This window comes from Vibrio sp. D173a (assembly GCF_030248475.1).
This window is the reverse complement of sequence record NZ_JAHGAH010000035.1, coordinates 1-51,178: the sequence shown is the minus strand read 5'-3', so window position 1 is coordinate 51,178 and position 51,178 is coordinate 1. Positions and strand designations below refer to the sequence as shown.

The window sequence follows — 51,178 nt, the reverse complement described above, 5'->3', positions numbered from 1 at the left end:
AATGGTTGGCAGCGGCGAGACCGCAATAAGAGATCCTCAATATGTGTTTGTCGTAAGCAATGCTTGATGACCGAAATGACAAAGCGAAGTAGATAACTTTGTTGTTCGAAGAGCATTGGCTGCTCACGCAGCCAATAGGATGTTATTGCCTATTGACAGGCAGAAGGCTCATATGTGTTCGGTTTATGAATTCAGGTTGATAACGAACAGAAAGATAATTTTTCCTCGGGTGAAAACGCTATCGAAACGTTTCGATGGTGAAGTGTGATCTCAATGCCTTTTTCTTAATCATTTGGCACTCAATTGCAGATCAATATCACACTTATTACTGTGTAACTGGTCAATTTTTTTTTACATTCTATTATTCATCGAAACGTTTCGATATGTTTTTTGTCAATATAATGAATTATCAAAGACAGACGATCAAATTTGTACGCACGTGTAACCAAAGGTTGATGAGATGAAAAAAAGTACCTTAATTAACTCTGAAGTTTCTCGCTTGATAGCAACGCTAGGCCATACTGATGAAATCACCATTTGTGACGCGGGTTTGCCGATTCCTGACCATGTTCAACGCATCGATTTAGCGCTGGCTCATGGTATCCCTGGTTTCCTTGATACCGTTCGCGTGATTCTGTCTGAGTCCCAAATTGAAGGAGTCATCATTGCTGAAGAATTCGCAACAGTTAGCCCAGTTCATCATGATGCGTTAATTACTGAGCTAGCCCAAGAGAGCGGGCTAACTGGTAAGCCAATCGCGATTAACTATGTATCGCACGAAGATTTCAAAGTTCGAACATCACAAAGCCGCGCTGTCGTTAGAACAGGCGAGTGTACACCGTATGCGAACGTAATTTTCCAAGCTGGCGTGGTGTTTTAAGCCACAATTAATTGAGGATAAATTATGGCTCAAGCCATTCTACAACTCAGCGAGATAGAGAAAGCTTTCCCAGGCGTTAAGGCGTTGGATAAAGCCAGTCTTAATGTTTACCCAGGTCGCGTGATGGCGTTGATGGGCGAGAACGGGGCTGGTAAGTCGACCTTGATGAAAGTGCTTACGGGTATCTACCACATGGATGCAGGAAGCATTAAATATCAAGGGCAGCCAGCGGCGTTTAAAGGTCCGCGTGACTCTCAAGAAGCCGGCATCAGTATCATTCACCAAGAATTGAACTTGATCCCGGAGCTAACGATTGCCGAAAACATTTATCTGGGACGTGAATTTACCGGCTCGATGGGTCGTATTCAGTGGGGCAAGATGTACGAAGAAGCAGACAAGTTGCTTCAACGCCTTAACGTAAAGCACTCATCGAAAACATTGCTTGGTGATTTGAGCCTTGGTGAACAGCAAATGGTGGAGATTGCCAAAGCGCTGTCTTTTGAATCCAAAGTCATCATCATGGATGAGCCAACCGATGCACTAACCGACAAAGAGACGGAATCGCTGTTTAAAGTGATCAACGAGCTTCGCGACCAAGGTTGCGGCATCGTCTATATCTCACACCGCCTGAAAGAAATCTTCGAAATCTGTGATGACATTACTGTGCTACGTGATGGTAAGTTCATCGGCGAGTGCGAGGTTAAAGACACCAACGAAGACGGACTTATCGAGATGATGGTAGGTCGCAAGTTGGAAGAGCAATACCCGCGTATCGATGTGAAACACGGCGATGTTTGCCTCGAAGTGATTGGCTTGACTGGTTCTGGTGTTCACGACATCAACTTCACCCTTCAACGCGGAGAAATCCTTGGCGTATCAGGTTTGATGGGCGCAGGTCGTACAGAGTTGATGAAGGTGATTTACGGCGCGCTACCAAGTGAGGTTGGCGTCATCAACTTAGACAACAAGACCATTAATCCGGTTAGCCCACAAGATGGCTTGGCGAATGGCATTGCTTACATATCTGAAGACCGCAAAGGCGATGGCTTGGTGCTGGGGTTATCCGTGAAGGAAAACATGTCTTTGTGCGCGTTGGATAAGCTCACCAAAGGTTTTCAAATTCAACACGGTGAAGAAGTTGTGGCGGTTGAAGACTTTATCAAACTGTTCAACATCAAAACGCCAACCCGAGACCAAATCATTGGCAACCTTTCTGGTGGTAACCAGCAGAAAGTGGCCATCGCAAAAGGGTTGATGACCAAACCTAAAGTTCTGATTCTGGATGAGCCAACTCGCGGCGTTGACGTAGGTGCGAAGAAAGAAATCTATCAGCTAATCAATAAATTTAAAGCCGACGGCATGAGCATCATCTTGGTTTCATCTGAGATGCCAGAAGTGCTAGGTATGAGTGACCGCATCATGGTGATGCACGAAGGTCGCATTACTGGCGAATTCGATGCGAAAGACGCCGACCAAGAAACACTACTCGCTTGTGCCGTAGGCAAGAAGATCAATGAGGAAGCAGCATGAGTACTAATACCATGAGCAAACCAAACGAAACGGGCAGCAAGAAGCTGTTCACCAAAGAATGGCTGATTGAGCAAAAGTCACTGATCGCATTGATTTTCTTGATTGTTGTTGTGTCATTTTTGAACCCAAACTTTTTTACGGTAGACAACATTCTTAACATCCTTCGTCAAACCTCAGTCAACGCGATCATTGCAGTTGGTATGACGCTGGTTATTTTGACTGCTGGCATTGACCTAAGCGTAGGATCTGTACTTGCACTATGTGGTGCCTTCGCGGCGAGCATGATTGCACTAGAAGTGCCAGTGCTTATCGCGGTTCCAACAGCATTGTTCGCTGGTGCAGCTCTAGGAGCGATCAGCGGTATCATTATTGCCAAAGGTAAGGTTCAAGCCTTTATCGCAACGCTGGTTACCATGACGTTACTACGCGGCGTAACAATGGTTTACACAGACGGTCGTCCTATCTCTACGGGCTTTACTGACACAGCAGACGCATTTGCATGGTTCGGTACAGGTTACGCTCTTGGTATCCCAGTTCCAGTTTGGTTGATGGTGATTGTCTTTGCGGCAGCTTGGTACCTACTGAACCACACTCGCTTTGGTCGCTACGTGTACGCACTTGGTGGCAACGAATCAGCAACGCGACTTTCTGGTATCAATGTTGACCGTGTGAAAATTGGTGTATACGCCATTTGCGGTATGTTGGCAGCGCTTGCAGGCATTATCGTGACGTCTCGTCTGTCTTCAGCACAGCCAACTGCGGGTATGGGCTACGAGCTAGACGCTATCGCAGCGGTTGTTCTTGGCGGTACTAGCTTGATGGGCGGTAAAGGTCGCATCATGGGTACCTTGATTGGTGCTCTAATCATCGGCTTCTTGAACAACGCGCTGAACCTACTCGATGTTTCTTCTTACTACCAAATGATTGCGAAAGCAGCGGTTATCTTGCTAGCGGTACTGGTAGACAACAAAAACAAGTAATCCATAACAACTAATACATTAAAGCTAAATCCTGAATACAAACCGAGCCAGAGGACGTGTGCTGGCTCACCCTACACAAAGGACTAGAACGATGAAAAAACTCGCAACTCTTATCTCTGCTGCTCTTCTTTCTTCAACCGTATCGGTAGCGGCGCAAGCTCAAGATACCATGGCGATTGTAGTTTCTACGCTAAATAACCCGTTCTTCGTAACGATGAAAGACGGCGCAGAAGCGAAAGCGAAAGAACTGGGATACGACTTGATTGTACTGGACTCGCAAAATGACCCGAGTAAAGAACTATCAAACATCGAAGACCTGACGATTCGTGGCGTAAAGGCGATTCTGATTAACCCAACAGATTCAGACGCTGTGTCAAACGCGATTCGCATGGCGAACCGTTCTAAGATCCCTGTGTTGACACTTGACCGTGGCGCGAGCCGTGGCGAAGTAGTGAGTCACATCGCTTCTGACAACGTAGTTGGTGGTGAAATGGCGGGTCACTATATCATGGAAAAAGTGGGCGAGAAAGCGAAAGTCATCCAACTAGAAGGTATCGCAGGTACGTCTGCAGCGCGTGAGCGTGGTGAAGGCTTCATGACAGCAGTGAAGGGCAGCAACATGGAGCTACTAGCAAGCCAACCTGCTGATTTTGAACGTACTAAAGGTCTGAACGTAATGGAAAACTTGCTTGCAGCGAACCCAGACGTACAAGCGGTATTTGCTCAAAATGATGAAATGGCATTGGGTGCGCTTCGTGCAGTACAAGCATCAGGTAAAGACGTACTTATCGTTGGCTTTGACGGTACTGACGACGGCATTGCTGCTGTTAACCGTGGCAAGCTCGCAGCAACTATCGCACAGCAACCAGATCTTATTGGTGCGTTGGGTGTAGAAACTGCAGCAAAAGTATTGAAAGGCGAGAAGGTTGAGGAGTACATTCCTGTTCCGCTTAAAGTCGTGACTAAGTAAGTTTAACGCCCGACTCATTGATTCTTTTTGCTGAAGTAACGGAATGACCCAATGAATGTGTTGGGTCATTCCAAACAACGAAAGAGGTACGTTAGAAAACTGAATCTATTTGAATCGTAATACGCTTACGTTTTTTAAAAGAGCGTAAACCTATTACTCCTGTTCAAATATAAAGGGTTCATTCAGAACCGAGGATAACCGTATGAATAAGTTAGTGGTGTTAGGTAGTGTAAACGCTGACCATGTTCTTCAAGTGCCTTCTTTCCCTCGCCCTGGCGAGACGCTGCATGGTCGCAACTATCAAGTTATCCCAGGTGGCAAGGGTGCCAACCAAGCTGTGGCGGCAGCTCGATTAAACGCAGACATCGGTTTTATTGCGTGTGTTGGTGATGATTCGTTCGGCATCAACATTCGTGAGAACTTCAAAATGGATGGCATCGATATCACTGGTGTGAAGATGCAGCCAAACTGCCCAACAGGCATTGCCATGATTCAGGTGGCGGACAGTGGTGAGAACAGCATTTGTATCTCCGCAGAAGCGAACGCAAAACTTACCTCAGAAGCGATTGAGCCCGACCTAGAGCGCATTCGTCAGGCAGATTACTTATTGATGCAATTAGAAACGCCAATGTGCGGCATCGAGAAAGCAGCGAGAATCGCGAAAGATGCCAAAACCAACGTGATTCTAAACCCAGCACCAGCTCGCGAACTGTCAGATGAATTACTGTCTTGTATTGATGTCATCACACCAAATGAAACGGAAGCGGAAGTACTCACAGGCGTGACGGTAACAGACGATGATAGCGCACAAGAAGCGGCAAACATCCTGCATTCGAAAGGCATTGAAATCGTCATGATCACGCTCGGTGCGAAAGGGGTGTGGTTGAGTCAAAACGGTCGTGGCCAAATCATTCCTGGCTTCCGCGTAGAAGCCACAGATACCACTGCGGCGGGCGATACGTTTAATGGGGCATTAGTCACTGGTTTATTGGAAGACTTACCTTTAGAATCAGCGATTAAGTTTGCCCACGCAGCAGCTGCGATCTCAGTAACTCGCTTTGGCGCGCAAACCTCCATTCCAACCCGTAAAGAGGTTGAGGAGTTCCTTGAACAACAATAATCAAAAGGAGAAATAGCATGGCAACGATGAAAGACATCGCAAAACTAGCAGGGGTTTCCACCTCAACTGTGAGCCATGTTATTAACAAAACTCGCTTTGTCAGCGAAGAGATCTCGGAACGAGTCAATAACGCTGCCAAAGAGCTCAATTACTACGCGCCGTCTGCTTTGGCGCGTAGCCTCAAAGTAAACCGCACCAAAACCATTGGTATGCTGGTTACTACCTCAACCAACCCATTCTTTGGTGAAGTCGTAAAAGGTGTTGAGCGCAGTTGCTACCAAAAAGGTTACAGCCTTATCCTTTGTAATACCGAAGGCGATAACGAGCGAATGCGTGAATCTATCAATACGTTGTTGCAAAAGCGCGTTGATGGTCTGATTTTGATGTGTTCATCGTTAGAAGGGGAGCGTATTGATGTATTCGAACGTTACCCTGATATTCCGGTTGTAGTGATGGACTGGGGCCCTATGTTGTTCACCAGCGATAAGATTCAAGACAACTCACTTCGTGGTGGTTATCTGGCAGCGAAATACCTTATCGACTGCGGCCACAAAGAGGTAGGCTGTATCACCGGTCCATTAATTAAGCACCAAGCGCAAATGCGTTATGAAGGCTACAAACGCGCGATGCTTGAAGCAGAACTTGAGTTCAATGCAAACTGGATTGTTGAATCTGATTTCGAATGTGAGGGTGGTTATCAAGCCTTCAAGAAAATGGTGGAACGTGGCCCGCTACCTAGCTCGATCTTTGTCTCAAATGACATGATGGCGATGGGCGTTATCAATGCAGCTAATGAACTCGGTATTCAAATTCCAGAACAGCTTTCTATCATAGGTTACGATGATATTCATATTGCGAAGTTTATGTCGCCTTCGCTTACCACGATTCATCAGCCCAAATACCGCCTTGGACAAGCCGCAGTCGAAACCTTATTGCGAAAACTGGATGATAAATCTGATGAAGCTCAGGTTGTACAGCTTGAACCTACATTGGTTGAGCGCAACAGTGTGAAGTGCCTCTCCGAATAAAGAAGTTATTCGCTCTCAATTAGTTATTTATCTAAACTTGTAATAATCAGCTTTCTGAATGGATTTAGAAAGTAAATGCCTTCTTTTTACATAATAAGCCCATCAAAATGTGATTTTTTGCGCGTAAAGTAAAAGACTTAGTGTAGAAATGCCCCAAAAAGCTTATTATTAAAAAAGTTCTATAAATAGATTTATAAATTATAGTGGTGGATGGGAGGTTTTTATGTTTGTTAAGAGATACGCGCAGCATTCGGTTAAGAGGCCATGGGCTCACCGTATCAATATTCTCCTAGTCTTATTCGTTTTTTCTGTGAGCGTATATGAGTTGCTTGCGAATGAATAATTCGTCTACTTATCGGGCATCGCCTTTACGTTCATTGCAACTGCATTTTTTGCTTCTGCATCATCTTTCAAGAAACGTTATTTGGGGCACGAGTCTTAAATAACCATACCGCGATAAGTATTCACTGGGCACTTTAAAGCAAGTATTGATCTGATTTATGATCGGGTACATCGAAGGGAGGACAAATGTCCTCCTTTTTGTTTGCTGCGACACCATAAGATGAGCGCACCCCAAGCACAATAATAAAGGACATCTTCATGGACCTATTTGCCCTGTTAGACATCAACAATACCCTCGTAAACATTCCTATTGGTGATGGCTACGCAATGAGTTGGATCGAAGCCTTTGGTACGGTTTTCGGTCTGCTTTGTATTTGGTTTGCGAGCCAAGAAAAAACCATTAACTATTTGTTTGGTTTGCTGAATGTAACACTTTTTGCCGTTATCTTTTTCCAGATTCAGCTTTACGGATTGCTTCTGCTTCAATTGTTCTTCTTCTGCGCCAATATTTATGGTTTGTATGCTTGGACAAGACCAAATGCACAAGGTGAGACATTAGAGGTGCGCTGGTTAAGCAAACAGAAGCTGATCGCGACAGGTTCAGTAAGCATTGTTGCGATTGCCCTATTAACCATCTATATCGATCCATTCTTTTTTGCGTTGGCTAACATTGCCGTTGATACGTTAAATGTATTCGGTGCAGGTTTGTCTGAACCTGTGTTGGAGCCAGATGCTTTCCCATTCTGGGATGCAACCATGACAGTTCTGTCTATCGTGGCGCAAATCTTGATGACACGTAAGTACGTTGAGAACTGGATTCTTTGGGTCGTAATCAACATCATTAGCGTTGGTATTTACGCAACACAAGGCGTGTACGCAATGTCGGTTCAATACGCGATTCTCATGTTCATCGCAGCAAATGGCACTAGAGAGTGGGCACGTCGTGCGAAGCGCAATGGTGACAAGACTCTAACTCAAGCGACAGCGCAAGGTTAAGCCAATGATGAAACAACCTCATATTGGCGTAGACAACACCCAAATAGCGTCTCGAGTGATCGTCTGTGGAGAACCAGATCGAGCAAACCGTATTGCCGCATTGTTTGATAATGCAGAATTGGTCTCTGAGAACCGTGAATATAGAGTGTTCACTGGCACATACCAAGGTCAGCAAATCTCAGTATGCAGTACAGGTATAGGTGCTCCCTCGATGATCATTGCGGTGGAAGAGCTAAAACAGTGTGGTGTGACAGACGTGATTCGTGTGGGATCGGCTGGTGCGATGCAAAAAGGCATTCAACTCGGTGAGTTGATAGTGGCTGAAGGCGCGGTCAGAGACGAAGGTGGCTCGAAAGCATACGTTCGCTCTTCGTATCCGGCTTACGCAAGCTTTTCGTTACTGAAAGCGATGGATAGCTATTTAGCCGAAAAAGAGGCGCGCTATCATTTAGGCGTGGTTCGCTCCCATGACAGCTTCTATACCGACGACGAAGAAGCGATTTGCGAATACTGGAACAAGAAAGGCATCTTAGGCGCGGATATGGAAACCTCGGCACTTTTTACCGTCGGTCGCCTGCGTGGTCTAAACGTTGCTTCTATCTTGAACAATGTCGTCCTGTATCAACAAGATGTTAAGGAAGGCGTAGGGCATTACGTAGATGAAGCGCAAGTGATGATGGAGGGGGAGCGTTTAGCGTCTTACGCTGCTCTTGAAGCCTTAATTGCGCAGAGTTAACTGGATCACAGCTTAGTTAATTTTTGAAGCGGCACTTTGGTGTCGCTTTTTTATTGGCTGTCATCAAACGATTCTAGCGAGTACAATCTATTTGAGATTGTTGTCATTAAAGAGAAACTCACGTGAAAATCAGCCCTTACCCAACCGGACGTTTCAAAAGCTTTTTAGAACAGAAAAGTGCTGAGTTTCGCGACTTAATCTATCAATGCCAAATCGGCAGTCGATACTTCGACTCAGGTGAAGAGATCCTTCGCCAAGGTGAGCAGCTTCAATATCTGTATGTGGTGCCAGTAGGGCGAGTTTCGATGAGTATGATTGCAGCCAACGGTCGCCGGTTCCAGTTAGGTGAAGCCAATTGCGACTATCATATCTATGGTGAAATGGAGTACTTCACGCAAACGCCTTGCCAATGGAACGTGGTCGCAGATGAACATATGCAAGTGGATATTATCTGTATCCAAAAACTGACTGAGGCACTGCACCAGCAACCTGACATGATGTTTTTCTTTGCTTCTGCTTTGGCGGGGGATTATCAAGATTCAATGGATATCTATACCAATCGCTTGTTACACCCAATTACTTACAACATTGCTTATGACTTGCTCGTACAAAAGCAGACCAACACCTTGCTGGGTGGGTTTGACAAGGTAAACCAAGAAGCGGAAAGATTTGGCACGTCAGGACGCGTTTATCGTCGAGCGGTAAAAGATCTGATGGACAAAGGTTTGATCAGAAAAGGCGAGCAGGGGCTTGAGATTGTTGATGAAACGATACTAAAAACATTTCTTGATGCCTACGAATAACCCACAACGTTTGAGTTCCGAAATACAATGTTGTGGGTCATCATGAGCACTTTTTGCTTAGAGCGATAAGCGCTTACTTCTGAATTAGAAAACGCAGTGCTTAGCAAAGTCAGACGCTTCGTTTGCTGTCCATTCGCCTTTTGGCTTTTCTTTCATGTCGTTACACCATGCTTCACTACCAACTTCAGTACAAGCCATCAATTGTGCAGCGACAAATAAAACCAATGCTAACTTCTTCATTATCTAGTCCTTTCTAGTGAGTCATTTAAATCTAGTATAAATATTCACTGAGTTGATGAATATCAAAATGACAACTTTGCGCTTACCGTCTCAAATTCGATATCTGTATGGTGTAATTTGTTGATTTAATAAGCCTATTTAGAAGTGTAACGAATGTAAAGTTATCGAATAATTGGTTGAATGCCTGTTTGAGTAAGGATATATTGCGAATGCGCATGATAACGGATCTCATTAAGGCTTAAAAATGGAAAAACTCGTCAGTGCGGCAATTCTTTCGCTGCTTATAATTTCACCTTCTTTTGCTGCAACCGTCAAAATTGACCATTACATGGGAACGACAGAAGTTGAACAATCCCCCAAACGAGTGGTTGTGATTGGCTTTGGTCCACTCGATATGCTGGATAGTTTTGGCATCGATCCAGTAGCGGTATCGAACGCCTCCCATCTTCCAAAGTACTTATCTAAATACAGCAAGACTCATTACACATCGGCAGGTAGTCTTTTCGAACCAGACTTTGAAACCATCTACATGCAAAAGCCGGACTTGATTTTGGTTGGTCCTCGCGGTTCGTCAAAATACGATGAGTTAAGTGAAATAGCACCAACAGTTGTGCTCGCATCAGGTGAAAACGAAGGCTACTGGCAGGGCACAAAAGCGCAATGGCGCAACGTTGGCAAGATCTTCAATATGGAAGAAAAGGTTGAACAAAAAATTGAAAACCTGGATGCACAGTTCAAGGCGATTCGTGATTACAACCAAACCAACAATAATGATGCACTCACAATTCTAAGCATTGGTGACAACATCAGTGCATTTGGTGCGAAATCTCGTTTTGGCGCAATTTACACGGATTTTGGCTTTGCAGAGACTGTGAAGAATCTCAAAACGGGTACACATGGTGACGTCATTTCTTATGAGTTTATTCGTGAAGCTAACCCGAAAAACATCCTCGTTATTGATAGAAACACACTTCACGCAAAGTCTGACAATGACTTTGCTAAATCGCTGGATAACGATTTGGTTAAAGCGACTTCGGCATACAAGAATAAGAAAATTACCTTCCTAGATGTTGATGCTTGGTACTTAGCTATGTCTGGTGTGACTGCAACGGAAAAGATGGTGAGTGAAATTAAACACACGATCGAACTTTAAGCCAAGCTAGCAGAGGTTAACTTTGAAAAAGTTATTGCTTGTTCTTGTTGCTCTAAGCGTCGCATCGTTGTTTGTTGGGGTGGGAATTATGACACCCCAGCAGTTGTTTTCGGGTGATGCAAAAGCACTAGAACTCTTCTTCACTAGCCGGATTCCGCGCCTATTTGCGATTCTGCTTGCTGGGGCCGGGCTAAGTATCGCTGGATTAGTGATGCAGCAAATTAGCCAAAACCGATTCGCTGCGCCTTCAACAACAGGCACGATTGAGTGTGCCATGCTTGGTTACGTAATGAGTGTGGTGTTTTTTGGTAGTGGCGAACAGCTTTGGCTTGTCTTTGGTGTCTCTATTCTTGGCACTTTAATGTTCGTTCAGTTCATTCAGCGTATCCAATTCAAAAGCGTCGTATTTGTGCCGCTCGTCGGCATCATCTTTGGTAACGTTGTTGACGCTGTTACTACTTTCATTGCCTACAAATACGATGCACTACAAAGCCTGTCAGCATGGAGCGTGGCAAACTTTGCAAACATTTTGCGTGGTGATTTTGAGCTGCTTTATATTGCTGTTCCCGTCGCCCTTTTAAGTTACCTATTTGCGGCACGCATTTCTGCGGTTGGTATTGGGAAAGACTTTGCAGTAAACCTTGGTCTTAACTACCAACAAGTGGTGACATTAGGTGTACTTTTGGTGTCGGTAATGTCAGCCAGTGTGGTGATGATCGTTGGTCAACTGCCGTTTCTTGGACTTATCGTGCCAAACTTAGTCAGTTACTTCTACGGTGATAACCTCAAACGCAATATCCCGCTTACTGCCATGTATGGAGCGTTCCTTGTTTTAGCGTGTGACCTGGTTAGCCGAGTGATCATTTTCCCTCATGAAATGCCTATTTCAATTGTGATCAGCATCTTGGGTGGTGTGGTGTTTATCGCGATGTTGTTGCGAGGTCAGCAAAGTGCGTGATTCCAAGAAACTGATCTTATTGGCAGGCATTGCGCTGCTTTTTGCATTTTTGTTTATTGGTATTGGCTTAACAACAGATAACTACCAGTACTTTTTGTCGCGACGTGTACCTAAAGTGTTAGCCATGGTATTGGCAGGTATTGCGATTGCTCAATCTTCATTGGTGTTCCAAACCATTACCCATAACCGGATCCTCACCCCTAGCATCATGGGATTTGATGCGTTGTATGTGTTGACGCAAGTTCTGATTGTTTTGTTGTTTGGCGGTTTAAGCGCTCTCGTTCTGAATGTTTACATCAACTTCTCGATTGCGGTATTGGTGATGGTAGGCTTTTCGCTATTGCTGTTTGGATTTTATTTTTCAAAAGGCGGGCGTAATCTCATCACTTTGCTGTTGGTTGGGCTGATCTTTGGGCTGTTGTTTAGCAATATTGCGGTGTTCTTCTCTCTTCTGATGGACCCAAATACCTTTGCGTTTGTGCAATCTAAACTGTATGCCAGTTTCAACAATGTGAAGGTGAACTTGTTGTATCTAAGCTCGCCAATATTGTTCATCGCTTGTTGGTTGTTGTATCGCATGCATCACACCTTAGATGTGTTTTGGCTCGACCAGGACAATGCTAAGAGTCTAGGGGTTGATGTCCCTAAAGTGACGCGCAACGTCTTCATTCTCTCCGCGCTTCTCATTGCCATCTCGACCGCGCTTGTCGGCCCTATCATGTTTTTTGGATTGTTGGTGACAAACTTAAGTCGTGAGATGTTCCGCTCCTACCAGCATCGTACCCTGTTAATAGGCTGCTCATTGATGGCAATTTGTGCCTTATTGTCGGGGCAATGGATTATAGAAAACGTCTTTTCATTTGAAACGACGTTGAGCGTAGTGATTAACTTTATTGGCGGTATCTACTTCTTGTATCTATTGCTGAAAAACAAAGTCGTATAAACATGATTATTATAGATAAACTAACGAAAGCATTTGGTCCCAACAAAGTGGTTGATGAGGCCGGTACTCAATTTGAAAAAGGGAAAGTAACGTCAATTATTGGCCCAAACGGAGCAGGGAAGAGTACGTTACTATCAATGGCGTCACGATTGACTGAGCGTGATGGTGGTAGCGTTATGATCGACTGTAAAGAGATTGCGGAATGGGACACCAAAGAGCTTGCAAAAAAGCTGGCAGTACTGCGCCAAGCAAACACAATTACGATGCGCTTTACCGTAAAAGAGTTGGTCTCATTTGGACGATTCCCTTATTCGAGAGGTAACCTAACCAAAGATGACCAGTCGTTAATCGATCAAGCTATCGACTACTTAGATCTGAAAGAAATTCAAGATAAATTCTTAGATGAATTGAGTGGTGGTCAACGACAGCTGGCATTTATTGCAATGGTGATTGCCCAAGATACGGATTACGTTTTTCTCGATGAGCCATTGAATAACCTTGATATCAAGCACTCACTACAGATCATGAAAGTCGTTCAGCGTCTTGCACACGATATGAACAAAGCCATGGTGGTGGTGATTCATGATATTAACTTTGCTGCGTGTTATTCCGACGAGATCCTTGCGCTCAAGAAAGGGAAAGTAGTGGCCAGTGGGAAAGTCGAAGAGGTGATTCAGTCTTCAACGCTAGAGAATATCTACGAAACTCCGTTCAATATCATTGAGCTTAATGGCAAGCGTATGTGCACTTACCATTAAAGTTAGGTTCTATTGACCAAAATTCCGTTAAAGCAGAGCTCATCAAAACAATAGTCCAGCAAGATGAAGTAGAAATAGTGACGAGTTTACTTGGTGAGCTCGTCCATGATCGGGCAGCGGCTCTTTGCATCCCCAGGACATGAAGAAACCCAGCCCTCCAACTGCTTTTTCATCTCCAATAAGTGGGCAATTTTTTGCTCCACTTCATGAAGTTTGTCCATGGTTCGTGCTTTTACTTCGCTACTTTTGCGGTTTGGGTTGTGTGCCAATTGCACGAACTCTTTGCATTCTTGTAATGAGAAACCGGCGTTTTTTGCTCTGGAAACAAGGTTTAACTCTTGGATGTGTTTTTCAGAATATTCACGATAGCCTGAGTCACTGCGAGCTGGTGAAGAAATGATGCCTTTGTCTTCGTACATACGAATCGATTTAGAAGACAATCCTGTGAGTTTTGCAACTGCACCAATATTCATGATGACCTCTGTGTTTCAGATAACCTTTCTCGCGAGTATAACGCTAAGTGTTGGTGTTCAAAAACGACTTTAATGCTGTTTTTCGTCTGTCGATTCTGTGGGCTAAAAATTTGGCAAACAAAAAAGCCCTTAAGCATAACACTTACGGGCTTTCTAAAATCGTTTTAACTAGGCTTCTTCAGGCGCTTGGCTTTTTTTTTCCTGCTGCATTTTTGCAAGGAAGTACACGTTAACACATGCAATAAAGCCGTTTGTTAGTACTACTGGCCATGAGTCAATCATCAAACCGTAAGCTGTGAACAGTGCACAGCCGATAAAGTTAAGGATACGAAGCTTAACGATATCTTTCATAGTTAGTGAGATAGCAACCATGATTGAAGCCGCGTAGCCTAGAATCTCAACCATATTCATTTCCATTATTTGACCCTCTTAAATCTGCCGAATTTTGTCGGTACCACTTCTTCTCATCTTGAGATTAACGAGGAAGCTCCATGCCTCGAATGGTCTTTTTTGTTTTGATGGGTGCACTATAGCAATGGAAAAACCGTGATGAAAGCCTCAAATAAAGGTTAAGAGAAGGTTAGCGATTACGCAAACGTTTAGGAGAGAAATTATTGATAATTTTACTTATTGTGTTGATTGATATTAGTGATGGCAACAATAGATAAAACAAAGTTGAAGGAAGGTAAACAATAACATAATATTGAAAATGAGAATTATTATTAATTAAGTTTGATTTATGCCAATTGCTATTAGTCTTATTTTTTCGTTTGCTCTTATCATGCGGACAAAACCGAATTCACTGGGAATTGGGGTTCATATCCTAACTCACATACTACTGTTGATTTTTATCCCTTCTTCCTATGTTATTCAGTATCTTATCGTGATGTTCTTTACTTCTCCTTTGCTTATTAGGTTGGCAAAGCGTTCGTCTACATACGATGTTTTGTTTGCCTTTCTACCCTTACTAATTGGCACTGGTGGCTTGATTCTCAATTCTTAGGTTGTTCAACTTTTCTTCTCACTGGATTGAAACTAACCTTTGCTTAATAAGCCTTTTGTTTCATAAAATTAATAGATAATTTACATCTACATGTGTCGCATATTTGTGACTTGGTGAGGTTTTCATTTCATGTTGCTAACGAAAGAACAAAATTTGATTGTTTATTGACTCAATAGTTAGTTAAATCAGTCTGGTGAGATAATGTGAATCACATTTCTGTAAACTAAAGTAATTTATAAAGGTCTAACGAAGTGCGTTAGCCATTAGCGGGGGTCAGATGAGTACACAAGCTGTGCCGCAAGAAGTTGTAGTAGATGCTGTCAAAGGGGATGTTTACGCGCTAAGCCTTGAGGGGAAGGTGAGAGCGATAAACGTTGGCGATGTATTAGTTCCGGGTGATGTTATCATCACTGAAAACGGCGCTTCCATTGAAGTGATCGCGGAAGGCTCACTCTATCTCGTGGATGAGAATTGTGTAGCCTGCATACCAGCACCATCTTTAGAGCAACAACCGACAGACGCGGTTGTTCAAGCGCCCGTTGATGGCCAAATCAATGTCGATCCAACAGCGGCGGCTGACGCCGAATTTGGGGCTGAGGATGTTGCCGCGATTCAGCAAGCCATTTTAGAAGGCGCTGACCCTACGGCTATCCTTGAAGCCACAGCCGCGGGTCCGGCTACTGGCGGCGGTGGCTCTGGGTCTGCAAACGCAGGCTTTGTTACTGTTGAATACAATAACCCTGAAGTATTGGCCTCAACGTTTTTTGAAACCTCAGCTCCGACTGGTAACACGGATACTGAAGATGATCCTGACGGCTTAAATGTCACTGTTTTTGCCGATGGTGGCCAATCTCTTTCTTCTCAAGTAGTAGAAGGCTCCATTTCTCTATCAAGCTACCCGCAAACCATTTCTTCCACTGTGCAGGTTGAAGCTGGTGATCTCGCACTTGATACTGCTTCATTTGTACCTGAGACGTCCTCATTAGAGTCTCTGTTAACTGAGCTTAACAGTGAAATTACTTCTGGTAGTCAGCCAGTAGCGTTCGTTTATGACGAAGCGCAAAATGCCATTATTGGCACCCAAGAAGGTAACGAAGTACTTCGTATCGAGATCGAAGCGACATCTTTAGGTCGTGATTTAGAGTTAGAGGTCGTTACCACGATTAGCCAGGGTATTGACCATGTCGCGTCTGTTGCTGATGGCCAAGTATCTATCGTCGGTGATCAAATCAATATCGCTTTTGATATTACAGGCGCAGATATTGGTGGTAACAGCATTCAAGCGCCTATTGATTTTACGACAACCGTTATTGATGGCGATGATCCCGCGCCGCAAAACGTTACTTTTGAAAACGTTGAATCTTCCTCTACACCAATCACTGGCACCTTTGTTGATATTGGTAGTGATCAATTAGCAACGGTCACGTTTAATCAAGAAGGACTTAGTCAGTTCGATGGCCTACTGAGTGATAATCAGGCGACAGAAGCGGTACTCTCTGAAGACGGCAGTACTATCATCTTGTCCATTGCTGGCTCGAGTGAAACCGTCTTAACCATCAGTCTGAACACCGATGGTACCTACCAATTTGAGCAATTTAAGCCGTTAGAACAAACAAATGGTGAAGATACGATTGAGCTCTCTTTACCAACCACAATCGTCGACTTTGACCAAGATACGGCAAGCAACACCTTTACGATGACCATCCTTGATGGCGATAACCCAGTGATTGAAAACGTGACGGGATTGTCTTTAGACGAGGCGGGGGTTGACCAAGGTTCACAGGAAGGCGCGGTAGTAACAAGTGGCACTGGGTCGATCACGACAGCGGTCGGTAGTGACATCATTGATCACTATGAGTTGGAACCTACAGAGTTTAATGTTGGTGGAGAACTCCAATCTCAAGGGCAGGTTGTTCAACTAGAACTAGCGTCCGAGAGTAACGGCGTACGTACTTACGAAGGCTTCATTGAGCTGGATGGTGTGCGTATTACCGTATTTGATGTGGCGATTGATGCACCTGCATTGGGCGAATACCAATTCAACTTGTATGAACAACTTGACCATACGGGTGCTAACGATGACTCGCTTACTTTCTCACTGCCAGTTTACGCGGTAGATGCGGATGGTGACCGTTCCTCGATTACCGACGGTTCGAACACACCAGAAGCAGCGCAAATTGTCATTCAAGTTCAAGATGACGTTCCTTCGATTGATGGCGTTGAGGCACTAGCCGTCGATGAAGACGATTTATCAAGCATCGGCTCCGATCAAAGCGACTCTGTGCTCGCGCAAGGCAACTTCACGACGACTCAGGGCTCAGACCGTGTTGTAAGTTATCAATTAGAAAGCGGCACTGATCCACTCAATGGGTTGGAATCTCAGGGTCGATCTATCTCTCTGACGGAAACAACCAACTCAGATGGCAGCTTTACCTATTCTGCAACGGCAGAAGGGGACGCTATCTTCACCTTACAAGTGAACCCTGACGGTTCTTATTCATTTACCCTTGAAGGTCCAATCGATCATGCTGTGGGTAGTGATAGCTTAACTCTAGACTTCACTATTGTCGCAACGGACTTTGACGGTGACACCAGCTCACTTGTTCTACCAGTTACCATTGCTGATGATGTGCCAACCATTAATGACGTTGTTGCTCTTACCGTCGATGAAGATGACTTAAGTTCGCTAGGCTCTGACCAATCACAGCCAATGTTGGTTGAAGGTCAGTTCACGACAACTCAGGGCTCTGATGGCGTCGTACAGTATCAGTTGGATGTAAATGCTGATCCTTTAAATGGCCTGCAATCTCAAGGGCAAACCGTCTCCATTGCCGAAACGCAAAATGCAGACGGCAGTTACACCTACAGCGCAACGGCAAATGGTAGTGCAGTCTTCACATTGATCTTGAATACCGACGGCTCGTACAGTTTTGAGCTGCAAGGTCCAATCGACCATGCGCCAAATAGCGACAGCTTAACCCTTGATTTTAGCGTTATTGCTACCGATTTCGATGGTGACACAAGCCAAATCGTATTGCCTGTTACCATCGTGGATGATAAGCCAACCATTACCGATGTTGATGCAATTACCGTTGATGAAGATGATTTAGGCACGATTGGTTCAGATCAGACTGACCCGATTTCAATCGATGGCAACTTCACCACCACACAAGGCTCTGACCGAGTAGTGAGCTATCAGCTTGACGCGTCTGCAACACCAGTTGACGGCCTTACATCACAAGGCGTGGCCGTCACACTGACGGAAACTGCAAATGGCGATGGCAGCTTTACCTACCAAGCAACAGCAGGCACTGAGTCGGTCTTTACACTGACAGTGAACACTGATGGCTCTTACAACTTCACGCTAGAAGGGCCAATTGATCATGCTGTTGATAGCGACGAGTTAACGCTCAACTTCCCAATCATCGCGACCGACTTTGATGGTGACACCACTAACGCCACTATCCCAGTGACGATCGTGGACGATAAGCCAGTTATTACTGACGTAGATGCAATCACGGTTGATGAAGATGATCTAGCGTCAATCGGTTCAGACCAAAGCAATCCAATTTCTATTGATGGTAACTTCACCACCACACAAGGTTCAGACCGAGTGGTGAGCTACCAACTCGATGGCACATCAACACCAGTTGACGGTTTAACATCGCAAGGCGTGGCTGTCACATTAACTGAAACTGCAAACGGTGATGGCAGCTTCACCTACGAAGCAACAGCGGGCTCTGAAGCGGTCTTTACGCTAACAGTGAATACTGACGGCTCTTATAACTTCACGCTAGAAGGGCCAATTGATCACGCGGTGGATAGTGACGAGCTGATACTGAACTTCCCAATTATCGCAACCGACTTTGATGGCGACACCGTCACAGAAACGATTCCAGTCACAATTGTTGATGATGTACCGACCATCACAGCGGTGGATGCGTTAAGTGTCGATGAAGATGACCTTAGCGGCGTGGGTTCAGACCCAGGCGGCGATCTGTTCGTTGAAGGTGCGTTTACCACTACTCAAGGCTCTGACCGAGTGGTGAGCTATCAACTGGATTCAACCGCTGATCCTGTTGCGGGGCTGACCTCTCAAGGTGAGGCGATTAACTTGGTGGAAACCGCGAATGGCGACGGCAGCTTTACCTATGTGGCGACCGCGGACGGCAATCCTGTCTTCACGTTAAACGTAGCAACAGATGGTACGTACGACTTTACACTGCAAGGCCCGATTGACCATGCCGCTAACAGTGACAGTCTGACGATTGATTTCCCAATTATTGCCACCGATTTTGATGGTGATACGACTTCGGCAACCATTCCAGTCACGATTACGGATGATGCGCCGATCATCGATAATGTCGTGCCTCTGGCTGTGGATGAAGACGACCTCGCATCTATCGGCTCAGACCAAACTGACGCTGAGTTTGTTGAAGGCGCGTTTACGACCACCCAAGGTTCAGACCGTGTGGTGAGCTACCAACTCAATTCAGCTTCTGACCCTGTCGCAGGTTTAACTTCTCAAGGTGAGCCAGTTACTCTGGCAGAGACTGCGAATGCCGATGGCAGCTTTACTTACGTGGCTACCGCGGATGGAAATCCTGTCTTCACCATGAACGTGAATGCAGACGGCACATACAACTTCCGTCTAGAAGGTCCGGTGGATCATGCGTTAAACAGCGATGAATTAGTTCTGAACTTCCCAATCATTGCAACAGACTTTGATGGCGATACGACGACCGCGACCATTCCAGTCACGATTACTGATGACGTTCCAACCATCGATAATGTTGTCCCACTGACGGTAGACGAAGATGATCTTGCCTCAATTGGCTCAGATCAAAACGATGATGCGTTCATGTCGGGTTCTTTCAGCACAACTGAAGGCTCGGACAGCGTTGTTAAATACCAGCTTGATGCAACAGCAGATCCAGTAGCAGGGGTAACCTCTCATGGTGAGCCTGTCGTACTTGCTGAGACAACAAATGGTGATGGCAGCTTTACTTACACTGCCACAGCAGATGGCAATGCCGTATTTGAATTGGTGGTGAAGCCAGACGGCAGCTACACCTTTACTCTGCAAGGTCCACTAGACCATGCGGTGAATAGCGATAGCCTGCAAATCGATTTCCCGATTATTGCAACAGATTTTGATGGCGATACGTCGACAGAAACACTACCTGTCACCATCGTTGATGATAAACCAACCATCACTGACGTAGACGCAATCCGCGTGGATGAAGATGACTTAGCGACGATTGGCTCCGACGGCTCAGATCCAATTTCAATCGATGGCAACTTCACTACAACGCAAGGCTCTGATGGGGTGGTGAGTTACCAATTGGATGCTTCTGCAACGCCAGTTGATGGCCTAACATCGCAAGGTGTGGCAGTGGCGCTGACGGAAACTGCAAACGGCGACGGTAGCTTCACTTATGAAGCAACTGCGGGAACCGATGCTGTCTTCACGCTGACCGTGAATACGGATGGTTCATACAACTTCACGCTGCAAGGTCCAATCGACCATGCGGTAGACAGTGATGAACTGACACTGAACTTCCCAATCATCGCAACGGATTTTGATGGTGATACCACCACAGAAACGATCCCAGTCACCATCGTGGACGATAAGCCAACTATTACCGATGTTGATGCGATTACCGTTGATGAGGATGATTTAGGTACGATTGGCTCAGACCAAACTGACCCGATTTCAATCGATGGCAACTTCACCACCACACAAGGCTCGGACCGAGTGGTGAGCTATCAGCTTGACGCGTCTGCAACACCAGTAGCTGGACTCACATCACAAGGCGTGGCAGTCACGCTGACTGAAACCGCAAACGGCGATGGCAGCTTTACCTATCAAGCAACAGCAGGCACCGAGTCGGTCTTTACACTGACAGTGAACACTGATGGCTCTTATAACTTCACGCTTGAAGGCCCAATCGATCATGCTGTTGATAGTGATGAGTTAACGCTCAACTTCCCAATCATCGCGACCGACTTTGATGGTGACACCACAAATGCCACTATCCCGGTCACCATCGTGGACGATAAGCCAGTTATTACTGACGTAGATGCCATTACGGTTGATGAAGATGACCTAGCGTCAATTGGCTCAGACCAAAGTAATCCAATTTCTATTGATGGTAACTTCACCACCACACAAGGTTCAGACCGAGTGGTGAGTTACCAACTCGATGGCACATCAACACCAGTTGACGGTTTAACCTCGCAAGGTGTAGCGGTCACGCTAGCAGAAACCGCAAATGGTGATGGTAGTTTCACTTATGAAGCGACTGCGGGTGGCAACCCTGTATTTACTTTGACTGTGAATACTGATGGCTCTTATAACTTCACGCTAGAAGGGGCAATTGATCACGCGGTTGATAGTGACGAGTTGACACTTAACTTCCCAATTATCGCAACCGACTTTGATGGCGACACCGTCACTGAAACCATTCCAGTCACAATTGTTGATGATGTACCGACCATCACAGCGGTGGATGCGTTGAGTGTCGATGAAGATGACCTTAGCGGTGTGGGTTCCGACCCTGGCGGCGATCTGTTCGTTGAAGGTGCGTTTACCACCACTCAAGGCTCTGACCGAGTGGTGAGCTATCAACTGGATTCAACCGCTGATCCTGTTGCGGGGCTGACCTCTCAAGGTGAGGCGATTATCTTGGTGGAAACCGCCAACGGTGATGGCAGCTTTACTTATGTGGCGGCCGCAGACGGCAATCCGGTATTCACGTTAAACGTAGCAACAGATGGCACTTACGATTTTACGCTGCAAGGCCCGATTGACCATGTAGCTAACAGTGACAGCCTGACGATTGATTTCCCAATTATTGCCACCGATTTTGATGGTGATACGACTTCGGCAACCATTCCAGTCACGATCACGGATGATGCACCAATTATCGATAATGTTGTGCCTCTGACTGTGGATGAAGACGACCTCGCATCTATCGGCTCAGACCAAACTGACGCTGTGTTTGTTGAAGGCGCGTTCACGACTACTCAAGGTTCAGACCGAGTGGTGAGCTACCAACTTGATTCAACGGCTGATCCTGTTTCAGGTTTAACTTCTCAAGGTGAGCCTGTTACTTTGGTAGAGACTGCGAATGTCGATGGCAGCTTCACTTACGTGGCTACCGCGGATGGCAATCCGGTCTTCACCATGAATGTGAATGCTGATGGCACATATGACTTCCGTCTGGAAGGGCCAATCGATCACGCGTTAAACAGCGATGAGCTAGTACTGAACTTCCCAATCATTGCAACAGACTTTGATGGCGATACGACGACCGCGACCATTCCAGTCACGATTACTGATGACGTTCCAACCATTAATAACGTTGTTCCACTGACAGTAGACGAAGATGATCTCGCTACAATTGGCTCAGACCAAAACGATGATGCGTTTATGTCGGGCTCTTTCACCACAACGGAAGGCTCAGACAGCGTTGTTAAATACCAGCTTGATGCAACAGCAGATCCAGTATCAGGGTTAACCTCTCATGGTGATCCTGTCGTGCTTGCTGAGACGGCAAATGGTGATGGTAGCTTTACTTACACTGCCACAGCAGATGGCAATGCCGTATTTGAATTGGTGGTGAAGCCAGATGGCAGCTACACCTTTACTCTGCAGGGCCCACTAGACCATGCGGTGAATAGCGACAGTCTGCAAATCGACTTCCCGATTATCGCAACAGACTTTGATGGCGACACCTCATCGAAGACGTTACCTGTCACCATCGTTGATGATAAACCAACCATCACTGACGTAGATGCCATCACGGTTGATGAAGATGACTTAGCGACGATTGGCTCCGACGGCTCAGATCCAATTTCCATTGATGGCAACTTCACTACAACGCAAGACTCTGATGGGGTAGTGAGTTACCAATTGGATGCTTCTGCAACGCCAGTTGATGGTCTAACATCACAAGGTGTGGCAGTGACGTTGACGGAAACCGCAAACGGCGACGGTAGCTACACCTATGAAGCCACTGCGGGAACCGATGCTGTCTTTACGCTAACAGTAAACACGGATGGCTCATACAACTTCACCCTTCAAGGTCCAATCGACCATGCGACAGACAGTGATGAACTGACACTGAACTTCCCAATCATCGCAACGGATTTTGATGGTGATACCACCACAGAAACGATCCCAGTCACCATCGTGGATGATAAGCCAACTATTACCGAAGTCGATGCGATTACCGTTGATGAAGATGACTTAAGTACGATTGGCTCAGATCAGACTGGCCCGATTTCAATCGATGGCAACTTCACCACCACACAAGGCTCGGACCGAGTGGTGAGCTATCAGCTTGACGCGTCTGCAACACCAGTGGCTGGCCTTACATCACAAGGCGTGGCCGTCACACTGACGGAAACCGCAAATGGCGATGGTAGCTTTACTTACGAGGCGACAGCGGGCTCTGAAGCGGTCTTTACGTTGACAGTGAATACCGATGGCTCTTACAACTTCACGCTTGAAGGTCCAATCGACCATGCTGTTGATAGCGATGAGTTAACGCTGAACTTCCCAATCATCGCGACAGACTTTGATGGCGATACCTCTGCTGAGACAATTCCTGTCAAGATCGTTGATGACAAACCGACACTTGGTGGCATCGAAGCAACAAGTGTGCAAACGGTTGATGAGGATGATATCCCAACAGTCGGTTCTGATGGTACACAGTCGAATAGCATTGCCGGTAACTTCATCGCGACTGATGGTTCTGATGGCATTGTGGAGTACGTCGTTTCTGACCTAACGACGCCAGTACAAGGCCTGACCTCTGGTGGTCAATCTCTGGTTGTGGTTGAAGTATCAAACGCTGGTGGCGTTTCAGTTTACGAAGCTCGTATTGATGGCACGACGACACCAGTATTCCGTGTGACCCTTGATGCTTCTGATGATAGCTACACGTTCGATTTGCTTGCTCCTCTCGATCATCCAAATGCTGATGGCCAAAATGAACTAATCATCAATTTGCCGATAAACGCGACGGACTTTGATGGAGACGTGTCGAATAACATCACCTTACCAATTACGGTTGTGGATGATGTTCCGACCATTGATGGTTTACTAGCAGGCAGCGAACAAACCGTTGATGAAGATGACCTACCAGCAGGTACAGATGCTGCAAGTGCAGAAGATACTGTTATTTCAGGTACTTTTGATGTCACCGAAGGTGCTGACCAAGTTGCTTCTATTCAGCTGAGTGACCTGACCACGCCTGTTGCGTCACTGACTTCAGATGGTGACGCTATCACCTTAGTTCTGTCTTCTAGCGCAAACGGCGTGAACGTATACCAAGGTGTCGCTGGCAATCCTGCTGAAGTGGTGTTCGAACTGACGTTGGATGCAACGAACAACACCTACGAGTTCGATTTACAGAAGCCGCTTGATCATCCAGATGGTAATCAGCAAAACGAGATTGTTATTAACCTCCCTGTGACGGCGACAGATAATGATGGTGATACTTCACCAGCCTTCACATTGCCAATTACCGTTGTGGACGATGTTCCAGTTGTTACCAATATTGAAAGTCTACGTGTCGACGAAGATGATTTACCTCTTGGCTCTGATGTCACGAAAGAGCCATTAACGGTATCAGGTGAGTTCGAAGTTACTAGCGCAGATGGTATTGATGCTTTCGAATTGGATCTAAGCTCAAATCCTGTCCCGAATCTGAAATCGGGTGGAGAAGAGGTAACAGTTTCTCAAGACGTTGGTGCTTCAACTGCTGACGCGCTTGTTTACGTAGGACAAACTCCGAGTGGAGTGACGGTCTTCACGTTGACACTTCATCAAGGTGGTAAATACGACTTTGAGTTATCTGGTCAGTTAGATCATGCGGTTAACTCTGATGAGATTTTGCTGAATCTACCTGTGAAGATCACGGATGGCGACAACGATACCATCACTGCGACCTTGCCAGTGACGATCGTAGATGACAAGCCAACCATTGATGCTATTAGCTCTGGTAGTACCTTGTCTGTGGATGAAGATGATATTCCAAGTCAAGGTTCGGACGATACGCCAGAATCCAATATCATTGGCGGCAACTTTGACGTTACGGATGGTGCCGATTCTATCGTTAGCTTCCAGTTGGATAGCTTGACGTCACCTGTATCTGGACTTACCTCAGGTGGTCAACCGCTTGAGTTGGTTGAGTTCTCAAATTCAAACGGTGTGATTGAGTACCGAGCTTATGTACAAGGTACGACGGATACCGTCTTTAAACTGACGCTAAATGGTTCAGCGGACAGCTATGAATTTGAACTGTTGGGTGCACTTGATCATCCTGCGGGTAACGATGAAAACTCGTTAGTCATCAACTTCCCAGTCAACGCGACCGATTTTGATGGCGATGTGTCCAATAATATCACCTTGCCGATCACCGTGGTGGACGATGTTCCAGCGATTGTGAAAGTGACAGACTCTAGCCAACAAACCGTTGATGAAGATGACCTTGCTGGTGGCTCTGACACGACGAGTGGCGATTCAACGGTATTAACTGGTGGATTTGAAGTCGTTGATGGGGCGGATGAGATTGCTAGCTACCAAGTTTCTGACCTTAATTCTGTTGTGTCAGGGTTAACTTCCAACGGTCAAAACATTGAACTTAACTTGGTGAGTACTGTTGGTGGCGTAACCAGTTACGAAGCGGTCATCACTGGCACATCAACTAAGATCTTCACGTTGTCTCTTGATGCGAATAACGACAGTTACCAATTTGAACTGTTGGGACCGATCGACCATGATGCTGTTCAAGGTGAAAACAACCTTGTCATTGATATCCCAATTACAGTGACAGATTTTGATGGTGATACGTCATCATCACTGAACCTTCCAATCACCATTGTTGATGACATTCCTGAAATCATATCAGCTGACGCGCTTTCATTGGACGAGGATGACTTAGTTGACGGCTCGCAGCTGACCAATAAAGACAGCCTAGAAGCAACAGGTAATTTCGATACGGTGGAAGGGGCAGATACCGTTGTCTCGTACCAACTGGATCTGACTTCAAACCCTATTCCAGGAGTCACTTCCGGTGGGTTATCGGTGACACTTGTTCAAACTGCAGTAAGCAACAACAACTACACCTATCAAGGGCAGACTCCGGATGGAAACTCAGTATTCACCGTAGAACTGAATGCTGATGGCTCTTACAAATTTACCTTGGAAGGGATATTAGATCATTCTGTACAAGGTGAGGATGAGCTAACCCTCGACCTTCCTATATTTACTACAGATGTTGATGGTGACACGGCTGGAATCACCCTGCCTGTTTCTATTACTGATGACGTTCCAACCATTTATGATGCATCAATCTCGCGCGTAGAAGGCCAGGGTGGTCAAACAGTACAACTGTTTACAGACCCGGTTGAAGGGGACCTAAATTACGGTGCTGATGGTGCAGAGATTACCTCATTTACCGCAGATAACTCAGGAATTTACTTCAAGCAAAACGGCGTAGACTCCGACACCATAGACCTAAATGGCAGTGATCAAACCGTCTTTGTCCATAAAGTCCTTGATGGCGTTGATACAGAAATTGGTCGCTTAGTCGTGCGTACGGATGGACGAGTGACTTTCCGTCCGAATGACGATATTGATCATACAGAAACAGACTCCATTGATTTCACTATTAACGTTGTCGCGACCGATGGCGACGGCGATACCAGCGACGCGGATGTCGATATTTCGGTCACGGACCGAAACGCTCAGATCGATACGTCTACGGTTCTCGCTTTTGAAGACCAAGGGCGAGGTGGTCTGGTTGCAGGTATTGATTCTGCAAACACTCAAGACAATTTATCAGCGTTGGATATCACCCCAGCGAAAGTCGACTTAGTTATTAATCTGCATGATATCGATCGAACAGAAAGTCTGGGTGATATTACGATCCGAGACGCAAGCACTCATAACGGTACTTTCTACTACAAAGACGGTAGCGGTAACTATATTGAATTAACGCCTGTGGGTAACACCGTCGTTCTTGATGCATCAAATGTAGAACAGTCCTTCAGTGGTGAGTTTGTCACCTTAGAAAACTTGTACTTTGTGCCGGACCGTCATTCATCAACGGATGCTTCAGGTATCAATCCTCGTATCCGTGTTGAAATTCTTAATAATGGCACGCCAGACCACACAATCAACGGTCGCTTGGATATCGAAGTGGATGCGGTCGCTGATATCGCGACATGGAATGCAAGCAGTATCTTCGATTATACCGTTGACGAAGATGGCAACAATGTTCAATTGGATATCGAAGCGAACACGCAAGACATCAGTAACCCAGAGGCTATTGTTTATGAGCTCGTCTTTACCGAGGGCGGAGCCAACGCGACGCTTGTCTACTCTGACGGTACCCCAATTCCAGAGGTCGGCGGTAAATACCTAGTAGATGCGAGCAGAATTGATGAGGTCGAAGTGGATCCATCGGAGCACTTCTCTGGTCAGATTAAGCTTGATGTGACGGCGATTACTACTGAGAGCACAAACCCACTCACGGGCAAAGAAACGGCGCGCTCTGAGACCGAAGAAATTGTGATTGACGTTAGCCCAGTGGCTGACCAAGCCGATTTTGTGGTGAATCGCATCAACATCTTTGAGGATAATGCGCGCACTCAAGATACCGTAGACCCTGTGGTAGACCATGATCCACTTCAGTTGAGCGAAGTCATTACGATGACGCCATCTGTTGATATCGATGGTTCGGAAGAGTTGTTTGTTCGTATTTCAAACTTCTCTGAAAATGGCGTGACATTGGTGTGGTTGGACAATGCTAGCCCAAGCCAGATCAACACGGTTACGGATGGCGGTGGTAACGTATTGTACTACGAAATCCCAGAAGCTAACTTGGCTGACGTGGAAGTGTTACCTCCTCTGCATAGCAATAATGACTTTACCTTTGATGTTGAAGGGATAGTAAAAGATAACGCGTCATTGTCGTCTGGTTCTGCTCAGAATATCCTCTCGTTGGGCACACAAACCGTGAATGTCGCAGTAAAAGGTGTCGCTGATATTCCAGATGTTGTATTGATCAATCAAAGTAACAATAGTTGGTCCATATTTGATGATGGTACGACGTCAGGCATTGAGACGACGATTCCTGAAGATGGCGTCGCATTACTGAACTTCTCTGTTGTATCAGGTGAAGTGAAGGACAAGCCTCTGGATACCTCTGAGTCCCTTACTGTCGTGCTTTCAAATATTCCAGATGGTGTTCAGCTGGTTGATTCTGACGGTGGTAGTGTTGACCTAACTTATGTTGGTACTGACATCAATGGCAAACCAATTTATGAAGCTAACATTACTGGTTTGAACTTCAATTCAGGGATCCAAATTATCCCCGAAAGTTCATCAACTGAGAACATCCACATTACTGGTAGCATCATCGTGACGGAAGATGATGGACATACTCGCATTGTCGAGCGGGAGATTCGTGTAAAAGTTGAACCTGTAATCGATGCACAAGATAACTATGTTGTGAGCTCTGAGGGCAACGAAGATACCCGTATCAATATTGATTGGGAGCCAACGTTGACTCAAAGTCCTGATGCCGACGAGTTTTACGCGGAATTGACTATTAGCGGCTTCCCTGCTGGAAGTACTGTCTACGTGGACGGTGTTGCTCAAACGGTAACAGGCGGTAGTATCACGCTGACCCCAGCGGCTAACGAGTCAGAGCAAGATTTCTCTGCACGAGTGACTCAAGATGGCTACATCCAAGTTCAACTCGAGCAAGATTCGAGTACTGATTTTAGCTTGAGTACCCAAGTGACGGTGAAAGAAATTGACGCTGAATATGTCGATGCGAGTAATCCGGGTGAAGGCATTGCTTCAGCTGTTATTAACGGTACGGTAAACGTGACTGTTAACCCAATTGTTGAAGCAGAAGATTTAACAGGGCTGGTTGCCGATCAAACTCGTCTTCTCGTTGAAGATGCCGGAGGTACAACGACCGATGTCGTGAGCTCAGATGCGCTAGGTCATATAGACTTTACTATTAATACATCCGCTGGTGGCCAAACGGGTGCCAACATCATCAAATATCAAGAATTTGATAACTCGTCCGATGAAGTTGTAACGCAACTAGTTGTGCAGTTCAGCAATACCGACCCTGAAATTCTTGATCAATTAATCATTGTTGGTGCCTCTAATGAAGGTGGTGGCCGTTGGACGATCACTGATGAAGAGAACTTCTCGATTATTGCGCCAGCGGGGTTGGACCTAACACCAAACGATGATTCTGATGATGCGGACAATGGTGGTATTTCATCGATTGGTTTGACGATTTTTGCTCAAGTCAATGACTTAGGTGAAGATGCGGTAGAGAAAGACGCGACCGTTATTCGTCAAACCGATATTACTCTAGAGTTCCCGACTGATATCGCACCACAAACGAGTGTGGCGGCTGAGATTGATTTAGACAATACCGTCCAGATTGATGCCAATGAAGACAATTTAATTGATTTTGGCTCGCAGCTTGCGTCGAAACTTACCACGATTAACAGCGATGGTGTCGAAGACGTTCTTACGGTTGTGATTGACCCTTCTGCTCCTGGGGCTCCTCCTGGTTTGGTGGTTGTGGGCACAGACGTTGACTTTGTCGATGGTAAATACGTTTTCCAAGCTGGTATTGATGCGAGTGGCAATATTACGGGCTTAGACAGTCTCACCTTACGTGTTGGTGAAGACTGGGCAGGCGACTTTGAGCTACCGGTTATCTTTGTGACTACCGATACATTGTCAGGTGATGAGAAGAGCGCACTTGAATCTATCCCGGTACAAGTATTGCCGATTGCGGACGTGCCGAGTTCTTCTGGTGATCAACCGCTTGATACTGATGTGACGCCAGATATCACATTGGATATAACTGGTACGCTCGGCCTAGATGCTGACAAGCAACCAGTGAATGACCTTAACAATGATGTCCCAACCAACGATGGTATTGGCTACGAAGATGGCTTGATTCAGCTCAACTTGAATGTCGACTTTGCTGACAACCGTAATAACTTGCAAGCGGGCAGAGAGACGCTCACCAACATTAAGCTCACGCTTGATGATACGACATTGGGCGAATTTGTCGATTCCAGTGGTAACTCATTAGGCACAAGTGTTGAGTTCAGTGCTGCTGAGATTGCGGCGGGTGCTTTGGATGAAGTGTTATTCAAGCCGAAAGAGAACTACCCAGTTGGTGGTGGACAAAATACGGTTCAAATTAACATTGAAGGAGAGATCACCGATACCGCTCTCATCAATCAAACGACGCTTGCGAATCCTGGAGATAATGTGGATGTGCGTACATTTACCGATAGCGTATCGTTTGAAATTACGCCTGTTGTGGATGATATTACGATCAGCGGCGCCGATCCTACACAGCCAATTGAGATATCGGGTGATGAAGATACGCTCATATCACTCAGTCAGTCGGGCACTGGTCTCACCATTAGCCTAAATGATAATGACGGCTCTGAAGAATTTGTATCCCTGAAGCTTACGGGCCTACCAACAGATTTTCTTGTGGATTCAAGCTCATCTGATTACACGGTCAAAAATAATGGCGGAGGTGAGTGGAGTATTCAACTTGCCAACCCAGGGCAGACATCTATTGACCTAAGTGACATTGAAATTCAACCACAGAAAAACTTCAGTGGTGAGGTGGATATCGGTATCACGGTATTTACTCAAGAGGAGCTGCTGAAAGTGCCGACTGAGCATACGGGTACTTTCAAGGTCACCATCGATCCAATTGGTGATGATGTTGATGTAAACCCAGATTCTTTGGTGTCAGGGAACGAGGGTGAGGACATTGATATCAACATCAATGCGCTGGTGGTTGATAACAAAGAATCGATTGGTGATGGTGCGAACTATCAAGAAAACGATCCAGAAACGCTACGTGTCGAGATTACAAATGTGCCAGATGGTGCAAGTATTGAGCTTGCAGACGGCACGGCGTTTGTTGACCAAGGCGGTGGTGTATTCGTCCTAGAGATTGACGCCCAAGATCTCGATAAAGTGGTGTTTAACTCGGGCGATCGCAACGATAACTCTTGGAATGGCACGCTAGGGTTTAAAGTTCAGGCTGTTGATACCGGTCTAGATGGAAGTCAAAGTCTAGGTACGCCAAAGGAATTTGATGTCAATGTCGAAGTCGAAGCGGTTAATGACCGTCCAGAGTTTGTTAACACGGTGGATGTGGAAACACCAGAGGATACGCCACTTCTGTTAGATGGTTTTAGTATTACCGATGTTGATGCCGTGTTGGATGATCCGAGTGCTGAGTACGTGCTCGATGTTACCGTCGACAATGGTCTCTTGGCGCTAAATCCAACGCTCGTGACGAACTACAACCTAACCGTGAGTGGCGATGGTACGGACTCTGTTGAGCTTAAAGGCACTGTTGCTGATCTAAACAATGCGATTGCCAACGGGCTGATTGAGTTCAATCCAGACCTGAACTTCTTTGGTGACGTTCAAGTTGACGTGACTATCGATGACCAAGGCAATGAAGGTCTCGTAATTGGTGGCGTGGATGACACACTCAACACCAACAGCAGTAGCTTTACTATTGAAGTGACAGAAGTTAACGATACGCCAGAAACGACGCCTGTCTCCCTAGCAGATATTGCTGAAGACAGTGGCGTGTTCTCTATTTCCGAAGCGGAGTTAATTGCAAACGCTACGGATATTGAAAACGACAACCTCACGGTCAGCAACGTGCAGGTAACGGATCCAAATTCTGGAAGTGTTAGCTTCAACAACGTGACGGGGGAATGGGAGTTTACGCCTGCACCTGACTATAACGGCCCTGTCGAAATCACTTACACCATTACAGATGACGGTACGACAAATGGTGCATCCGATCCTAAATCGGTTAATGGCACGGCTTCATTCAATGTAACGGAAGTGAACGATGCACCAACAACGTCTGAAGTGACACTTTCTGATGTTGCGGAAGACAGTGCGGCGGTTGAGCTTACTCAAGCTGATTTGTTGGCGAATGCCTCTGATATTGAGAACGACACATTGACTGTGAGTAACGTTCAATTGGTCGACCCAAGTAGCGGTACATTGGGTTTCAATAGCGTCTCTGGTACTTGGTCATTTACACCAGCGCCGGGTTACAACGGCACAGTCGAGCTTACGTACGACATTACCGATGACGGCACGACGAATGGCGCATCCGATCCTCAAACGACGCCGGGAACAGCAACCTTCGAAGTCACAGAGGTCAATGATTCTCCTGTCACATCAGAGGTGACGTTAACCAGTACCGAAGAGGATGGCGGGGCTGTAAGTATTACAGCAGCTGAGCTACTAAGTAACGCGAGTGACCCTGAATCAGATAACTTGACCATTAGTAATGTCGCTTTGGCGGATCCTTCGGCTGGTACGTTAACCCAAGTCAATGCGACAGAATGGACGTTTGAACCTGCTGCAGACTTCTTTGGTGACGTTAACTTCACTTACGAAATCACGGATGACGGCACCACTAACGGCGCGCCAGATCCAATCACAATTGCTGGCACAGCCGTATTGAATGTTGAAGCAACCAATGATGCTCCTGAAATTACAGCGACATCGGTGACAGATACGATCAACGAAGCGGATGGTCAGAAGATTACGGGCATTAGCGTGAGTGATATCGATTTTACTGGTGCACAAGCGAATGAGTTGATGACCGTTACCTTGAGTGTGATAGAGGGAGATGTGCGTGTTGAGCCTCCTGTAGGCAGTGGCGTTACGGTTGGAGCGGGTATAGCTGGTGAAGTTATTCTGATGGGTACCCCAGATAACATTAACGCGGTTCTTGGTGCGACTGACGCTTCAGAGGGCGTATTTGTCGATGCGGGAGATGTTGACGCCGCCTCTATCACTTTGTCGGTGAAAGTCGAAGATAATGGAGTGTACTTCGAGAACGCGGCGGGCACGGCGTTGGAAGCGAATCAAGACTTCACCATTAATGTGACGCCTGTGGCTGATGCTCCGACGTTGGGCATTGACCCTCAGTTTAACTACATTAGACAGATTGCTGCGAGCCAAACAGCAAGCGGCCAAGGTCTCGCGATCGTTGGCATCATGGCGGCCTTGACCGACATTGATGAAGTGCTTTCCTTGGAACTCACTGGTGTGCCAGCTAGCGCAGAAGTAACGAGTGGTGTGTCTCCATCAAACATCAACTTTGATGGCACAACGTGGACGGTTCCTAGCGATGAGATAGACACGCTGCAAATCATTGCAACGGATACCAATAACGGTATTGATATCGGTTCTTACGATATTTCTGTTACGGCGATATCTACAGAATCTAATGGTGATGAAGCCCAGTCTGCGCCTGTCCAAATTAGCTTGGATGTCAGCGACGACAGTGACGATATTGATCAGTCAAGTGCGACCGATGACAGCTATCTTGTTGGTGGAGATACCGGCATTAACTTGACTGGCGGTGTGGGCGATGACCTTATCGTCGGTGGAGACGGCGATGATGTGCTTATTGGCGGCTTGGGGTCGGACATCTTAACGGGTGGAGACGGCAGTGATATCTTCAAGTGGACAGTTGATTCAGTGGATGAAGGGGCAGTTGATACTATTACAGATTTTACTGTGAACGAAGACAGTATTGATTTGCGAGAGGTTATCTCTGATCTAAACAACCCGATGATCGATATGGATGATCTGCTTGGCCAAATCACAGCCGATTATGATGCGTCGACAGAAGCTGTGTCCTTAAGCATCACCACGGACGCAAATGTAAGCCAGACGATCGTCGTCGAACATCTGGGCGATTCGATAGACTTCAATGGGCTAACGTCGAATGAAATCGTTGAATCATTGCTGAACAATAATGTTCTAAGTAATGGCTAACGAGAAGCAACAGAGTCGTTAGCTCAAAGAAGGGCAACTAACTCGAAAGCAAAAGCGCGATAGCTCATGGAGTTATCGCGCTTTTTAGTATTCAGTCCTTTTACTATGTATGCAGTCGAGCACACTCTAGCGATACGCTTGATAGCTCAGCGGCACATCTACTAGCAATGATGGTTTAAAATCAACGGAAGAGGGGAGAAACTGGCCGAATGAAGCTAAGAAATGGATAAACTTGGACAAATGACGAGACGTGAAGAAATGACTAAACGTGGATATCGAGCAGGCTGCCAATCACTTCGTTGTTCTTATCTACAACAGAGGCGCCGATACGGTTGTAGCTTGCCGCTTGAGTTAGGTTGACGAGAGGCTCGATTGGATTGGCTGGTAATTCAGAGGCAACCTTATTAAACGCTAGCTCGTTGTCTTTGACGAGATCCACTTTATTGAAGGTCAAATCGTTTTCTTTAACAAAGTCTTGTTGGATTTCATGCGCAGCACCTTCAGCCATCTTCTGCGACAGCTGAATCATATTATATCCGGACTGAATTCCCGATACTGGCATGTTAATCCTCTCACTTGTTATGCTTTTGTTAGCATAGGAAGTGTTGTTATTTCGTGCAAGTGCTTTTACTCAATGTTTGATTAAGCAAACAGTTTTGACAGCATCTCGCGTTCTTCACTTGATAGTAAAGGGCTTTCTTTTTTATGAAGAGAATAGTTAATGTCACCTTGTAGTGATTTCAGCTGAGCAGCAGTCAACTCATTAATCTTCTTTCGTAACTCATTAAATTATTGAGTAGTCATCTCGACCTCCTCGCGTTTCTTGGGCTTCTCCTTCATTAACCCACCTCAGCGACCTTCATGGTCACAATCAAACAGTGTTCTAATATGGTTAGAATAGGTTTTGGATAGTGATTTTTGTCCGAGAAATGTCAGGTGGTATCAAGTGACGTGTAAGAATATTCTTATGAATAAGTCCCGTAATCATAAAGGGGTAGAATCATAGTCTACCCCTTTAATATGCGAAGCCGGTTCAATAGTCTTAGTGAGACTACAGGCTGAGTTAGTTCACGCGAACGGCAAACTTAGAGGCGAGCGAATGTAACTCCGGCAGCATGCGATAAATAAGATGCAATTGCTGAAGTACCATTCGAGCTGAATGATCGTCCTCGTCGCGCCATTCATTCAAGCGCTGCTCCAAGTTCGTATCGTTAATTGAGGATAAATCGCATTCTTCACAATGTTGATGCAATTGTTGGTGAAGCACATCTAAATGCTGGTGGATACAACGGTGTGCATCAAGCACCAATTGATGAATGGCCTCATCTTCTATTCTTGTGCGGTGTGCGCCAAGAGCAGAGATGTAGCTGAGCATGGCATGGTTAAGCGTTAAGAAGCGAAAACTCTCATCCACGGCGGTTCGATACTTACCAGGCTCTGCCAGCATCGTACTGATCGCGGAAGAAAGGTTTGCATCGTTATTGTGTGCTTGCCGACGGGCGATTCGGTAACTTAAGTTATCTTTCTTGCCAATTCGATACTGGCCAATGATTTGACCCAGATACTGTTTGTTTGCATCTATCGCATCTGACATGACCTTGTGTAAACGTTTTGACTGCCAATCGGGTAGAATGGCCATGACCGCGCCAACGGCCAACATACAGCCAATCAGTGTATCTGCAAGGCGAGGAAGTACTACCGCATAACCTTCGCCCAGTTGGTTGAACAGGAAAAGCACTAATAAAGTGATAAAACCCGTCGCATAGCCGTAGTTGTTGATTCGGAAAGCAAAGAACATCACCCCAGAAACGACAATAAACACCAGTTGGCTTTCTTGTGAAGGGAAGAAAGTAAGAAGTGGTACACCAATCAGTAAGCCCGCCAATGTACCTATTACACGCGCTGTGAGTTTTTGTCTTGTCGCACTGTAGTTTGGTTGGCAAACAAATAACGTGGTAAGCAGAATCCAGTAGCCACGATCAATATCAAACGCTTGAATAATTCCGTAGCCCGCCGTTAGTGCAATCGACATACGTAATGCATGACGGAACAGCATGGAATCTTTGTGTAAGTTCGCTGAGATACGTTGCCACATCGCTTTAAGCGTATGTGGGTTCGTATCATCTAGCACATCTTCTTCCAAGCGCTCTGCATCTGGGTTGTTAATGTTACTAAGCTGTTTCTCTACGGTCGCAAGGTTATTGAACAAGTAGGTCAACTGACTCAGAAGACGCTTCCAGTGTGCTTGTTCTTGCTCTTCCAGATAACCCAATGAGTTCTGTAATTCGGCTAACGCCAAAATCGACTGGTCAGTGTGGGTGTATTCGTTCCCTAATCGAATCGCATGAGCAATATCGCGACAAGCCTGAGCTTGGGACTCAAGTAAGTACTTAAAGCGGAATAAAACGTCTGAGCGCTCGAATTCGGTGGCCAAATCTTGGTAACGATAGTGGCTTGAGCTAACTCGTTCGTGGATATCCTGTGCGATAAAGTAGATATTCAAAAATCGGTCACTTGGGCCATCAATGTGCCCACGCTTAGAGCGGCTTAATAGCGTTGCTTTACAAGCGTCGAGAGCGTTCACTGTAGCCGCATTTAACTTTGCTGCCTCGATACGCATTGGCTGAGGCGTTAAGTTTGTTACTGGGTGAAATAGCTTCGCCTTCGCGTCGAGATAATTGGCGATTTGGAGGAATACAGTTGCAAGACTTTGCTGAACAGGTTGAAGTGGCCAGAACATCTGCCAAATCATCGACATGAAATAGTACCAAGCCGCACCAGTGAGAAGCAGCAGCGGTTGAAACCAAATGTTGGTACTTTCATGGGCGCCGAGCATGGTATAGATGGCTATCAGTAAAGATCCAAACGCGATGCTGGCGTATTTCGGGCCGATAGCACCCAGCATGATAAAGCCAAAGGTTGAGACAAACAGCCCGACCGCAAAAGCCCATGGCGTATCAAAGAGAATCTCAATCGAGAGAGCGGCGACGGCGAAACAGATAAAGTTAAGAATCAGTGCTTTGACCCTTCCCGTGAAGCTGTCGTCACTCTCTGCCAATGCTGCCGCGATAACACCTAAGATGAGGGGCGTGATCAATGAGTTTTGTTGAAAGTACCATGCAGGAATCACGACGCCTAATAAGGTAATAAGGATCAGGATACTGTAGTTGATGGTTTTGTTTGCCCAATAGAGGCGAAATTTTAAAGCAGCTTGCACAATGCGCCTTTCGTTGCCGGTGGAAAACGAGAGAATTTTAACAAACTCACTATAGCGCGTTTATGACCTAATTTAATAAAAATTGTCATTTGCTCAGGAAATCAACAGAATTGTCATTGACTTAACGTATCGATAGCGAGCGATAGGGATAATCGTTGTTCACAAATTCAACAGTAATGTGATTTTTAATTAAGAATACCGACAGAAGGCCATTTGTGCCTCATCCATCGCTACAATTTAAGCGTCTAAAATGATATAAAACTGGAACTTCTATATTAAAAGGCGCACCTTTCATGCAGCTTACTGCCTCTAATAAAGCACAGTTTTTTATTCAAAATGAGTATTACCAAGTCGAAATAAAAGAGAACAGTGTTTTATTAAGTTCAGTGGGTAGTGAAGAACACATCCCATTTACTATTTGGAATGGCAAAGTGAGCGTTAAACGCGGTCTACTTTGGAGCTCTCTTCAGTTCTTTGCTCATGAGCAAGACGGCAAGCAACAGAGTTGGCTCGTTCAAGGTTTGCCTTGGCCGCATTGTCGTAAGTTTGCGGTTGAAGCGGTACGTCAATTTCAAGATTGGCACAATACCCAGTGCCGCAAACTAGCGGAATACCTTCCTAAGTGGGAAGATGAGTTGTATCAACTTAAGCACCTTCCGGCTTATCTATCGCATTCAAAAGTTCAAACCTGGGTCGACCAACTCAACAGTGAATTAGTTGAAATCAAAACTAGCTTGGTGGAAGCGAAAATGCGCATGCCCAAGCGAATGGCTGAGATTGAACCGTGGCTTTCAGAGACTTCTCAAACGCTGAGCGAGCGAAATCACGAGTGGCTTGAGAATGAACGCCCAAATTGGGAAGTGCTATTTAGCCGGATTGAATCTTCACCATTGAATCTCTCGCAGCAGCATGCCGTGCTTCTCAATGATGATCACAACCTTGTTTTAGCGGGGGCAGGTTCCGGTAAGACAAGCGTATTGACGGCGCGTGTGGCGTATTTACTGCAAAGTCACCAAGCACAAGCGGAAGAGCTTTTGATGCTGGCCTTTGGTCGTGACGCTGCGAAAGAGATGAAAGAACGCTTGGTCGATAAAGTGGGCTTGGCGGAAGAAGGCGTTCGCGTGAATACTTTTCACCAACTTGGTCTGCGCATTTTAAACCAAGTGGAACCTCAGCCGGTCGAAATCAGCCCACTTGCTTTAGATGACAATCAACGTACAGCATGGTGCATCGATTGGCTCAAGAAGCACTGGATGACACCGACTAACTTTAAGCGCTGGCAAAAGCACTTAGATAAGTGGCCGATTGCGTACTTGAAAGGTGATGATGAGCTAGGTAGTCACTCCGAAAACCCGAAATTGATCGCTTGGCTAGACAATCAACTGTCACAGTTAGCTGCGGTTGGCCTGACTAAAAAGCAAGTGCAAGAAAAGCTGGTGAATCACCAAGACTATACGCGCTTGAACAGTGAGCTTGCACTGTGTTGGCCGTGCTTTAGTGCGTGGCAAAAGATGCTGAAAGAGACCAATCAGGTGGATTTCCCAACGATGATCAGTCGAGCGACGGATTACGTCAAGAAAGGGAAATACATTTCGCCTTGGCGCTTTATTATGGTGGATGAATACCAAGACATCTCTCCTGACCGTTTAGCGCTTATTGAAGCGCTATGTGAGTCAACAGAGAAGCAAGCGGGAGCAACCTTGTTTGCGGTAGGCGATGATTGGCAGGCAATTTATCAGTTTGCAGGGGCCGATGTGGATCTTACAACGGGCTTCCAAGATCGATTCACACACTCAACCGTGCATCACTTAGACACCACGTACCGCTTCAACAACCAAATCGGTGATGTGGCAAATACCTTCGTCCAAGAGAACCCATCTCAGTTGCCAAAGACTCTAAACAGTCATAAGCAACGTAAGCAGAAGAGCGTGCATACTGCACCAAGCAACCAAGTTGAGAAGATTCTTGATCAGCTCAACCAACAGGCGAAGAAAACCAAATCAGTATTGCTACTGGGTCGTAACCATTACCACAAGCCTGATTTATATGATGACTGGTTGAAGCGATTCCCTAAACTTGAGATTCGCTTTATGACCTGCCACGCGAGTAAGGGTAGGGAAGCAGACTTTGTAATCATCCTATCGGTGGATGAAGGCCAGTTCCCAGCGAAGAAGAAGCAAGCGCATATCGATGGCGCGTTGAGTGAATCAAAAGACAAATATCCGTATGCCGAAGAGCGTCGTTTGTTCTATGTCGCTTTAACGCGTGCTAAAGAGAAAGTTTGGATTACCCATACCGGTGCAGGTTCTGCGTTTGTGCAAGAGTTGGTAAACGGCGATTATCCAATCGTAACTTCAAGATAAAATCTACCCGTGACTTAATTACAACAAAGGCGATACTCAGTATCGCCTTTGCTTTATTTGTGACTGACAGAGCTGCTAATTGAAATTAAGTGCGTTCTGCTAGGTATGCATCGTAGTCTGGTACTTCAATATCCACTTCTTGGTCGATCAGTGGAGAATTGAACAGGAACTTAGCGGTTGCACGGTTTGTCGCTACAGGGATGTTCCAAACACTCGCAATACGGAGTAGGGCTTTCACATCTGGATCATGTGGAACAGCGTTAAGTGGATCCCAGAAGAAGACCAGTACGTCGATATTGCCTTCAGAAATTAACGCGCCAAGTTGTTGGTCGCCACCCATTGGACCGCTGATCATGCTTTTGATAGCAAGGCCAGTTTCTTTGCTTAGCATATGGCCCGTAGTGCCTGTTGCGTACAAGAAGTGGCTTTGTAGCTTTTCTTTATTCTCTTTTACCCAACGAAGCAGTTCTGGTTTGCAGTTATCGTGGGCAACCAATGCCACATGCTTGTGTGCTGGCATGGTACGAGTTGTTGTTTGCATTAAGTTATTTCCATCTTTAATGATCTTAAATTCACTACCATCAAATAGAACACATTTTTTGCCAATCAATCAACAGCCTTAACGCTGAAAGTCGGCCTATATTCTGACGGAGATAACGATTCTTCAATTGTGTCGTCATGAAGCGTCTTTGGTGTCAACGGTTTGATCACTGGGGATGCGTGTTCTTCATACGGTTCATGGCGCAAATAGTGCGTTGCTTGCATCACAGAAAGGCCTCCTTGCTCAACCATTTTGTCGGTTGGAGCGAACAGCACTTTATGACGAAGTAGGCCGCGATAAACACCGTGGCTGAGGTATACAGAAACCAGACCAATGTCTTTGGCCTTACCCGCACTGCGTAGTTCACTGATGGCGGCCTCGATAGCAACGGCACTACCAACGATATAGTCGATGTTGCCCATATCTATCACGCGCTGAACAAGGTTACGCTGTAACTCCTTGTCGTTGTCGGCCCAGTAAGAGTCAACGATGTTAATATCGCTGTTTTTGATGGCTTCATAAAACCCTGTCGTTACAGGTTTTGTTCCGCCACGAGTTCTTGGGCCAAGCAGTAGAGCAATATTGGTTTTACCTGAGCCCTTAGGGTGCTTTTCTGCTAAGTATTTGCCAGCTTCGTAGCCCATCCAGTACCAATCAACACCAACTACACCTTTCAGCAGTTTGGTTTGTTCTTCATCGAGTTCAAGCTGGTTAACGGTGGCAAAAACTGGAGTATTGCCAACCCAGTTTTTAAGGTTGTGCTCGTAGGCGTGCGGATCGACCGTCCCGAGAATGATTGCATCGGCGCCCCATTGGGTACACAAAGCAAGCTGCTGCTCTTGACGGGTTTTGTTCGGATATCCCCCAGCTTCGAGAACGCGCAGGTCAACACCGAGTTTTTCCGCTTCGGAAACCATTCCATAGTTTACTGATAGCCAGTATGAATCCTTTAAATGAGGGTAAATGGCACAGATTTTTTCTGCAGCAAAGCTTGGCACTGAAGCGAAAAGTGACAATGCGAGTGTAGAATGTGCGAAAATTGTGCGATATGGACGCTGATTTATAACCATGAAATGAAGTTCGTTGGCATAGATTAAGTAAACACTGCAAAATATAACGTAATATGTCGCCGAACACGAATATTAAGGTCAGGAAAATATGTTGCTAGCTACCGCAAGCATCGGTCGTAAACTGTTGTTGTCCTTCATTGCTATGGCAATGTTGGTGATGTTATCAGCGTTAATCGGTGTATCAGGGTTCTCTCTGGTGGCAAAAACGGAAAGGAACGTCGTGGACTCTGCCATACCGGCAATGATAGAAGCTCGACAAGTATCAGAGCTCAGTACCCGTATTATTTCATCGGTGCAAATGTTGTCGAATGCGCAAAATGAACAAGAGCGTAAAGAGGCGGGACGCGTCCTGTTCGATCAACTTGAGTCATTGCTGACGCACATTAAAGAGTTGGGCGGAGAATCTTTTGATGCTCAGCTTCTTGAAGCGCTAGAAAATAACGTCCAGAACGTGATTAACAACCTAGCGGAGCTCGGCGTCACAGTAGAACGTAAATTGTGGCTAACCAAAGAGATCGACACTCGCGTTGAGGAAATGCGTTTGTTGAGCGAAGAGTTAGAACAGTTAACACGTACGCAAGTACAAAACACCAGTACGATTACGGTTGCTAACGTTACCCATATTTATGACCTGTTGGAATCCAACAAGAAAGCCCAAGTGTATCAAGCACTGGATGCGTTAGTTGAAGTCGACTTAGACCTTACGGAGCGACTGCATGAACTGCATTTGTTGGCGTTCAAAATGCTCAACCAGATTGAAGAAGCCCGCACACTCACCAACGTCGACCGTATTCAACAAATCCAAACGGCGTTTGAAGATAACCTCAAGATCATGAAGCGTCGTGTGCTTGCGGTAGAAGACCCAACTCGCTCAGAACAAATGAGTCAGTTGCTCACTGATCTTGGTAAACGCCAAGTCGTGTTCACCATCTTGCTTCAACAGTATGAGAACAATGAACAGTCGCAGGAGTTGATGCAAAAAACGCTTGAGCTTTTCTCTGAGTTGAATGGTACGGTGAATAAGCTGGTGGATGACTCTAACCAGACCACGCGCGTTGCTGTTGACCAACTGACCAGCACCTTGAAGTTCGCGCAGTGGTCCCTGACGGTGATTTCTATCATTGGCCTTATCATCGTCGTAATCATTCTTTGGCGCGTTGTTTATGTCTCCGTAGTGAAGCGTTTAGCAGAGTACTCATCTGCGCTACTGTCTGTTGCTCAAGGTAACCTTGCGGTTGAGTTAGAAGTAAAAGGCAAAGATGAGCTGGCACATATGGGGCAAGCGATCATCACGGCACGTAACACGGCACAAGCACTAAAAGTTGTCGCCGAGGGCGAGGCGAAAGCCAAACGTGAGCTGGAAGAGCATAAGGAGCACTTGGAAGAGTTGGTTGAGCAGCGCACATCCCAGTTGAAACAAGCAAACCGTCGTTTGAATGAAGAGGTGTTAAACCACGCCAAAGCGCGCAAACAAGCGGAACAAGCGAGCCGGGCGAAATCTGCTTTCCTTGCGACGATGAGTCACGAAATTCGGACGCCAATGAATGGGGTGTTGGGAACTGCCCGTCTACTGATTGACTCGGGTTTGAATCCAATGCAAAAACGCTACGCGGAAATCATCAACCGCAGTGGTAAAACCTTGTTAGCCATTTTGAATGACGTATTGGATTACTCGAAAATCGAAGCCGGATACTTGGAGATCCGCAGCTTAGGTTTCGACTTGCATCAGATGGTTGAAGATACCTTCCAATTGATGAACGGAAAGGCACAAGAGAAGAAGCTATTGTTCTCTTACCATATTGAAAGTGACGTCGGCCGTTACTGGAAAGGAGACGTTACGCGCATCAACCAAGTGTTAAGCAATTTGGTTGGTAACGCGATTAAATTCACTGAAGAAGGTGAGATTGATATCTACGTTAGCCTTAACCCAGAAGATGAGTCGCAAGTTCTGTTTGAAGTGTCTGACACAGGTATTGGCATTGCCAAGAAAGATCAGAAAACGCTGTTTGATGCCTTTACCCAAGCGGAAGGTGGGATGAACCAAACTGGTGGCACTGGTTTAGGTTTGGCAATCAGCCGTCGCATCATTCAAGCCATGGGTGGTTGTTTGGATGTGGATTCGGAAGAAGGCCACGGTAGCCGCTTCTGGTTCTCTATTCCCCTAGAAGAAAGCGAGCCAGTAGAAACCGTAACGATTGTAAATGCTCGTTGTAAAGTTCGTGCAAAAGTCCTACTTGTAGAAGATAACCCTGTTAACCGCGTGGTGGCGGAAGGCTTCTTAGAGAGCATGGGGCATGAAGTTACGATGGCAGAAAATGGCCTAGAAGCGGAGCAGATCATTGACAAGCATGATTTCGACATCGCTTTGGTTGATATCAACTTGCCAGATTGTAACGGTGCTGATTTAATCCACCGCCTCAAACGCATAGAGCGTAATAAGCCAGCCGACAAGGCATTGGCTCCAACGCCAATGGTCGCGGTTTCTGCTCATGTATTTGCTGAAGAAGTGGAAAGCTACTTAGCCGCAGGCTTTGACGGTTATTTACCGAAGCCAATGGAAAAAGAAGCGCTTGCGGCGCTCATTCAAGACATATTGGATGGCAAGCAGCTCTTACTACCTCAAGAGTGCGTTCTTCAAGATGAGACAACGACAACAACGAATAACAATGAAATGCTAGTCACAACAGACCCAATAGCAGAGGAGCCAGCGATGGTAATCATCAACCCGAATGTGATTCAATCAGACATGAAGTTTTTGGGCAGAGAGAAAATGCTGCACATCATCGATTTGTTCCGACAAACCAGTGCTGATGTATTAAGCCAAATGGAAGCTTCGGCGGAAAATGGTGAGAGCCGAGCGGTAAAAGATCTAGCCCACAAACTGAAAGGCAGTGCAGGTAGTTTAGGTTTAACGGCTTTGATGAAAACATGTCAGAGCATTGAGGTTGCAGCGGAGTCGCTGGAGGCATACACAGAGCATCACAACGCGTTAAAAACACAAGTGAGTGAGTCAGTGATTGCTTTGGATAATTTGATGACGCAATAAGCCCTTCACAGGCTTACTGCTTGAACCATAAACAAAAACCTCCGGTTCGCGCCGGAGGTTTTTTTCTATTTGGTCATGTCGTCTTCCCACTCAAACCGAGTGTCTAGGGCATAAGGATCATCTTCAAATGGATGTTCAACTCTGCCACGCAAGTATTCGAGTTGGTGCTCTAACATGTTGACCGTGTCGTAATCCCCCTCTGAGCAAGCAACGTAGATCTGTTGCTCGAGAGCGGCAATGTTGTCTCGGATACCCATGAGAACCCCCTTAAATCATCAACGATTCTCAAAACGATTATAGTCAAGTAAACCAGATTCTATTGGTTGTTTTGTACGATACCAAGCGTGGATTCGATCGCTAAATGGCCAGAACTTTTCTGAGCTTCGGCGAATCGCAAAATTATCCAGTAACTTAACGTAATCACTCTCTGATTTTAGGGTGCTAAATTGATCGACAAATTCTTTTACTTGATCTTCTTCGATCGAGAAAAATGCCGCCGGATAGCTACCAACGACTCCTCGAACGATGGTCATATCATCGTTGGCAAAGTCACGGTTGCTCTCTTCATTAAATAGGCTCGAAATGTTGATGTGTGCATTATTGTGAAGAAGGGTAAACAGCTCATCTTTCCCAGATTCACTGCGAACCATCAGCATGGTGATTTGCGGAACGGTTTTTAATCCTTCTCCACGAACTTGGTTGATACTCGCCAATTGCTGTTCGCTTTCTACTGTCAGCGCCGTATCGATGATGTCGTAGCGTGGCAGCAGGATAGGTGAAACTTGCTTACGTAGAATATCCAATAGCTCTGACTTAGGATCGTCAGTATGGTAGACGACGCTAGTTGGCTGACTAAATGGAGCGACATTGCGTTGCAAGAAGTCACTTAACTGGCCGGGCTGATCTTGGTACCAGCTTGAATGTTCTTGGTGACGCATATCTGCAGGAAGTAGGGCGATGAAGTTACTTTCCCCTTCTAGGCGTAAGAAGTCCATGAACATGCGAGTGTTCAGCTGGTGACCGAAGTTACCGTAAACATCGAAACCAGCAACAAGCAGGTAGTGAATGCGCTCTAGGAGGGCATAGTCCAATACCCAAGCGGTTTTAGGTTGCTCACCAACTAAGCCTTGTACCACCGATGCACTGTCAAAGTGTCGGAATACGGTAAGCGCAGCATTGGGGTTGGTGCCGTTGCCATCCCAAATTACGTCCGTAGAAAGGTGTTCACCGTTCTTAAACCATTTGTTGATGAAGTCAGATTTTGCTTCTAGGTAACGCGCTTGTTGGCGTGAGTATTTCACCCAGTTAGTCACGGGTACGGTATTACTCTCAAGCTCTCCCGGTAGCTTTAAATTGTCTGCTTGGGAGCGATAAAACTCGTTCACTTCAGGGATGTCGGCTTTGTCTGGGTCTAGGAAGAATACCCAAAAGCGGTCATTAATCACGTTTAACGCCAACTGTCCTCGACATACCGGACCTTTGATGTAAGCCATGATAGTGTTCTGAGCGTTGTCCAACATAAATTTGAAGCGAGACTTCACCGGCAAATCAATGAAAGCCGTCATTGGGTTTGCCGCAATTTCAGGTTCATAGCTCGGTAGTTGTGCTACCTCATAATCCGCATCGATGAACCATTTTTTCCAATTCTCGATACGCTGTTCATTGAGCGCAAATGGCATGTGCGTTTTATCGACGATAGTGTCTTGCTCTGGAATGATGCGGTAGTAGACACGCTCGACCTTCGGATCATCATATGGGCGACGAGTCGTAATACGTTTTACTGGCTGACCCGGCGGTGTAGCAGAGCGAACTAAGGTAAAGAAACGCGGCTGTTCGCCATCCAACTCAGAGAAGAATAGGTGAGATAAGAAAAGGTGTTCGTAAATGTAGCGAGCGGCAAGTTGATTTTTACGAGAGCTTTTGTTCAGTAATGCTTCGTACTTATCTATCTCTGTTTGTTGTTGCTCTGTCAGTGGTACATGCGCATTCATGATGGCGCCATTTTCCAACCACTGCATCAGGATTTTATATTCCGCCGCCGTTAAGTTAGGCATACCAGAAGGCATTCCCCATGTCGGGTTATCGCGCTCGTATTGATCATACTCTTCAATCGTTGGGCACGTTTGTTCGCGATCGATGGAGAAATCAAAACCTTCTAATTGAACTTGGTCTGGTAATGGATGGCGTTCTTTTTGTTGCAGCATACGTGCAATCAAACCTGCGTCCATATTAGCTGCCATGCTCTGCTCACGCTCGTTGAGCACAGGATGAAAGCCAGCATCACGCCACTCTTGAGTGGTTTGCGCATCTTCAAATAAGCGAGTTGGGGCAGCAGCGGTTAAGCGTGTACCTTCGTAAACCAAGGCCTTGCTAGCGCCGCGGTCTATGCCTTCTACGGAAGAGAGTTTTAACTGACAAGGGGCGTCGTAGCAGGCATGACAGACCACACAGCGGTTATCTACGATGGGTTTAACATCATGTTGAAAGAAATCGGCTTGCGGTGTGTCGATGGTTGCCGTTCGCTCACGTACTTGTTGTGAACCGAACAGTTGGTCGTAGTTCAGCCCTGCGTAAGTTGCACAGCCCGCGAATAAAGTGGCGATGCAGAGTATAAAAATCAAACGTAAATTCATTGAGTTATTTTGAGTAAATTGAATTTGCGTTAATTAAAGCAAAATAAGCCGCTAAATACCAAAAATCGGAGCAATTCGCTCCGACTTTTGAGTTGGCATTGTTCGATAAAAAGCGGCTTTGTCAACCAATACTAGAACGCGTAAGTGACGTTAAAGCGGAAGTCTCGCCCAGGGCTTGCATAACCTTGAGCGACAGGACTGCCGATGTATGCCATGTACGATGCGTGGTCAAAGTAGTATTTGTCGAATACATTCTTAACAGACAGCGTCAGAGATAACTCTTCGTCTGCAATAGGCATCCAATATGCGTAAACATCATGCACGCCATAGCGCGGCTTTTCTGGGTGAACGGTTGGATCCGCTACATCAGTTAAGCGCTCAACAAATCGAGCATTCCAGCCAAACTCTAGTGACTCCATTGGTTGGTAAATGAGGTCAAGAACCCAAGTGTCGCCGATAGATGTGCCCAGCGTTGAGTCTTCATCTGATAGTGGAGTTCCGTTAAGTTCTGGACGAGATTGGTTGTAGCTCAAGCGAGCAGAGACATCAGCAGTTGCATAACCTAAGTAAGCGGTAATACCTTGGTTATCTAGGTCACCAACGTTGGTATAAACGGCGCCTTGGTTTGTTACCACGTCTTTGATTGTACTATCAAAGAATGTGATGCCAGCGAAGAAATCATCGTATTGGTAATTTGCCCCTAGCTCTAAGTTACGTGCTTCTTCAGGCTTACGATTTGGGTCGTTTTCGCGGTAGTCGATAACAAACAGTTCTTTGATTTGTTGGCCACGAAACGCTTCTGCATAACTAGCAAATAGGTTCAAACCTTCCAACGCATTGTAATTAATACCCACGTTAGGGCTAAAGCCGCTCGAATCGAAGTCTTGCTCCATGTTATCAGTAAGCTCATACCAGTCATAACGAGCACCAGCGGTAAGAATGATGGTTTCTGTTAGCATCCAATCATCTTGAACAAACAAGCCGTAAACGGTGCCTTTCTCCTCATCGTTCTTTTTACCATCGTAGTTGGTTTCAAACTCAGATTTGTCTTTCTTGTAATCCAAACCGTAAACCAAGGTATGGCCTGTTAATTTGCTCGTATTGAAGATCTTTACGCCGGACGTTTGAATTGAGCCATCACTGGTGCCCCAGCGAGGGTGATCTTTATGAGCTAAGCGGCTATCGGTGTAGTAGAAAGTGGTGTCGAGATTGAAAAGGTCGCTTGCGTTGTATTTGTGGTTAAGCGTAAAAGTAGAACGATCGGTTTCTTGATCGAGAGGTGCATTTTTAAAGCTTGGTTGGAAGTGGGGGCGATTTAAGCGACGGCCATCGTCATTACGATAATCGTAGCTTACCGAGAGGTAGTGTTCGTCGTTGAGTTGACCGGATAGCTTAAGGAGCGCAACTTGCTGTTCTAACGCAGTGTACGGCTGCTCCTGGCCTTTGCCGTCTTCGATGTTATCCCCGTCGACGTAACCAAATGATGCAAGTAGGCCAAGCTGATCGGCGACTTCTCCATACAAACTTGCCGAAACTTTGTAACCTTCATTATTGGTGTAGTAACCGCCTTTGAGCATAGCGCCGTAGGTTTCACCTGCAGTAAGGAGGTCATGTGCGTCTTTAGTGGTGAACTTTATAGCGCCACCCAATGCTCCTGGGCCATCTGTTGCTCGTCCTGATCCCGCGCTAACATCAACTTGCTTGAGCAGTTCAGGCTCGATAGATAATCGACCTTGGTGATGGAATAGGTTACCGGATTGTTCCGCACCGTCGATAGACACATTCAGCATGGTATCTTCCAGACCGCGGACATAGATCTTTTGAGAAACGCCAGAAGAGCCACCAACACTAGTTTCTGCATCTTTACGGAAAATGTCATTCAGATCTTGTGCCTGTGATTTGGCGAGCTGATCGGAGTCAATCGTAATATCGATTCCTTCCGGAGTGTGGCCTAGCACCTCCATCACTTCCATGTCATCGTTGGCGTAAGTCACTTGGGAAGCGACGAAAAGGGCGATGGTAAGTGGGCTTAACTTAAATACGGTTGAAGCGGACACCGTAACCTCCATTGTTAATGAGAATTATTATCGAGTGAGATTTTGGTGATTCTTCCACTCTGAGTAAACGACTTTTACAACTGTTACAATCCTTGTAGTCAGCAGACGTTAAACTCGCTTAGGCAAGGTAATATCCATAGTTAAACCTTGCACATGTGCGTTGTAGGCAACGATCTTGCCGCCAACCGCTTCAATGTGTCGTTTCGCCAATGCTAATCCAACACCAAAGCCTTTTCGGGATACGACTTGATTGTTTGCCTTGAAGAAAGGTTTGAATATCTGTTGGTATAAACTCGGGTCTATACCTGGGCCAGAATCAATGATGAGGATTTGATAATGTTCGAGGCGGTTTAGTATTCGAACTTCGAGCATCTCATCGGGTTGGGTGTATCGTAGGCCATTACGAATGACGTTTTCCAATGCTTGACTGAGAGCCATTTGATTGGAGTGTTGGATGGGTAATGGTTCGTCTTGATGTAGTGATATCTGTCTATCTGAGTACTCGAATCGGGCATCTTCGACGATGATTTCAACCAGTTCAGCTAAGTCAAATTCCTCTGTCCTAAGATTTGGTTGCTCGTTTTCAATCCATGCTAGTGTGAGTGTGTCTTCTGCGGTCGTGCGCATTTTGTGGGTATCGCTTTTGATTCGCTCCAACATTTGTTCACGTTCGATATTCTTATCTACACAATCAATGGCCATCTCAATTCGAGCGAGTGGAGTGCGTATCTCGTGGGACATATCGGCAATAAGGTTACGATGGTGGCGAATCACATCCGATGTGCGCTCTGCCATATAATCGAAGGTGCGCGCGACTTGACTGATTTCATCATTGCCCAACTTCATAGTCTGACCAATTCGCGCTGAGTAATCGCCTTGACTGAAAGCTTGGCTTGCGCGATGGAATTGCTGTAACGGGCGCATAACATAGCGGTATAAATAAACAGTCAGTGCGAGTAGAGAAAGAAAGGGAATAACGAAGCGAAACAACCAAAACGCGTGAGACATGTAGGTTCCCGGCCTCATCCGGTCAGGTAACAGAATCAAAAAGTGGTATCCGGAAGGGGACAGAGGGACTTCCATTATTGGGTTGTCTGGAAAATCTAGATGGATCTTCCATTCAACGCTTCGGCCAATACCATAGCCTTGCCAAAAACGCTCGTTAAGTGGGTTTCCCCCTTTTACGTCAAGGCGGGATTGCAGCACGGTCGCCCATGTGGACTCATCAATGGCGAGCTGTTCTAACCAGATGTCCAGTCCTTGCCAATCTTGTTGGTCTACATAGGTTTGTGCGGTATGTCCCCAGGCTAAAATTTGTTGGCGATGAGATTTCTTCAAATAGCTCATTTTCTCGTTGGAGAGGATGGCCGCGCTGTGAATCAAGGAGAAAAAGATCACCACGCCCAGGGATAAGACGACAAACAATCGCCAAAACAGCATCTTCTTCATTTAAAAATATATCCTTTACCATGCACGGTTTGGATTCGGTCATTCGACATACCCTCAGCAATAAGACGCTTACGCACACGGCTTAGATGCATGTCGAGCGCGCGATCGTATTGGCTGAACTGACGTTCTAAAACCGTTTGATAGAGGAAGGGTTTACTCAAAACTTCTTCACGGTGCTCGACCAAGGTCCACAGAAGTTTGAATTGAATAGGGGTCAGCTGAATTGGGGTCATCTCAGGGCGATGATGTATATTGACCGTGTGATTTAGTTTATCGAGCAGCAGTTCTCTTTCACTCAATTGTGTGGGGGAGTTGGGCTGTTGGATAAGTTTAGTACGACGCAAAATCGCTTCAATGCGTAAGCTCACTTCCGTGAAGTTACAGGGTTTAGTGATGTAATCGTCGGCACCACATTTAAGCCCCTGAATTCGATATTCTTCTGCACCGTAAGCGGTAAGCATGACAACCGGGGTTTGTGACTGCGAGCGAATCACATTGAGTACTTCAAAGCCGTCTAGGTTGGGTAAGTTAACGTCCAGAATGACCAAGTCGAAGGTTTGTTGCTGGAATGCCTTTAACGCGGTGTCTCCCTCAAGCATTGACACAACGTTGTAGTACTGTGCTTTAAGAAGCTCTGTAAGTTGTAGGTTCAGGTCTGGGTCATCTTCGGCCAACAAAATTGATGGAGCGGGAGAGGGTTGGCTCGAAGATCTAAATGGCTTTGTATGAATATCGCTTAGTACTGGGCTGAACATAATGGAATATGATTAATTATTGATAATGTAAATTATTATCAATAATTCCCGAGTAACAATCAATCTGGTCAATAAGAAGGTCGCTCGTTACTTCAATCGTATCGTTAAATTGCGACATATTTGGAAGTTTTATACTGAGGCGATGCACTGTTGACATAAAAAACACCAGGCTTGGTGGTTTTTCAGTAGTAGCAAAAGAAACTATACCGAATCAACTTGAA

28 protein-coding genes and 1 pseudogene are annotated in these 51,178 nt (G+C 45.9%); 17 read left to right on the top strand and 12 right to left on the bottom strand.

Features of this window, described 5'->3' with window-relative positions; translation table 11 throughout:
* Window positions 1-460 precede the first annotated feature (460 nt).
* The 10 genes and pseudogenes from rbsD to KIV40_RS05080 all read left to right on the top strand — a co-directional run bounded on the left by rbsD (window position 461) and on the right by KIV40_RS05080 (window position 9,385).
* Entirely contained in the window at window positions 461-880 is a 420-nt protein-coding gene (gene rbsD / locus KIV40_RS05125) for a D-ribose pyranase (protein WP_010647077.1), read from the top strand.
* Between the two features lie 24 nt (window positions 881-904).
* Window positions 905-2,410, top strand: coding sequence for a ribose ABC transporter ATP-binding protein RbsA (rbsA, locus tag KIV40_RS05120; protein WP_285348139.1), 1,506 nt, complete (start codon window positions 905-907; stop codon window positions 2,408-2,410).
* On the top strand, window positions 2,407-3,390 hold the full coding sequence (rbsC, locus tag KIV40_RS05115; protein WP_285348138.1) for a ribose ABC transporter permease: 984 nt from the start codon (window positions 2,407-2,409) through the stop codon (window positions 3,388-3,390). Before rbsA ends, rbsC begins: the two co-directional genes overlap by 4 nt.
* Window positions 3,391-3,481: 91 nt before the next feature.
* Window positions 3,482-4,360 (top strand): ribose ABC transporter substrate-binding protein RbsB, encoded by an 879-nt coding sequence (gene rbsB / locus KIV40_RS05110; RefSeq protein WP_285348137.1) that lies wholly within the window; start codon window positions 3,482-3,484, stop codon window positions 4,358-4,360.
* 202 nt (window positions 4,361-4,562) lie between these two features.
* Window positions 4,563-5,480 carry a ribokinase gene (gene rbsK / locus KIV40_RS05105; protein WP_047476010.1) on the top strand — a complete coding sequence of 306 codons (918 nt, stop codon included), beginning with the start codon at window positions 4,563-4,565 and terminating at the stop codon, window positions 5,478-5,480.
* A 17-nt stretch (window positions 5,481-5,497) separates the two neighbouring features.
* Window positions 5,498-6,508, top strand: a complete 1,011-nt coding sequence (locus tag KIV40_RS05100; protein ID WP_134977919.1) for a substrate-binding domain-containing protein — start codon at window positions 5,498-5,500, stop codon at window positions 6,506-6,508.
* A gap of 223 nt (window positions 6,509-6,731) precedes the next feature.
* A pseudogene (locus KIV40_RS05095) lies at window positions 6,732-6,950 on the top strand (hypothetical protein).
* 158 nt (window positions 6,951-7,108) lie between these two features.
* Window positions 7,109-7,846 (top strand): nicotinamide riboside transporter PnuC, encoded by a 738-nt coding sequence (gene pnuC / locus KIV40_RS05090; protein WP_285348136.1) that lies wholly within the window; start codon window positions 7,109-7,111, stop codon window positions 7,844-7,846.
* Between the two features lie 4 nt (window positions 7,847-7,850).
* The gene (locus KIV40_RS05085; RefSeq protein WP_285348135.1) at window positions 7,851-8,582 is read left to right on the top strand and encodes a nucleoside phosphorylase; all 732 of its coding nucleotides are present in this window, start codon (window positions 7,851-7,853) and stop codon (window positions 8,580-8,582) included.
* 122 nt (window positions 8,583-8,704) lie between these two features.
* Window positions 8,705-9,385 (top strand): Crp/Fnr family transcriptional regulator, encoded by a 681-nt coding sequence (locus KIV40_RS05080; RefSeq protein ID WP_285348134.1) that lies wholly within the window; start codon window positions 8,705-8,707, stop codon window positions 9,383-9,385.
* Window positions 9,386-9,469: 84 nt separating this feature from the next.
* On the opposite strand, the gene KIV40_RS05075 is transcribed toward KIV40_RS05080, so the two are convergent.
* Entirely contained in the window at window positions 9,470-9,625 is a 156-nt protein-coding gene (locus tag KIV40_RS05075; protein ID WP_005431817.1) for a DUF3012 domain-containing protein, read from the bottom strand.
* Window positions 9,626-9,869: 244 nt separating this feature from the next.
* Here KIV40_RS05075 and KIV40_RS05070 point away from each other — a divergent pair, with 244 nt between their 5' ends.
* The 4 genes from KIV40_RS05070 to vctC are packed head-to-tail and all read left to right on the top strand — an operon-like array spanning window position 9,870 to window position 13,437.
* Window positions 9,870-10,778, top strand: a complete 909-nt coding sequence (locus tag KIV40_RS05070; RefSeq protein ID WP_285348133.1) for a siderophore ABC transporter substrate-binding protein — start codon at window positions 9,870-9,872, stop codon at window positions 10,776-10,778.
* A 22-nt stretch (window positions 10,779-10,800) separates the two neighbouring features.
* Complete coding sequence (gene vctD / locus KIV40_RS05065) at window positions 10,801-11,736, top strand: iron chelate uptake ABC transporter permease subunit VctD (protein ID WP_012129632.1); 936 nt, start codon at window positions 10,801-10,803, stop codon at window positions 11,734-11,736.
* Entirely contained in the window at window positions 11,729-12,679 is a 951-nt protein-coding gene (vctG, locus tag KIV40_RS05060) for an iron chelate uptake ABC transporter permease subunit VctG (RefSeq protein ID WP_012129631.1), read from the top strand. The genes vctD and vctG overlap by 8 nt, the downstream gene beginning before the upstream one ends.
* Window positions 12,680-12,681: 2 nt before the next feature.
* Window positions 12,682-13,437: an iron chelate ABC transporter ATP-binding protein VctC gene (vctC, locus tag KIV40_RS05055; protein ID WP_012129630.1), complete on the top strand. Its 756-nt coding sequence runs from the start codon at window positions 12,682-12,684 to the stop codon at window positions 13,435-13,437.
* A gap of 86 nt (window positions 13,438-13,523) precedes the next feature.
* Here vctC and cueR read toward each other — a convergent pair whose 3' ends face one another.
* Together cueR and KIV40_RS05045 are read right to left on the bottom strand one after the other, a co-directional pair.
* Entirely contained in the window at window positions 13,524-13,910 is a 387-nt protein-coding gene (gene cueR, locus KIV40_RS05050) for a Cu(I)-responsive transcriptional regulator (RefSeq protein ID WP_012129629.1), read from the bottom strand.
* A gap of 168 nt (window positions 13,911-14,078) precedes the next feature.
* The gene (locus tag KIV40_RS05045; RefSeq protein ID WP_012129627.1) at window positions 14,079-14,327 is read right to left on the bottom strand and encodes a YgjV family protein; all 249 of its coding nucleotides are present in this window, start codon (window positions 14,325-14,327) and stop codon (window positions 14,079-14,081) included.
* A gap of 863 nt (window positions 14,328-15,190) precedes the next feature.
* Between KIV40_RS05045 and KIV40_RS05040 the strand changes: the two genes are divergently transcribed.
* Window positions 15,191-33,826 carry a retention module-containing protein gene (locus KIV40_RS05040; RefSeq protein WP_285348132.1) on the top strand — a complete coding sequence of 6,212 codons (18,636 nt, stop codon included), beginning with the start codon at window positions 15,191-15,193 and terminating at the stop codon, window positions 33,824-33,826.
* Between the two features lie 262 nt (window positions 33,827-34,088).
* On the opposite strand, the gene KIV40_RS05035 is transcribed toward KIV40_RS05040, so the two are convergent.
* Both KIV40_RS05035 and yccS read right to left on the bottom strand, forming a co-directional pair.
* On the bottom strand, window positions 34,089-34,355 hold the full coding sequence (locus KIV40_RS05035; RefSeq protein ID WP_005533336.1) for a hypothetical protein: 267 nt from the start codon (window positions 34,353-34,355) through the stop codon (window positions 34,089-34,091).
* Between the two features lie 534 nt (window positions 34,356-34,889).
* On the bottom strand, window positions 34,890-37,043 hold the full coding sequence (gene yccS / locus KIV40_RS05030) for a YccS family putative transporter (protein WP_285348131.1): 2,154 nt from the start codon (window positions 37,041-37,043) through the stop codon (window positions 34,890-34,892).
* A 293-nt stretch (window positions 37,044-37,336) separates the two neighbouring features.
* On the opposite strand from yccS, the gene helD reads away from it, so the two are divergent.
* A complete protein-coding gene (gene helD, locus KIV40_RS05025; protein ID WP_285348130.1) occupies window positions 37,337-39,406 on the top strand; it encodes a DNA helicase IV in 2,070 nt (689 codons plus the stop codon).
* Window positions 39,407-39,491: 85 nt separating this feature from the next.
* Here helD and KIV40_RS05020 read toward each other — a convergent pair whose 3' ends face one another.
* Both KIV40_RS05020 and torT read right to left on the bottom strand, forming a co-directional pair.
* Window positions 39,492-39,947 (bottom strand): methylglyoxal synthase, encoded by a 456-nt coding sequence (locus KIV40_RS05020; RefSeq protein ID WP_285348129.1) that lies wholly within the window; start codon window positions 39,945-39,947, stop codon window positions 39,492-39,494.
* A 65-nt stretch (window positions 39,948-40,012) separates the two neighbouring features.
* Complete coding sequence (torT, locus tag KIV40_RS05015; protein WP_285348140.1) at window positions 40,013-41,041, bottom strand: TMAO reductase system periplasmic protein TorT; 1,029 nt, start codon at window positions 41,039-41,041, stop codon at window positions 40,013-40,015.
* A gap of 64 nt (window positions 41,042-41,105) precedes the next feature.
* Here torT and torS point away from each other — a divergent pair, with 64 nt between their 5' ends.
* On the top strand, window positions 41,106-44,063 hold the full coding sequence (gene torS / locus KIV40_RS05010; protein ID WP_285348128.1) for a TMAO reductase system sensor histidine kinase/response regulator TorS: 2,958 nt from the start codon (window positions 41,106-41,108) through the stop codon (window positions 44,061-44,063).
* 65 nt (window positions 44,064-44,128) lie between these two features.
* Here the strand turns inward: torS and KIV40_RS05005 are convergent, their stop codons facing one another.
* The 5 genes from KIV40_RS05005 to KIV40_RS04985 all read right to left on the bottom strand — a co-directional run bounded on the left by KIV40_RS05005 (window position 44,129) and on the right by KIV40_RS04985 (window position 50,957).
* Entirely contained in the window at window positions 44,129-44,320 is a 192-nt protein-coding gene (locus KIV40_RS05005; RefSeq protein ID WP_285348127.1) for a hypothetical protein, read from the bottom strand.
* Window positions 44,321-44,338: 18 nt separating this feature from the next.
* The gene (locus tag KIV40_RS05000; protein WP_285348126.1) at window positions 44,339-46,696 is read right to left on the bottom strand and encodes a fatty acid cis/trans isomerase; all 2,358 of its coding nucleotides are present in this window, start codon (window positions 46,694-46,696) and stop codon (window positions 44,339-44,341) included.
* 131 nt (window positions 46,697-46,827) lie between these two features.
* Window positions 46,828-48,753 (bottom strand): TonB-dependent receptor domain-containing protein, encoded by a 1,926-nt coding sequence (locus tag KIV40_RS04995; protein ID WP_285348125.1) that lies wholly within the window; start codon window positions 48,751-48,753, stop codon window positions 46,828-46,830.
* Between the two features lie 108 nt (window positions 48,754-48,861).
* Complete coding sequence (locus KIV40_RS04990; RefSeq protein ID WP_285348124.1) at window positions 48,862-50,202, bottom strand: sensor histidine kinase; 1,341 nt, start codon at window positions 50,200-50,202, stop codon at window positions 48,862-48,864.
* Window positions 50,199-50,957, bottom strand: coding sequence for a response regulator transcription factor (locus KIV40_RS04985; RefSeq protein ID WP_306431774.1), 759 nt, complete (start codon window positions 50,955-50,957; stop codon window positions 50,199-50,201). Before KIV40_RS04985 ends, KIV40_RS04990 begins: the two co-directional genes overlap by 4 nt.
* Between the last annotated feature and the right edge of the window lie 221 nt (window positions 50,958-51,178).

What these genes read in the sequence shown, in the direction of transcription:
- rbsD (WP_010647077.1), top strand. Translation starts at nt 461, where the DNA reads ATGAAAAAAAGTACCTTAATTAACTCTGAAGTTTCTCGCTTGATAGCA.
- rbsA (WP_285348139.1), top strand. Translation starts at nt 905, where the DNA reads ATGGCTCAAGCCATTCTACAACTCAGCGAGATAGAGAAAGCTTTCCCA.
- rbsC (WP_285348138.1), top strand. Translation starts at nt 2,407, where the DNA reads ATGAGTACTAATACCATGAGCAAACCAAACGAAACGGGCAGCAAGAAG.
- rbsB (WP_285348137.1), top strand. Translation starts at nt 3,482, where the DNA reads ATGAAAAAACTCGCAACTCTTATCTCTGCTGCTCTTCTTTCTTCAACC.
- rbsK (WP_047476010.1), top strand. Translation starts at nt 4,563, where the DNA reads ATGAATAAGTTAGTGGTGTTAGGTAGTGTAAACGCTGACCATGTTCTT.
- KIV40_RS05100 (WP_134977919.1), top strand. Translation starts at nt 5,498, where the DNA reads ATGGCAACGATGAAAGACATCGCAAAACTAGCAGGGGTTTCCACCTCA.
- pnuC (WP_285348136.1), top strand. Translation starts at nt 7,109, where the DNA reads ATGGACCTATTTGCCCTGTTAGACATCAACAATACCCTCGTAAACATT.
- KIV40_RS05085 (WP_285348135.1), top strand. Translation starts at nt 7,851, where the DNA reads ATGATGAAACAACCTCATATTGGCGTAGACAACACCCAAATAGCGTCT.
- KIV40_RS05075 (WP_005431817.1), bottom strand. Translation starts at nt 9,625, where the DNA reads ATGAAGAAGTTAGCATTGGTTTTATTTGTCGCTGCACAATTGATGGCT.
- KIV40_RS05070 (WP_285348133.1), top strand. Translation starts at nt 9,870, where the DNA reads ATGGAAAAACTCGTCAGTGCGGCAATTCTTTCGCTGCTTATAATTTCA.
- vctC (WP_012129630.1), top strand. Translation starts at nt 12,682, where the DNA reads ATGATTATTATAGATAAACTAACGAAAGCATTTGGTCCCAACAAAGTG.
- cueR (WP_012129629.1), bottom strand. Translation starts at nt 13,910, where the DNA reads ATGAATATTGGTGCAGTTGCAAAACTCACAGGATTGTCTTCTAAATCG.
- KIV40_RS05045 (WP_012129627.1), bottom strand. Translation starts at nt 14,327, where the DNA reads ATGGAAATGAATATGGTTGAGATTCTAGGCTACGCGGCTTCAATCATG.
- KIV40_RS05040 (WP_285348132.1), top strand. Translation starts at nt 15,191, where the DNA reads ATGAGTACACAAGCTGTGCCGCAAGAAGTTGTAGTAGATGCTGTCAAA.
- KIV40_RS05035 (WP_005533336.1), bottom strand. Translation starts at nt 34,355, where the DNA reads ATGATTCAGCTGTCGCAGAAGATGGCTGAAGGTGCTGCGCATGAAATC.
- helD (WP_285348130.1), top strand. Translation starts at nt 37,337, where the DNA reads ATGCAGCTTACTGCCTCTAATAAAGCACAGTTTTTTATTCAAAATGAG.
- KIV40_RS05020 (WP_285348129.1), bottom strand. Translation starts at nt 39,947, where the DNA reads ATGCAAACAACAACTCGTACCATGCCAGCACACAAGCATGTGGCATTG.
- torS (WP_285348128.1), top strand. Translation starts at nt 41,106, where the DNA reads ATGTTGCTAGCTACCGCAAGCATCGGTCGTAAACTGTTGTTGTCCTTC.
- KIV40_RS05005 (WP_285348127.1), bottom strand. Translation starts at nt 44,320, where the DNA reads ATGGGTATCCGAGACAACATTGCCGCTCTCGAGCAACAGATCTACGTT.
- KIV40_RS05000 (WP_285348126.1), bottom strand. Translation starts at nt 46,696, where the DNA reads ATGAATTTACGTTTGATTTTTATACTCTGCATCGCCACTTTATTCGCG.
- KIV40_RS04990 (WP_285348124.1), bottom strand. Translation starts at nt 50,202, where the DNA reads ATGAAGAAGATGCTGTTTTGGCGATTGTTTGTCGTCTTATCCCTGGGC.
- KIV40_RS04985 (WP_306431774.1), bottom strand. Translation starts at nt 50,957, where the DNA reads ATGTTCAGCCCAGTACTAAGCGATATTCATACAAAGCCATTTAGATCT.